The 57,671-nt window shown below is 36.7% G+C and carries 49 protein-coding genes and 2 tRNA genes (1 of these 51 running past the window's edge); 24 read left to right on the top strand and 27 right to left on the bottom strand.

All coding sequences use genetic code 11. The features are described 5' to 3' along the window. Positions 1 to 402: the 5' portion of a hypothetical protein gene (locus M0R16_06715; protein ID MCK9612577.1), read on the bottom strand. It extends 231 nt beyond the left edge of the window; only the first 402 of its 633 coding nucleotides appear in the window; its start codon is at positions 400 to 402; its stop codon lies beyond the left edge, outside the window. Between the two features lie 272 nt (positions 403 to 674). Between M0R16_06715 and M0R16_06710 the strand changes: the two genes are divergently transcribed. After that, positions 675 to 3,203, top strand: a complete 2,529-nt coding sequence (locus M0R16_06710) for a hypothetical protein (protein MCK9612576.1) — start codon at positions 675 to 677, stop codon at positions 3,201 to 3,203. Positions 3,204 to 3,229: 26 nt separating this feature from the next. On the opposite strand, the gene M0R16_06705 is transcribed toward M0R16_06710, so the two are convergent. The 7 genes from M0R16_06705 to M0R16_06675 form a co-directional block, all read right to left on the bottom strand. Further along, positions 3,230 to 4,351 (bottom strand): ABC transporter permease, encoded by a 1,122-nt coding sequence (locus M0R16_06705; protein MCK9612575.1) that lies wholly within the window; start codon positions 4,349 to 4,351, stop codon positions 3,230 to 3,232. A 14-nt stretch (positions 4,352 to 4,365) separates the two neighbouring features. Continuing rightward, positions 4,366 to 5,475, bottom strand: coding sequence for an ABC transporter permease (locus M0R16_06700; GenBank protein MCK9612574.1), 1,110 nt, complete (start codon positions 5,473 to 5,475; stop codon positions 4,366 to 4,368). Positions 5,476 to 5,486: 11 nt separating this feature from the next. Continuing rightward, on the bottom strand, positions 5,487 to 6,248 hold the full coding sequence (locus tag M0R16_06695) for an ABC transporter ATP-binding protein (protein MCK9612573.1): 762 nt from the start codon (positions 6,246 to 6,248) through the stop codon (positions 5,487 to 5,489). Continuing rightward, on the bottom strand, positions 6,245 to 7,156 hold the full coding sequence (locus M0R16_06690; GenBank protein MCK9612572.1) for an ABC transporter ATP-binding protein: 912 nt from the start codon (positions 7,154 to 7,156) through the stop codon (positions 6,245 to 6,247). The genes M0R16_06695 and M0R16_06690 overlap by 4 nt, the downstream gene beginning before the upstream one ends. Before the next feature lie 61 nt (positions 7,157 to 7,217). Continuing rightward, positions 7,218 to 8,102 carry an efflux RND transporter periplasmic adaptor subunit gene (locus M0R16_06685; GenBank protein ID MCK9612571.1) on the bottom strand — a complete coding sequence of 295 codons (885 nt, stop codon included), beginning with the start codon at positions 8,100 to 8,102 and terminating at the stop codon, positions 7,218 to 7,220. Between the two features lie 41 nt (positions 8,103 to 8,143). Then, entirely contained in the window at positions 8,144 to 9,412 is a 1,269-nt protein-coding gene (locus tag M0R16_06680; GenBank protein ID MCK9612570.1) for a TolC family protein, read from the bottom strand. An 8-nt stretch (positions 9,413 to 9,420) separates the two neighbouring features. After that, a complete protein-coding gene (locus tag M0R16_06675) occupies positions 9,421 to 9,969 on the bottom strand; it encodes a TetR/AcrR family transcriptional regulator (GenBank protein ID MCK9612569.1) in 549 nt (182 codons plus the stop codon). A gap of 198 nt (positions 9,970 to 10,167) precedes the next feature. On the opposite strand from M0R16_06675, the gene mrdA reads away from it, so the two are divergent. Together mrdA and rodA are read left to right on the top strand one after the other, a co-directional pair. Next, the gene (gene mrdA / locus M0R16_06670) at positions 10,168 to 11,997 is read left to right on the top strand and encodes a penicillin-binding protein 2 (GenBank protein MCK9612568.1); all 1,830 of its coding nucleotides are present in this window, start codon (positions 10,168 to 10,170) and stop codon (positions 11,995 to 11,997) included. After that, the gene (rodA, locus tag M0R16_06665; protein MCK9612567.1) at positions 11,994 to 13,256 is read left to right on the top strand and encodes a rod shape-determining protein RodA; all 1,263 of its coding nucleotides are present in this window, start codon (positions 11,994 to 11,996) and stop codon (positions 13,254 to 13,256) included. The genes mrdA and rodA overlap by 4 nt, the downstream gene beginning before the upstream one ends. 1 nt (position 13,257) lies before the next feature. Here rodA and M0R16_06660 read toward each other — a convergent pair whose 3' ends face one another. The 3 genes from M0R16_06660 to pta form a co-directional block, all read right to left on the bottom strand. Beyond that, complete coding sequence (locus M0R16_06660; protein ID MCK9612566.1) at positions 13,258 to 14,232, bottom strand: polyprenyl synthetase family protein; 975 nt, start codon at positions 14,230 to 14,232, stop codon at positions 13,258 to 13,260. Then, positions 14,232 to 15,434, bottom strand: coding sequence for an acetate kinase (locus M0R16_06655; protein ID MCK9612565.1), 1,203 nt, complete (start codon positions 15,432 to 15,434; stop codon positions 14,232 to 14,234). Before M0R16_06655 ends, M0R16_06660 begins: the two co-directional genes overlap by 1 nt. Positions 15,435 to 15,826: 392 nt before the next feature. Next, on the bottom strand, positions 15,827 to 16,822 hold the full coding sequence (gene pta / locus M0R16_06650; GenBank protein ID MCK9612564.1) for a phosphate acetyltransferase: 996 nt from the start codon (positions 16,820 to 16,822) through the stop codon (positions 15,827 to 15,829). Positions 16,823 to 17,079: 257 nt separating this feature from the next. Between pta and M0R16_06645 the strand changes: the two genes are divergently transcribed. The 10 genes from M0R16_06645 to M0R16_06600 all read left to right on the top strand — a co-directional run bounded on the left by M0R16_06645 (position 17,080) and on the right by M0R16_06600 (position 25,392). After that, positions 17,080 to 17,994, top strand: a complete 915-nt coding sequence (locus M0R16_06645; protein MCK9612563.1) for a DUF4271 domain-containing protein — start codon at positions 17,080 to 17,082, stop codon at positions 17,992 to 17,994. Positions 17,995 to 18,033: 39 nt separating this feature from the next. Beyond that, entirely contained in the window at positions 18,034 to 18,786 is a 753-nt protein-coding gene (locus M0R16_06640) for a uroporphyrinogen-III synthase (protein MCK9612562.1), read from the top strand. A gap of 15 nt (positions 18,787 to 18,801) precedes the next feature. Then, positions 18,802 to 19,188 (top strand): ribonuclease P protein component, encoded by a 387-nt coding sequence (locus M0R16_06635; protein ID MCK9612561.1) that lies wholly within the window; start codon positions 18,802 to 18,804, stop codon positions 19,186 to 19,188. Further along, positions 19,185 to 19,403, top strand: a complete 219-nt coding sequence (gene yidD / locus M0R16_06630) for a membrane protein insertion efficiency factor YidD (GenBank protein ID MCK9612560.1) — start codon at positions 19,185 to 19,187, stop codon at positions 19,401 to 19,403. Before M0R16_06635 ends, yidD begins: the two co-directional genes overlap by 4 nt. Positions 19,404 to 19,414: 11 nt before the next feature. Then, positions 19,415 to 21,076 (top strand): S41 family peptidase, encoded by a 1,662-nt coding sequence (locus M0R16_06625; GenBank protein MCK9612559.1) that lies wholly within the window; start codon positions 19,415 to 19,417, stop codon positions 21,074 to 21,076. 46 nt (positions 21,077 to 21,122) lie between these two features. Continuing rightward, positions 21,123 to 22,685, top strand: coding sequence for an O-antigen ligase family protein (locus M0R16_06620; protein ID MCK9612558.1), 1,563 nt, complete (start codon positions 21,123 to 21,125; stop codon positions 22,683 to 22,685). Positions 22,686 to 22,723: 38 nt separating this feature from the next. Then, positions 22,724 to 23,215, top strand: coding sequence for a cytidine deaminase (gene cdd, locus M0R16_06615; protein MCK9612557.1), 492 nt, complete (start codon positions 22,724 to 22,726; stop codon positions 23,213 to 23,215). Between the two features lie 62 nt (positions 23,216 to 23,277). Beyond that, a complete protein-coding gene (locus M0R16_06610; GenBank protein MCK9612556.1) occupies positions 23,278 to 24,141 on the top strand; it encodes a ChaN family lipoprotein in 864 nt (287 codons plus the stop codon). A gap of 1 nt (position 24,142) precedes the next feature. Continuing rightward, positions 24,143 to 24,859 carry a septal ring lytic transglycosylase RlpA family protein gene (locus M0R16_06605; protein ID MCK9612555.1) on the top strand — a complete coding sequence of 239 codons (717 nt, stop codon included), beginning with the start codon at positions 24,143 to 24,145 and terminating at the stop codon, positions 24,857 to 24,859. Positions 24,860 to 24,879: 20 nt separating this feature from the next. Then, entirely contained in the window at positions 24,880 to 25,392 is a 513-nt protein-coding gene (locus M0R16_06600; protein ID MCK9612554.1) for a nitroreductase family protein, read from the top strand. A gap of 2 nt (positions 25,393 to 25,394) precedes the next feature. Here the strand turns inward: M0R16_06600 and M0R16_06595 are convergent, their stop codons facing one another. The 4 genes from M0R16_06595 to M0R16_06580 form a co-directional block, all read right to left on the bottom strand. Next, the gene (locus tag M0R16_06595; GenBank protein ID MCK9612553.1) at positions 25,395 to 26,033 is read right to left on the bottom strand and encodes a hypothetical protein; all 639 of its coding nucleotides are present in this window, start codon (positions 26,031 to 26,033) and stop codon (positions 25,395 to 25,397) included. 74 nt (positions 26,034 to 26,107) lie between these two features. After that, positions 26,108 to 26,485, bottom strand: coding sequence for an energy transducer TonB (locus M0R16_06590; protein MCK9612552.1), 378 nt, complete (start codon positions 26,483 to 26,485; stop codon positions 26,108 to 26,110). Positions 26,486 to 26,565: 80 nt separating this feature from the next. Further along, entirely contained in the window at positions 26,566 to 26,955 is a 390-nt protein-coding gene (gene msrB / locus M0R16_06585; protein MCK9612551.1) for a peptide-methionine (R)-S-oxide reductase MsrB, read from the bottom strand. Between the two features lie 118 nt (positions 26,956 to 27,073). Further along, complete coding sequence (locus M0R16_06580; GenBank protein MCK9612550.1) at positions 27,074 to 28,363, bottom strand: SDR family NAD(P)-dependent oxidoreductase; 1,290 nt, start codon at positions 28,361 to 28,363, stop codon at positions 27,074 to 27,076. A 213-nt stretch (positions 28,364 to 28,576) separates the two neighbouring features. Here M0R16_06580 and M0R16_06575 point away from each other — a divergent pair, with 213 nt between their 5' ends. From M0R16_06575 to M0R16_06565, 3 genes are all read left to right on the top strand, one after another. Next, positions 28,577 to 29,032, top strand: a complete 456-nt coding sequence (locus M0R16_06575) for a hypothetical protein (protein ID MCK9612549.1) — start codon at positions 28,577 to 28,579, stop codon at positions 29,030 to 29,032. A gap of 19 nt (positions 29,033 to 29,051) precedes the next feature. Beyond that, positions 29,052 to 31,688 (top strand): gliding motility-associated C-terminal domain-containing protein, encoded by a 2,637-nt coding sequence (locus M0R16_06570; GenBank protein MCK9612548.1) that lies wholly within the window; start codon positions 29,052 to 29,054, stop codon positions 31,686 to 31,688. Positions 31,689 to 31,769: 81 nt separating this feature from the next. Then, on the top strand, positions 31,770 to 34,391 hold the full coding sequence (locus M0R16_06565; protein ID MCK9612547.1) for a lamin tail domain-containing protein: 2,622 nt from the start codon (positions 31,770 to 31,772) through the stop codon (positions 34,389 to 34,391). Here the strand turns inward: M0R16_06565 and M0R16_06560 are convergent. Continuing rightward, entirely contained in the window at positions 34,388 to 35,077 is a 690-nt protein-coding gene (locus M0R16_06560; protein ID MCK9612546.1) for a ComF family protein, read from the bottom strand. The genes M0R16_06565 and M0R16_06560 overlap by 4 nt on opposite strands. A gap of 72 nt (positions 35,078 to 35,149) precedes the next feature. Between M0R16_06560 and M0R16_06555 the strand changes: the two genes are divergently transcribed. From M0R16_06555 to M0R16_06540, 4 genes are all read left to right on the top strand, one after another. Beyond that, positions 35,150 to 36,052, top strand: coding sequence for a hypothetical protein (locus tag M0R16_06555; protein MCK9612545.1), 903 nt, complete (start codon positions 35,150 to 35,152; stop codon positions 36,050 to 36,052). A 47-nt stretch (positions 36,053 to 36,099) separates the two neighbouring features. After that, complete coding sequence (locus tag M0R16_06550) at positions 36,100 to 37,005, top strand: hypothetical protein (protein ID MCK9612544.1); 906 nt, start codon at positions 36,100 to 36,102, stop codon at positions 37,003 to 37,005. A gap of 16 nt (positions 37,006 to 37,021) precedes the next feature. Next, positions 37,022 to 37,354 (top strand): heavy-metal-associated domain-containing protein, encoded by a 333-nt coding sequence (locus tag M0R16_06545; GenBank protein ID MCK9612543.1) that lies wholly within the window; start codon positions 37,022 to 37,024, stop codon positions 37,352 to 37,354. A gap of 312 nt (positions 37,355 to 37,666) precedes the next feature. Further along, positions 37,667 to 38,242 (top strand): OmpA family protein, encoded by a 576-nt coding sequence (locus tag M0R16_06540; GenBank protein MCK9612542.1) that lies wholly within the window; start codon positions 37,667 to 37,669, stop codon positions 38,240 to 38,242. A gap of 20 nt (positions 38,243 to 38,262) precedes the next feature. On the opposite strand, the gene gatD is transcribed toward M0R16_06540, so the two are convergent. The 3 genes from gatD to M0R16_06525 form a co-directional block, all read right to left on the bottom strand. After that, positions 38,263 to 39,648: a Glu-tRNA(Gln) amidotransferase subunit GatD gene (gene gatD, locus M0R16_06535; GenBank protein MCK9612541.1), complete on the bottom strand. Its 1,386-nt coding sequence runs from the start codon at positions 39,646 to 39,648 to the stop codon at positions 38,263 to 38,265. A 14-nt stretch (positions 39,649 to 39,662) separates the two neighbouring features. Next, positions 39,663 to 41,636 carry a Glu-tRNA(Gln) amidotransferase subunit GatE gene (gene gatE / locus M0R16_06530; GenBank protein MCK9612540.1) on the bottom strand — a complete coding sequence of 658 codons (1,974 nt, stop codon included), beginning with the start codon at positions 41,634 to 41,636 and terminating at the stop codon, positions 39,663 to 39,665. A 145-nt stretch (positions 41,637 to 41,781) separates the two neighbouring features. Continuing rightward, positions 41,782 to 43,125, bottom strand: coding sequence for a DUF5103 domain-containing protein (locus M0R16_06525; protein MCK9612539.1), 1,344 nt, complete (start codon positions 43,123 to 43,125; stop codon positions 41,782 to 41,784). Positions 43,126 to 43,344: 219 nt separating this feature from the next. Here M0R16_06525 and M0R16_06520 point away from each other — a divergent pair, with 219 nt between their 5' ends. Beyond that, positions 43,345 to 45,225: a T9SS type A sorting domain-containing protein gene (locus M0R16_06520; GenBank protein ID MCK9612538.1), complete on the top strand. Its 1,881-nt coding sequence runs from the start codon at positions 43,345 to 43,347 to the stop codon at positions 45,223 to 45,225. Positions 45,226 to 45,242: 17 nt separating this feature from the next. On the opposite strand, the gene M0R16_06515 is transcribed toward M0R16_06520, so the two are convergent. The 6 genes from M0R16_06515 to M0R16_06490 are packed head-to-tail and all read right to left on the bottom strand — an operon-like array spanning position 45,243 to position 52,478. Next, complete coding sequence (locus M0R16_06515; GenBank protein ID MCK9612537.1) at positions 45,243 to 45,995, bottom strand: NADH:ubiquinone oxidoreductase; 753 nt, start codon at positions 45,993 to 45,995, stop codon at positions 45,243 to 45,245. A gap of 11 nt (positions 45,996 to 46,006) precedes the next feature. Next, complete coding sequence (locus M0R16_06510; GenBank protein ID MCK9612536.1) at positions 46,007 to 47,521, bottom strand: NADH dehydrogenase subunit; 1,515 nt, start codon at positions 47,519 to 47,521, stop codon at positions 46,007 to 46,009. Between the two features lie 7 nt (positions 47,522 to 47,528). Further along, positions 47,529 to 48,959, bottom strand: coding sequence for a hypothetical protein (locus tag M0R16_06505; protein ID MCK9612535.1), 1,431 nt, complete (start codon positions 48,957 to 48,959; stop codon positions 47,529 to 47,531). Then, entirely contained in the window at positions 48,959 to 49,591 is a 633-nt protein-coding gene (locus M0R16_06500) for a hypothetical protein (protein MCK9612534.1), read from the bottom strand. Before M0R16_06500 ends, M0R16_06505 begins: the two co-directional genes overlap by 1 nt. Further along, a complete protein-coding gene (locus M0R16_06495) occupies positions 49,592 to 50,500 on the bottom strand; it encodes an NADH-quinone oxidoreductase subunit H (GenBank protein ID MCK9612533.1) in 909 nt (302 codons plus the stop codon). 1 nt (position 50,501) lies between these two features. Then, positions 50,502 to 52,478, bottom strand: coding sequence for an NADH-quinone oxidoreductase subunit E (locus tag M0R16_06490; GenBank protein ID MCK9612532.1), 1,977 nt, complete (start codon positions 52,476 to 52,478; stop codon positions 50,502 to 50,504). 163 nt (positions 52,479 to 52,641) lie between these two features. On the opposite strand from M0R16_06490, the gene M0R16_06485 reads away from it, so the two are divergent. After that, positions 52,642 to 52,713: transfer RNA gene (locus tag M0R16_06485), tRNA-Met, on the top strand. A gap of 93 nt (positions 52,714 to 52,806) precedes the next feature. Here M0R16_06485 and M0R16_06480 read toward each other — a convergent pair. Continuing rightward, positions 52,807 to 53,034 (bottom strand): hypothetical protein, encoded by a 228-nt coding sequence (locus M0R16_06480; protein ID MCK9612531.1) that lies wholly within the window; start codon positions 53,032 to 53,034, stop codon positions 52,807 to 52,809. Positions 53,035 to 53,226: 192 nt separating this feature from the next. Then, on the bottom strand, positions 53,227 to 54,171 hold the full coding sequence (locus M0R16_06475; GenBank protein MCK9612530.1) for a hypothetical protein: 945 nt from the start codon (positions 54,169 to 54,171) through the stop codon (positions 53,227 to 53,229). A gap of 691 nt (positions 54,172 to 54,862) precedes the next feature. Between M0R16_06475 and M0R16_06470 the strand changes: the two genes are divergently transcribed. Beyond that, positions 54,863 to 54,937 (top strand) — tRNA-Glu (locus M0R16_06470). A gap of 257 nt (positions 54,938 to 55,194) precedes the next feature. Next, positions 55,195 to 57,588: a transposase gene (locus M0R16_06465; protein ID MCK9612529.1), complete on the top strand. Its 2,394-nt coding sequence runs from the start codon at positions 55,195 to 55,197 to the stop codon at positions 57,586 to 57,588. Positions 57,589 to 57,671: the final 83 nt, after the last annotated feature.

The raw sequence follows: 57,671 nt of genomic DNA, 5'->3' as shown, positions 1-57,671 counted from the left end.
CAACAAAACCAGGCAAAACAAGCCTCCAGCTACTAAAGGAACAAAAAGATTAACCAGAAACTTTTTCACTGCCGCATTCCAGACAGCCAGTTCTTTTTTGCGGGCTTTACGGATAGTAAAAATTATTCCGACCGTTAATGCCAATATAAGCATGGCAACAGCATCCGTAACGAAAAATGCCATGTTCCCGAAATTAAAAACCTTGCCGCTTGATAAATGAACGTAATAATTATCACTGAAAACATCCAGATTCAAATACATGTATGCCACTGCCGCACCGCACAAGGCTATTACCCCAATAAATACTCCCGCCAACCCGCTCAGTGATAAAAATTTGGTTGAGGATTCCATCAATGAACGTATCTCTGAGAGATTTTTTAAATGCTCATTTTGCTGATTCATTTTATTTGTTTTAAAAAGTACTTTGAAGTGCAAAGTAAATATTATTTAAATGAAAAGTCAAGAAAAATTTTTTTTAAATGTCACAAATAACAGATTAACAGGCAAATAAATTTTAATGTTCCTAAATAACGATAACGACATCAAAGGGCTTTCATAGTGTATTTTATCAACAACATGACTTCCCTCAATCTGCGCGTCAGTAAAATGTTACGGAACTTAATCGCAATCAATTAAAAATGTTTTAATTTTAACGGGACAATATTAAAATTATCATGCTGAAAAAAATCCTTTTGTTTTTTTTGTTTATCTGTTATTTTTCGCTTTTAAACGCCCAAACTTTTAAAAAAATAGTATTAAATGAAAATTGGAAGTTTTCGGAATCTGAGACTCATCAATGGTTACCTGCTAAAGTTCCCGGCTCTGTTTACAAGGATCTTTACAACAATAAAATAATTGATGTCCCCTTTTATGCTTGTAACGATAAAAACATCCAATGGATTGAAAGCAAGACATGGGAATATCATACAATTTTTCAGGCAGATGATAACTTGTTGAAAAACAATCACGTTGAACTTGTTTGTGAAGGGCTTGATACTTACGCAAAGGTTTATGTGAACCAAAACCTTGTTTTTACTGCGAATAATATGTTTTGCCAGTGGAGCGCCGACATAAAAAATTATTTAATAAAAGGCAATAATGAGCTTAAAATAGTTTTTGAACCAATAGTTTTACACGGGAAAGATGAAACTAAACAAATGAATCAAGCTCTTCCAACTTCTGAGCAGATATTTGCCCGAAAAGTACAATTCCGGTTTTTGGGGGAATACAGTACTGAAATTATAACAACCGGTATATGGCGTCCAATATACTTGAATATATGGAACAATTTGCAAATTGAGGATGTACAGCTCGTTCAAAATTCATTATCTAAAGAAAAAGCCGAACTCACATTAAAGACACAAATTTTATCAGATACCGAACAAGAAGTTGTAATAAAAATTGAAGGTGCAGATAATAAAAATCTGTATGCCCTGGATAAGTTTTCGCTTAACAAAGGAAGCAATAATTGTATGCTGAATTTTTCAATTATAAACCCCATTCTTTGGTGGGTTCATAATTTGGGGAACCCTCATTTTTACAAATTTCTTATCAATATTTATATCGGGAAACAAATTATTGCTTCAAAGCAATTGAATTTTGGGTTACGAACCATTGAAATAAAAAAAGAAAATTATGAAGCCGGCGAATCTGTTTTCATCAAAATTAATGGAGAAGCTGTTTTTCTGAAAGGATCAAATTATGTTCCTCAAAACATATTTTTGTCAGAAATCTCTGAGCGACAATATAAAAAAATAATTTCTCTGGCAAAGGAATCAAACATTAATATGCTCCGAGTTTGTGGCGGTGGAGTTTATGAAAATGATGTTTTTTATGAACTATGCGATAAATATGGTATTCTTGTACTACAGGATTTTATGTTTACAAGTGCGTTGTACACAAATGATAGTGTTTTGGTGAGTGGTGTTAAAAAAGAAATAGAACAAAACATTAAACGATTAAGAAATCATCCGTGTATTGCTTTGTGGGGAGTAAATACTAATTCAGACGAAATTTCTTACAATAAAAACCTTATTAATAAAACCCGCGAAAATTTACGTGACAATAATAATATTAGAAACAAATCTCAAAATGTGTTTTATGAAATTATACCCGGGTTGGTTAACAGCTTAGACTCCGGAAGATTGTATTTCCTTTTTTCTTCTTCCGGCAACGAGCAAATAAACAATAAAAACAAAATACAATTTCAAGACACGAGTTGCTTTTTATTTCCAGATTATGAAAAAACAGAAACTTTTGGGGAATTAATTAACTACTCCGGATTTTGGAGTTTTCCCGAAAAAGGAACTTTGCTGAAAATGTTAGAAAAAAAAGATTTGCTCCAACCATTTGATACCCTTAAGTATTTTCAAAAAAACATTCCTGATTTTAACATCATAAAAAACGACATTGTGCAAGAATACAAATTGCCCGAAAATATTGACGAATATATTTATTTCAGCCAGTTGGCACAAGCATATAAAATTAAATCGTCTGTTGAATCCGGCCGTTCATCCACTACCAGAGTTCATGGCGTTTCATATTGGCAATTGAATGATTTTCTACCTGCTGCTTCATGGTCGGGCGTAGATTACTATCACAACAAAAAAGCCCTGCATTTTTTTATTAAAAAAGCATATGATGATGTTTTAATCAGCCTTGAAAATAAAAATAAAATTTTTATTTATGTTACTTCTGATAAGCTACAAAATATTCAAGGAGAGCTTGAATTAAAGCTTATTGACTTTAAAGGGAACATTCGCTGGGAAGAAAAAAAATATCTCACTATTAAAGCTTGTACGACGAGAATCGCAGAGAAAGTTGATAAAACATTGATACTGGGTGATGCCTCTAAACACGGGTCTCTCGTAATGACAGCTTCGGTTTTCTCCAACGGAAAAATCTTATCACAGAATTTTCTTTATTTTAAGGCAGCAAAAGATTTGTTGCTTGAAAATCCTGGAATAACGTACAATATTATCGCTGTCGGTAAGGAATATGAAATTACATTAAGCGCAAAAAAACTTGCAAAAAATGTATTTATAAGTTTTGAAAATTGCGACAGCCGGGAAGTTGAATTATCCGACAATTTTTTTGATATGATGCCGGGCTCCTCAGTAAGTATTTCTGTGAAAACATTAGAAACATTAGAAGACCTGAAAAAAGCTATTTCAGTCAAGTCACTTTTTGATTATATGAAATAAAATCGGGGTAAGACATTTTAACAATATCATGTAACTTTACGATATCTCACAATGGCTATTGTAATTACAATTAGTCCATATCCCAACAATATCATGAAGTCTTTATAAATATCGGCAAAGCCTGAGCCTTTAAGTAATATCATGCGGATAAGCTTCATGAAATAAGCAATGGGATTGCCATAATTAATTATCTGTGCCCAATGAGGCATGCTTTCTGTCGGTGTAAAAATTCCGCTCATCATGATAAACACGATAAGAAATCCAAAAGCACCAAATAAAGCCTGTTGCATGGTAGATGCCGTATTTGAAATCATCAGCCCGAAGCCCTGCATCAACAAAAGATATATACCGGCAACACCAAAAAGCAAGCCCAGATTCCCTTCAATAGGAATATCATAAATTATCTTCCCGATAAAAAGGCCAAAAGAAAGCATCACAAGGGCAATAATCCAAAATGGAAGAAGTTTCCCGATAATAAAATGTATTTTTCTTATGGGTGTTACATTTATTTGCTCAATATTTCCCATTTCTTTTTCCCTGATAATGTTCATGGCTGCCAGTGCCACTCCGATAATTGTTACTAAAAGCACCAATATGGCCGGAACCATGAAGATTTTGTAATTCATATCGGGATTGTACCAGAAAGAAGGAATAATGTTTATCATGCTTATACCCACCGGTATATCCGAAACTTTAAACCACTTTGAAATAATCTCTTGATTATATCCGGCAATAATCTGGCTGGCATAAGCATTACTAATACCCGCTACCGTTCCATTTATAGCATTAAACAGTAATTGCACTTTGGCAGAATTTTCGCGCAGCAAGGTACGCTCAAAACCAGAAGGAACATTAAGTATCATATCCGCTTCGTCATTTTCAATTTGTTTCATGGCATCATTCAGGTTGAATGTATTGCCTTTAACGGTAAAAAATCTGGAATTGCTAAACTTCCCTGCCAATAAGCGAGACGAACTGCTTAAGTCATTATCCACTATGCACATTTTGATGTGTTTCATTTCCATATTGGCTGCATTTACAAGAATGAGCAACTGTACCAAGGGAAGAACAAAGATTATCGGTATCATCATCCGGTTGCGCCGTATCTGTATAAACTCTTTTTGCAATATGAATAATATCGTTCGCATTTTTACAATAATACCTAAGCTTTAAGCCTGATTTTAAACTTTTTTATGCTGACAACTAATAAAAAAACTGTCAATCCGAAGAGTATAAGTGTTTCTTTCCAGACACTTAAAAACCCAAGCCCTTTGAGCATAATATTTTTTAATATTATAATAAACCACGTTGTAGGATTTATATAACAAATCCATTGTATCCATCCCGGCATATTATCAATAGGGAAAATAAAACCTGAAAGCAATATGGTTGGAAGCATTAACCCCAGCATGGCTCCAACCATAGCTGTCTGTTGGGTGTTGGCCATTGAAGAAATAAATATCCCCATAGACAGAGCAAGTACGATAAACAACACACATTCTGCCAAAAGCAAAGTGATGCTGCCCTGCACCGGCAAACCAAAAACAAAATTACTCATCAGCAGAATTGTAATAACATTGATAATTGATAATAGCACATAGGGTGTTACTTTCCCAAAAATAATCTGAGTGGGCTTAAGTGGTGATATCAGCAAAACCTCCATTGTCCCCATCTCTTTTTCTCGTACAATACTAACCGAAGTAAGGAGGGCACAAATCAATACAAGTATCATTGCCATGGTTCCCGGGACAAACATATAAACTCCTTTTAGTTCGGGATTATAGAGCATTCTTGATTCGGGAATAATTTGCACGGGTATTGCTGCCGAAGCGTTTTCTTTCCTGATAAAATCATTTATAATGCCAGCCGTATAATTTATTACAAGATTTGCTGAATTGGCATCAGAGGCGTCGGCTATAAGATGAACCGAAGCAGTTTTTTCTCTTAACAATTTCTGTGCAAATCCTGGTTCAAAAATTACAACTTCTTTGGCTTGCCCTTTCCGGAAACAATTTTCAATCTCCTTTTCATTATTGAGATATTTTGTTATTATAAAAAAATCGGAAGAATTTAGTTTATCAATTATTTTTCGGGTGGTTTTGTCCTTTGAATTGTCAAGAATAGCAATATGCGCATTTCTAACCTCAGTTGTGATTATATACCCAAAAAGAAACATCTGTACAACAGGCAAGGCAAAAAGAATGATAAGCGTTCGTTTGTCGCGAAAAATATGATGAAACTCTTTCTTAACAAAACCTATAAAATGTATCACTGTTAGTTTGTTTAACTGTTAAAATATTCCTTAGTTAGTTCCTGGCTTCTTGCTAATTTTAAAAAAACTTCATTCATAGACCCTGCATTATAAGTTTTTTTCAGATTTGCCGGGGAGTCTAACGCTTCAATTCTTCCGTCAACCATGATAGTAACCCTGTCGCAATATTCGGCTTCATCCATATAATGAGTAGTCAGAAATATGGTAACACCTTCGTGAGCCGCTTCATAAATAAGTTCCCAGAATTGCCGGCGTGTAATCGGGTCAACACCGCTTGTTGGCTCGTCTAAAAATACAATATCGGGGTCGTGCACAAGTGCTATTGAAAAAGCAAGTTTCTGTCTCCATCCTAATGGTAATTCTGCGATTAATTTGTCGGCAGCATTTGTTAAGCCAAGTTTGTCAATAAGTTGCCGGCTTTTTAACTTTATCTGCCTGCGGTTCATTCCATATATTCCACCAAAAAACCGTATGTTTTCTTTTACAGTAAGGTCTTCATATAAAGAAAATTTCTGGCTCATGTAACCGATACAATTCTTTATTTTATTCGGTTCTTTGTAAACATCATAACCAGCAACTACGGCCTCTCCGGAGCTTGGTTTTGACAGTCCGCACAAAATTTTCATGGCGGTGGTTTTTCCTGCTCCGTTGGCACCTAAAAATCCGAATATTTCGCCTTTATACACATCAAAATTCAGACGGTCATTTGCAATAAAATCTCCGAATTTTTTTACAAGATTCCTGACTTTGATAACAGACTCTGTGTGGTTCATTTTGTTTCTTTCATCAGGTTGATAAAACAATCTTCAATGTCGGGCTTTACCTTCAAAATCTCAACATCCGGGTAGGTATCCGAAATATTCGCTGACAGCTCTAAGGGATTCATGTTACTGTTTTTCGGAATAAAATGCAGGTATTGGCCAAAAGGGTAAACATTCTCACAACAATTTAAGTGTGCAAGGTGCCGGATTAATTTGTAAGTATTTTTAGATTTAATAGCAAATACTGTTTTATGAAAGCCGGCTATTATTTCGCCGGGAGTTCCTGTTATTAAAATATTTCCAGCCTGTATCATTGCAATACGATCGCATAACAAAGCTTCATCCATATAGGGGGTGGATACAATTATTGTGATACCCGCATCTTTAAGCCTGTGCAACATTTCCCAAAATTCTTTGCGAGAAACGGCATCTACTCCCGTGGTTGGTTCGTCAAGAAAAAGTATTTCTGGTTTATGAATCATGGCACACGACAAGGCCAATTTTTGTTTCATCCCTCCTGACAAAGCTCCTGCACGACGGTTTTTAAACGGTTCTATCTGGCCGTAAATATCTTTTATCAAATGGTAGTTTTCTTGTATGGTGGTCCCGAAAATTGTTGCAAAAAAATTAAGATTCTCTTCAACAGTCAAGTCCTGATAAAGAGAAAATTTTCCCGGCATATAACCAATAATGTTCCTGAGTTTTTTATAATCTTTTATTGTGTTAAAACCACAAACGGTTGCTGTTCCCTCATCAGGAACCATTAAAGAAACAAATATTTTAAAGAGAGTAGTTTTGCCCGCCCCGTCAGGGCCGATGAAGCCAAACAATTCCCCGCTTTTCACACTGACAGAAACATTCTGAAGCGCTTGCACTTTTTCATATTTCTTACAGATATTTAAAGCCTCAACACTATTCATCTTTATTCCCGATTTTGTTTCATATCCCTCTTTGTTCTCTTTGTTTGTTAAATCCGGGTATCTATTTTTTATTAAAGTTAACCTCTCCGGGCATCCCTATTTTAAGTGCGCCATCATTTTTAACTTTTACTTTTACGGCATAAACCAAATTAACGCGCTCTTCTTTCGTCTGAATTATTTTTGGAGTAAATTCTGCGGTAGAAGATACCCATGTTAAAATGCCTTCATATTTTGCAGTATTTCCTTTACTTATATCTATAATAACTTCTGCTTTTTGATTTAGTTTTACCTCTGCCAGCTGAGGTTCGCTTATATATGCCCGCAGAAAAACATGGCTCATGTCTGATATTTTATATAGTGGTTTCCCGGGTGTTGCCAATTCATTAAGTTGAATGTATTTGCTTAATATGGTTCCGGAAACAGGGCAGATAAGATAACATTTTCGTATGTTCTGATTTACCTGTTCTATTTGTTTGGAAATGGTAAGTATTTCATCATCTATACTTCCGCTTTGAGTTTGTATTGACACCTTCTGTTTTTCAATAACGTCAATTGCTCCAATGATATCATCCAGCTGTTTTTTTGTGGCAGCCCCATCTTTATAAAGCTTTTCGATACGGCCTTTGTCAATAAGCAAATTATTTATTTGTTGCTGATATACTTCCATTTGCGATGCGATATTAGCTGACTTGTCAGAAATAGCATTTTTTTGTGCCATTAATTGTTCTTTCTTTAACTGATATTCCGTTGTATCAATTAAGCCCAAAGTGTCTCCTTTTTCTAAGTCCATACCTTCTTCTAAGTTTAGCCGTATTATTTTCCCATAAACTTCAGAAGAGATAATTGTTTCTTCGGCTTCAAAATTTCCGTAAGCATCGGCTTTGTTATTATCTCCAGAACAGGCTGTGAATATTGTAATGCCGATGATAAATAAATATTTTTTCATTTGTGTTTTTTTTTAATTTGTCATACTATCTGTAAAAATTATTAAAGTTTTCCCATGAGATTCATGTAATTTATTTCGGCCAGTTTCATTTGTATCTTGTGTGTTTCCAGATTTAATCTTGCCTGCATTTCTGCATTTAATTCCGTAATATATTCCGTTGGGGTAATGATACCATTTTCAAGTTGCTTGGATGCCGTATTGGTGATATTACTTCTGAGACTGATTATTTCTTCGTCTTTTGAAATAAGTTGTTTGTATTTTATGACATCTGCTGCATCTTTTTGTGATGCAATTTTTAAATTTTTATCAAATGTTTCTTTTTGAGTATTTAGAATGTTCTTCTGTAAATCTATAATTCGTTTTCCTTTTCTATATTGATAAAACTCAGAGATATTCCAGCTCATTTTGGCCCCTACTATGTAAAAAAAATCAAAGTCGTCAGACAGCATGTTAAATCCCGGCCTTCCATAGCCACCCTGTCCAAAAGCATAAAAACGCGGGGTTACTCTGGTATTTAATAAATTTTTTGAAAGATCCAATTTATTGTCCTGTAAATCGAGCAGCTGCATTTCGGGGCGTTTATTATCATAAATCAAATCAATGATAATATCGTCGGGAAATTGCAATACCGTATATTCAAAAAGCGGCCGATTTATATATTCCGACAACATTGTTAATGCAATATTTTTCATAGCCGTCAGTTCTATAAGTTGTTGTTCGGTTTTAACAATTTCGGCTTTAAAAATATCGGCATTACTTTGCAAAAGAATTTCATTTTTAACACCGGCTTCTGCCTTTTTTAATTTAGATTTTATGTCTTCTTGTATGTTTTTGATTACTTTTTCATTTTGTTGAGCGAGCAATATATTAAAATATAGCTTGTTTATTTGTTCTTTTATCTTTAAAACCTCCACCTCAATATTCATTTGTTCTGCTTGCAGGTTTGCAGACTCCAGTTTCTTTTGTGCTCCTATAGTTCCACCATCCCAAAGTACCTGATTTAAATCAAGGGTTAACCGATACTGATCCTTGCTCATCGAAGGAGATTCAAACAGGGGGCTAATTTCCGGAATTTCTGTTACTGCCGACTGATACGTAAGCTGCCCGTTCAACGATAACTGTGGAAAAAAATATGTATTAAGGTTTTTTATCTTCAGCTCCGAGGCTTCCGACAAAAGGCTTTTCTGTTTAATAAGCGGATAATTATCAAGAGCCAGTTGCTGGCAATAATTAAGGCTTATTGTATCTGCATTTTGTGGAAAACACATTGTTTGTGGAAAAATAAAAAACATCAGCAATATTCGTTTCATAACATTTATTATTTTTTTATTGAGTTAATAATGAATTCTGCAACCATAACTTTTCTGTCTTCAATAAAATGGTCGAAAGCTCTCTTATTGCCTTTAAAAATAAATCCTTCAATGATCGGTCTGCCAATAAACGGGAAAAGACACAAGCCTATCATGTTCACAATAAGGTGCTCCATGGGTATGGGGTTTATTTTTCCCTCATCAATTTCTTTTTGTAGTAATTGGCTGGTTTGTTCCGGATGAATGCCTGAATTCTTAATTATATTAAGTATTCTTTCAGGTTTTCTTTTTAGCTCATGCAATACAAAAACAGGTATATGCGGGTTTTGTAAAAGTGTATCAATATAATGTGAAACAAAAGATTTTATTTTTTCCTCAAACTGCAGTTCAGAAAACATAATTAAAGATATTTGGGGAAAAAATTTTTTAAACGATTCATCAAAAATATAGTCAAATAATTTCTCCTTACTCCGAAAGTAATAATGCAGCAAGGCTTTGTTAATGCCTGCTTCATCGGCAATATTCTGCATGCGTGCACCATCAAAACCTTTTTCCACAAAAACTTTTTTTGCCGCCTCAAAAATTATTTCCTGAGTACTGTGTGTTTTATGTTGTTTCTTTTTCACAAAAAATTAACCAATTGGTTTAACTATTTGGCAAATTTAAAATTATTAATTTTATAAAAACAAGTTTTTTCTAAAATCTTTATTGATTAGCTTGTCCTGATATTTCATTAATTTTGTTTTTTTAGCAAAATGACTGTCAAAAAAAGTTATTCGCCCAGAAGACATGTAATAAGTGCAATATTTCTGGTTATTATTCTTATTTTTATTGTAAGGCTTTTCCTTCTTCAGATAATAGACGAGAGTTATAAATCGTCAGCTAAAAATAACGTATTCCGCTACATAACAGAATATCCTGCAAGGGGTTTGGTGTATGATTGCAACGGCAAACCCTTACTATATAATGAAGCGACTTACGATTTGATGGTTATTCCAAGACAGATTAAAGGAATATTTGATACTAATACTCTTTGTAATTTAACAGGAATAGATAAAGTTACTTTCCAGAAACGGCTTAATAATGCCATAAAATATTCCGGGTTTCTGCCATCCATTATTGAAGAAAAATTAACCAAAGAAATATATGGGATACTTCAGGAAAAACTAATCAATTATCCGGGTTTTTACATACAGGCACGAACTATTCGAAACTACCCGCAGCCTTATGCGGCACAAGTTCTGGGATATATCGGAGAAGTTTGGCCCGAAATCCTTGAAGAAGATAAATATTACAGGCCGGGAGACTACATTGGTTTGAGCGGCCTTGAAAAATCCTATGAAATAGAATTGCGCGGGAAAAAAGGGTATCGCATCATTATGGTTGATGTCCATGGTAGAGATATGGGAAGTTATATGAATGGTAAATTTGATGTTGAAGCAAAAGCCGGGCAAGATTTATACACAAGCATGGATATTGAGCTACAATCGTATGCTGAGATGTTATTGCAAAACAAGCGTGGAAGTGTTGTTGCCATTGACCCGAAAACAGGGGGAATTATTGCTATATCATCCAGCCCGTCATACGATCCTAATCTGCTTGTGGGCCGTGAAAGAACTAAAAATTACTTTAAACTGATTTCAGACAAAAATTTGCCATTATTTAACAGGGCGTTATCAGGGCGTTATCCCCCCGGGTCAACATTTAAACCTATAACAGGATTAATCGGATTACAGGAAGGAGTTTTAACCAACACAACAGCATACCCCTGTTATGGGGGATTTCCCTTGGGAAATGGCAAAATGGTTAAATGCCATGCTCATTCTTCTCCATTAAACCTTTACGGGGCAATTCAAACATCTTGTAATGCATATTTCTGTAAAGTTCTTAAAACAACATTAGAAAACAAAAAATACAAAAATACAAGTGAGGCTTTTGAGGCGTGGAGAAACCATGCTTTAAGTCTGGGGCTTGGCAAAAAATTAGGTGTTGACTTGCCCAGCGAGTCAGATGGAAATATACCAACAAGAAATTATTATGATAAATATTTTGGGGAAAATCGCTGGAGAGCCTTAACTGTTATTTCCATTGCTATTGGGCAGGGAGAGATTTTACTCACCCCGCTGCAACTTGTCAATATTACTGCAATAATTGCCAATAGGGGGTATTATTACACACCACATATTGTCAAGGCTTTTGGTAAGCCAACAAATTATAATAAAAAATTTCTAAAAAAATACATAACAAATATTAACCCACAGTATTTTGATTATATCATTGAGGGGATGTACGGTGTTGTAGAGGGTGGTACGGCCAGAAATGTTAAAATGGATAGCATAAAAGTATGTGGTAAAACGGGCACAGCTCAAAATGCAGGGAAAAATCATTCCATTTTCATAGCCTTTGCCCCAAAAGAGAATCCTAAAATTGCTATTGCAGCCGTTGTTGAAAATTCGGGTTATGGCGCAACATGGGCTGCTCCCGTGGTAAGCCTTATGATAGAAAAATATCTAACAAAAAAGGTTAAACGTCCCGACCTTGAAAAAGAAATTATGGAGTCTAAATTTATTGACAATAATCAATGAGCCGGAGAAATAATATCATTTTAAATATTGACTGGGTGCTCATGGGCATTTTTCTTTTTTTTATTCTTGTCGGCTGGATTAATATTTATGCGGCAGCATATAACCCTGAACATAAAAGTATTTTTGATTTTACACAGGACTATGGGAAACAATTCCTGTGGATTATTATTGCTTTGGTTATTGGTTTGTGTATAATGATTATTGATGCTAAGTTCTTTTCGACTTTTTCGCTGGTTATCTACATTTTCTCAATTATCCTTTTATTACTAACTATTTTTATAGGAAAAGAAATTCATGGCTCAAAGTCCTGGATTGTTTTGTCGGAAACAATAAGGTTTCAGCCTCTGGAATTTGCGAAATTTTCAACAACTCTTATTCTTGCCTCACTTTTAAGTCAAACAGGTATTAAAATACAAGACATTGGCACACGTTTACGGAGCTTATTGTTCATATTAATTCCTGCTATATTAATTTTATTTCAGAATGAAACAGGCTCTGCGCTAATATTTGTTTCCTTTATTTTTTTACTATATCGTGAAGGATTATCCGGAAACATACTGATTATAGGTTTTGCTTTAGTTGTCTTGTTTATTCTTTCAATTTTAATCGACAAACTTATAATTATTAGCTTTATCTTGGGCGTAGCGATAATTATATTTTTTTTAATACGTAAAACAAAAAAGAATATTCTTACTTATATTTTTATTGTGGCTAGTATAATAGGGTTTTCGTTAAGTGTAAATACCATTTATGAATATGCATTAAAACCTCATCAGAAAAAAAGAATAGATGTTCTTTTAGGAAAAATTGACGACCCCAAAGATGCAGGATATAATGTCAATCAATCAAAAATTGCTATTGGTTCCGGTGGAATTATTGGAAAAGGTTTTTTAAATGGTACTCAAACTAAGTACAAATTTGTTCCCGAACAAAATACAGATTTTATTTTTTGTACCATTGGTGAGGAATGGGGATTTTTAGGAAGCGCCACGGTACTGCTTATGTATCTTTTATTTATATTAAGAATTTTATTTATTGCTGAACGCCAGCGCTCGGCATTCAGCCGTATTTATGGATATGGACTGGCATCCCTTATTTTCTTTCACGTTATGATTAATGTTGGCATGACGATAGGCCTTGCCCCCGTTGTTGGGATTCCTCTGCCTTTTATCAGTTACGGGGGATCATCCCTCGTAATATTTACAATGATGTTTTTTGTTTTTGTTAAACAGGACGCAAACAGAATGCAAATATTATAAACTAAAATTCTCTTACCATTAATTTTGCGGCAAGTGCAGAGAGCTTTTTCTTATTTTTTTCCGGTAACTTGATGTTATCAAGGTGAAGTTTCGCCTGTTTAAAATAATTATTCATTTCTTTTTCTGCATATTTCATGATTCCAAGCTGGTAATAAATTTCTGAAACTGCAGCAATTTTAACTTTATTATCTATATCGCTCTTACTATAATAATATTGTAGTTCCTTTTTTATTTTTCCTCTTGCAACTTCATTTGCTTTCAAATATAAATATGTTTTTTTTCTGGCAATAATATCCCCTCCACTTTTTTTCCCAAATTTTTCTTCATCTCCAAAAACATCAAGTATATCATCCTGTAGTTGAAAAGCCATGCCAAGTGATTCTCCAAATTTAAAAATCTCTTTGCAATCATTGGCAGGAGCTTCCGCTATCAGCGCCCCGGCTTTCAGGCTTGCAGCAACCAGAGCCGCCGTTTTTAACTTAATCATTGACAAGTAACGTGAGATCGAAATATTCTCCATGTGTTCATAATTCATGTCAAGCTGTTGGCCCTCACAAACAAGAATGGCAACATCTGAAAGTAATTTTACTACCGGCTTAACATGTTTTGTTTCCAACTCAGTTAGGAGTTCGAAAGCTTTTGCCAACATGGCGTCTCCGGACAAAATACCAATATTGGTATTCCATTTTTTATAAACAGTTTCTTTGCCACGACGCATTGGAGCAACGTCCATTATATCGTCATGTACCAACGTAAAGTTGTGGAAAATCTCAATAGCCACTGCTGCCGGTAAGGCCTTAATAACCTGGCCTCCAAACATTTCACATGACAAGATGGTAAGCAAAGGCCGTAAACGTTTTCCCCCGATTTTTAATGAATAAGCAATAGGCTCGTATAACTCTTTTGGGGTTTTGTCCAGTTGAAGTTGGTCAATTTTACTATTTATCAGCTGAAGATATGTTTCAAAAGCTTTCATTAATTGCTAATAAGTTTTATTGACTCGTTAGCAATTACAAGTTCTTCATTTGTTGTTATAACCATAACTTTTACTTTTGAGTCTTCTTTGGTCAGAGTAGCGTCTTTTGCGTGTATATTTTTGTTCAATTCAAAATCAAAATTAATTCCCAAAAATTCCAATCCTTCCATGATACCAGATCTTGTATTACTTGCATTTTCACCAATTCCCCCGGTAAAGATAATCAGGTCAACACCGCCCATCACCGCGGCATAAGCTCCAATATATTTTTTAACCCGATGATTATACATTTTCAGAGATAGTTGTGCCCTGTGATTTCCTTTCTTTGCGGCGTCTTCAATGTCGCGCATGTCAGAAGAAACTCCCGACAAGCCCATCATCCCGCTTTTTTTATTAATGATGTCGTTAGTTTTTTTCAAATCAAGGTTTTCTTTTTCCATTAGAAATAATAATGCTCCCAAGTCCAGATCGCCGCAACGTGTTCCCATAATCAGGCCCTCAACGGGGGTTAAACCCATTGAAGTTTCATATGATTTACCATTTTTGATGGCTGTAATGGATGCCCCATTACCCAGATGACAAGTAATAATATTAACATTATTGAAATCCATTCCGAGAATTTTACAAGCTTTTTGTGCGACAAAGCCGTGGCTGGTTCCGTGAAATCCATAACGGCGCACCTTGTATTTTTCATAGAACTCATAAGGCAAAGCATAAAGATAAGAATGCTCCGGCATGGTCTGGTGAAAGGCCGTATCAAACACACCGCACATTTTTACTTCGGGCAATAGTTTTTGAATAGCATAAATTCCTTTGAGGTTAGCGGGATTGTGGAGGGGTGCAAGGTCGCTGCATTCTTCCATTTTGTCAATCACTTCTTGCGTGATAAGTACACTTCCGCTGAACTTTTCTCCTCCGTGAACCACGCGGTGCCCCACCACATCAATTTCATATTTATCTTTAATAACGCCGTGTTCGGGATGCATCAGTGCATCAAGAATAAGGTTAATCCCCACTGTGTGGTCGTGAACCGGCTGAATACTTACAACTTTATCTTTCCCTTTTGGTTGATGTGTAAGTTCGCTGTTGTCCATACCAACACGTTCTAACAACCCTTTTGCCAAAACATCGGCTTCATTGTTCATTTTTATCAGTTGATACTTGATGGATGAACTTCCGCAATTTAATACGAGTACTTTCATAAAATTTGTTTATTATTATTTGTTTAATTAGTGGTTTGAAATTTTTTATAAAAATACTTTTTTATCTTTTATCGGCAATTTTTTTACGGAGGGAAGTTTTAAACTACTGCAGAGGAGGTTTAACCGCAAAGGACGCAAAGGAGGCGCAAAGGGCGCTAAGTTGATGCGAAGTTTTAAAATTTCGCAAGGCGTACCCCTCTGTCAGCATTGCTGACATCTCCCCTATGGATAGGGGAGAAAAAGAGAAAGGATGGATTTGGTTTTTAATGACAGCATGACTTCGCGGTAAGCCCCACACATGGCAGTCATACCATCACATGCAAAAGTTAGGTGCGAAAAGAAGTTGGTATGCAACTGGAGTGAAGCTTAAAACTTCGTTTCACTTACTTATCTTATTGCGCCTGACAGGCGGTAATTGCCACAAGATTTACAATATCCATCACAGAACAGCCCCTCGAAAGGTCGTTGATGGGTGCGCCAAGTCCTTGTAAAACCGGTCCGATGGCTTCGGCATCGCCCAAACGTTCCACTAATTTGTATCCAATGTTCCCAGCCTGCAAATCAGGAAATACCAATACATTGGCCATTCCTGCCACCGGAGAACCAGGGGATTTTTTCTGCCCTACCGACTCAATTAGTGCGGCATCGGCTTGCATTTCTCCGTCAAAATTCATTTCGGGACGCATTTGTTTTGCCATTTCCGTTGCTTTTATCACTTTATCCGCCAGTTCGTGCTTGGCAGAACCCTTGGAGGAAAAAGACAATAATGCAATTCGTGGGTTTTCGATACCGGCTATGGAACGAGCGGTTTCTCCACTGCAAACGGCTATCTGTGCCAGTTCTTCGGCCGTGGGATTGGGAGTTATTGCCACATCAGCAAAAATAAATACTCCGTTTTCGCCCAGCTGTTCTTTTTTGGTTACCATCACCATGGCTCCCGAAACTACAGAAATACCCGGAGCGGTTTTAACTATCTGCAATGCCGGTCTCACGGTATCCGCTGTTGTATGTTCTGCTCCGCTTACTTCGCCATCCGCATCGCCCATGTAAATCATCATAGGCCCGTAATATATGTCCTGTTCAATCAGGGCGGTAGCTTCTTCGCGGGTAATTCCCTTGCTTTTACGAAGCTCCATTAATTTTTCAATATAGATTTCTTTTTTCCCTGAACTTTTCGGGTCAATTTTTTCTGCTTTTGAAATGTCAAGCCCGAATTTTTTTTCAAGTGTATTTATTTCATCAATGTTTCCGAGAAGGATAAGTTGCGCCAGGCCTTCCTTTAAGATGATATCTGCCGCTTTCAGCGTACGCTCCGATGTGCCTTCGGGTAACACAATACGCTTGTTTAACGTCTTGGCTTTAAGACTTATTGATTCAAGTAAATTCATGATAATGGGTTTATTAAAAAAATTTCAACAAAAGAATAAAAATTATTGATACACAGCAAAAAGATAATAAAGTTTTTCTGAAATATCTATAAAATTCATCAGGTTTTTTTTAGCTAATTTTCTTTTATAAAACTATAAATTTTTTTGTTACTCGCTCCCACCACCGCAACATAAGCCTGCTCGTGAACCTTCATAAATTTGTTGTTTTATATCAGGTTTGTGTATTTTTGTAAAAATTTATGAAGGTTTGCAAAACAATGATGTTTCACGATAGTCTGACATACAATAATAATCCTCTGCCCCCGGATAATATTTCATTATTCAAAGGACAGATATTCAGGCAGGATGAAATACCCGACATGTTTTCAAACCAAAAAAACTATATAGGCAACACAAAAGATGTTTTGCCTTCTGTTAGAATAAAACAAACTTCCTTAATGAAAGAAAGCACTTTTTGCCCATCTTTGTTTCATTCGGAGAAAAAACAAATTGTCAAAATGCCATTATCAAATAATCAGCATATACAATCAGATGGTTTTATTTTTTTGATGATGTTATGCTTTTTGATTTTGACAATAATTATTTTTATTAAAAACAAAAAGATAACCCAGTATTTTCATGCTTTTTTCTTCCCTCATTACACAAATCAAATTATTCGTGAGGGAAATATGCTGAAAGATTTTTTTGTTTACCCTCTTATTATAGTATATTATACTATTCTATCTTTTATTGCTATTAAAGCGCTTCACTTTTTCATAAAAATAGAGCCTACTTTGCGTAATGTCTTTTACTGTTTGTTGGTTTTCCTCTGTTTGTATGTTTTCAAAATGTTCATGATATTTTTTGTAAAAAAAACATTTAAAACATCAAATGAAACATTTGATTATCTAACCAACAATACCCTTTTTCAGATTATTGAGTCCTTTTTACTTTTCCCGGCGGTTTTTTTGCTTTACTTTTTATGGGCACCCATCACTGAAGTTTTTTTCTTTATAATACTTGTAATCATTATTTTAATTTTTATTTACAGAACTATCCGAAGTTTTTTAGCAGCCAAATCATCTGAACAATACAATTTGTTTTATTTTATTTTGTATCTTTGCACCGTTGAATTTTTGCCAATTATTATTACTGTTAAATTATTAAGTAACTTTTATTCTCAAGAATTTTAGTCTTTTATTATTTAATTATAAATCAAAAAAACGACCACTTTGAAAGTTAAAAACATAATAATTTCGCAGCCTCAGCCCCCTAATTATGAAAAATCACCCTATTTTGAGTTGTCAAAAAAACACAACCTTAATATTATATTCAAAAAATTCATAATTATTGAACCCGTAACTGCACAGGAATTTAGAAAATCAAAAATCAACATTCTAGATTATTCAGCTGTTATTTTTACCTGTAATAATGCGGTAGATCATTTTTTCCGACTTGCAAAAGAAATGCGTATCATTATTTCTGAAACAACTAAATATTTTTGTGTTTCCGAAAAAACTGCATTTTATCTTCAAAAATATATACAATATCGTAAACGAAAGATTTTCAACGGAAAAGAAAAGCCCGAAGAACTTATTTCCATTATTTTGAAACACCCCGGTGAGCGTTTTCTATTGCCTTGTACTGCAGGACACAAACAGGAATTTGTAAGCTTACTTGACATCAATAAGATTCCGGTACATAAGGCAATGATTTATCGCACTATTTCCAATATGTGTGTCAGGGAACATATTGATGTTGACAAAGCGGATATGCTGGTTTTTTTCAGTCCGTTTGGAATTAAAGCTCTTTTTGATAATTTTCCTAAATTTAAACAAGACAAAAAAATTATTGCCACGTGGGGAAATACAACAAAAATTGCCGCTAAAGAATTTGGGCTAAAAATTAATATTTCTGCCCCCACCGAAGTTTTTACGTCTATGCCAATGGCTATAGGCGCTTTTCTGGAAAAAGCAAAAAAATAAATAACATAGCTTATTATGCACTCATTCTGCAAAGAAGAACGCTTATGCAGTAAAAAATCCATTGAAAAACTGTTAAGTGAGGGTAAAAAAATATATTACCCGACTTTTACTGTAAAATGGATGGAAGTTTTTGGAGAAAATATCCCGGAAATACAGCTATTAACAGTTGTTCCCAAAAAAAAATTTAAAAAATCAACTAACAGAAATTTAATTAAACGTTTAATAAGAGAAGCTTATCGTAATAATAAACAAATACTTGACGTTACTTTAAAAGAAAAAAACAAAAAAATAGCACTAATGTTACTTTACAAAGGTGAAATAATTGAAACATATAAACAAACCGAAGAAAAAATAATTATAATTTTACAAGGTATAATGAAATGTATTAATCATACACCATGAAACTGCTCGGAAATTTTTTGATTTTTTTAATTAAAATCTATCAATATACAATATCGCCTTACTTAATGCCTTCCTGCAGATATATTCCTTCATGCTCTTCATATGGCATTGAAGCTATTACCAAATACGGACCTTTCAGGGGCGGCTGGATGACAGTGAAAAGGTTTCTGTCTTGTAATCCGTGGGGTGGCAGCGGGTATGACCCTGTACCATAAAAAGAAAAAACATGCAAAAAATCACACGTGTAATTACCTTATCAATACTGATACTTACTTTGGCATTTGCTTCTTCTGCCCAGGAACAGGATCAGAATGATTTTGAAATATCAAAAAACATAGATGTTTTTATAACCCTTTACAAACAACTCAATACTAATTATGTTGACAACATAAATCCCGGACAACTTGTCAAGACCGCTATTGACGCTATGCTGAAATCACTTGACCCCTATACAGTATATATCCCGGAAGCAGATATTGAAGATTACAAATTTATGACCACAGGGCAATACGGGGGCATAGGCGCCTTAATACATAAAAGAGGGGATTATGTTTACATTTCCGAGCCCTATGAAAACTCGCCCGCAGATAAAGCCGGTCTTAAGACAGGTGATAAAATCCTTGAAATTAATGGAAAGTCGGTTAAAAAGAAAACGGTTGACGAGGTTAGCACAGCATTGAAGGGGCAACCAGGAACTTCTGTTACCATATTGATAGAACGTGATTCAACACAAAAACCCATTGAGAAAGAAATTATTAGACAGGAGATAAAAATCGACAATGTTCCATATTCAGGATTTGTTGCAGACAAAATAGGATACATAAATTTAAGTGAGTTTAAACAAAATGCCGCAAAAGATGTTAAAGAAGCATTTAATAAACTTAATGAAAGCAAAGACCTCAAAGGTGTAATAATTGACCTCAGGGGAAATGGAGGCGGCTTGCTGAATGAAGCCGTAAGTATTGTGAATATTTTTGTTGATAAAGGACAGGTTGTGGTTAGCACGATTGGAAAAATAAAAAACAAAAACCATATTCACAAAACTCAAACAACAGCTGTTGACACTAAAATTCCCCTGGTGATACTTGTGGATGAATATTCAGCTTCTGCATCAGAAATTCTTGCCGGTGCAATTCAGGATTTAGACAGGGGAATTATTATCGGGCAAAGGACATTTGGCAAAGGCCTGGTTCAAAACATCATTCCGCTTTCATATAATTCAGAGATGAAAATTACCATTGCAAAATATTACATTCCAAGCGGTCGATGTGTTCAGGCTCTTGACTATTTTAACAAAGATACAGAAGGCAGAGCGCCAGTATTACCAGATTCGCTTAGAAAAACATTTAAAACTAAAAACGGAAGAACAGTTTATGAGGGCAGTGGCATTGAGCCGGATATCTTAATGGACGTTCCTGAGTTAAGCAATATCACTATAACACTAATCAATAAAAATCATTTATTTGATTTTGCTTTAACGTATTACAGAAATCATCCGGAGATATCGCCACCGGCAGAGTTCAACATTTCGGACAAAGAATATTCAGATTTTATTGATTATCTGACAGACAAAGATTATTCATACACAACAGAAAGTGAAGCCCGCCTTGAAGAATTTAAAAACATTTCGACGGAAGAAAAATATTTTGAATCAATCAAAGACCAATACCAAATCTTAAAAGATAAAATCATTGCTGAAAAATCAAATGATTTGATGACATATAAACAAGAAATCATACGGGCTTTGAAAATGTACATTGTTCCTCTTTATTACTATCAGAAAGGACGCATTCAGGCCTCACTTGATGACGATAATGAAGTGAAAAAAGCCATTGAAATACTCAACAACCCTGAAAAATACCAGAAAATTCTTCAGGGGCCAAAATAATGATTTGTTGCCTTTTTTAATGATTCTCTTATAACATCAAGATAATATGCCATCCAGACGAGAAATACATGCTGCATTATATGTTCTCGGACTTGCCGGCCTTGCTTTTTCGACTCCTTTGTTTGTTTTTGTTATGAGCATTTCTCAATTTTTCCTTCTTGCCAACTGGCTGATAGAAGGGAAGTTAAAAGAAAAATTTAAAACCTTTTTTAAAAACAAACCCGCCTGGATATTTACTTTAATTTATCTAATGCATCTTGTTGGAATTTTTTATAGTAACGATTTACATCATGCTATTGACGACCTACGCATTAAAATTCCCTTGCTTGCACTTCCTATAATAATTTCAACCAGCCCTAAAATCAACAGGAAATCTTTCCATTTAATACTTTATGCTCACATTCTTGGGACACTTTTTTACAGTATAACCAGCACCTATTTGTTTTATAAAGGCAATAATACAGACATAAGAGATGTTTTTATTTACATTTCACATATCCGTTTTTCACTCAATGTATGTTTGGATATTTTTATTTTGTTTTATCTGATTTTTGAAAAACAAATTTTTCCGCCCTGGGCAAAAATACTTTTTTTGTTTGTTGCTTTCTGGTTTATTTATTGTTTGTTTTTTTTGGAATCTTTTACTGGAATAACCATTCTTATTATCAGCACCATCGGGTTATTATTCATTTATATTTTCAAAAAAACAAAACATATATCTTGTGTGTTTTTTATTCTTTTTCTGATTATTATTATGGCAGGAGTTTCTTTATACCTGAGAAACATTTATAAAGACTTTAGCAAAAGAGAAATCATTGACAAAAATAAAGTAGAATATCTTACAAAAAATGGCAATCCGTATTTGCATGATTTTGATAACAAAATGACCGAAAACGGATATTATACCTGGCTTTATGTGTCTTATGAAGAATTAGAACCGGCATGGAACCAACGCAGCACAATAAAATTCGATAGTTTAGACTATAAAGGTCAGCCTATAAAGTTTACCCTGATCAGATTCTTAACATCAAAGGGATTGCGAAAAGATCAAGAAGGAGTTAACAGCCTTCTGAAAGAAGAAATTTCTTTAATAGAAGATGGAGTGGCAAATATCGGATATGTTAAAAAGGGCGGATTAGAAAAACGAATCAAAAATGTTTTGTGGGAATATGAGCATTATAAAATCACCCATGACCCCAGGGGGCAATCACTTATGCAAAGAATTGAATTATGGCAAACTTCTTTTCGACTTATTAAAAAATATTTTTTTACAGGAGTTGGAACAGGGGATGTTAAAAATGTTATTACGGCACAAATGCATCTTGAAAATTCGCATTTAAAAGACGCAGGACTTCATCCTCATAATCAATTTATAACCATAACTCTTACCTTTGGCGTTCCGGGTTTATTGTTGTTTTTATTTTGTTTGCTCTATCCCCCTATAAAAAGAAAAAAAATATCAGAATATTTGTTTTTATCTTTTTTTCTCATAGCAATGTTATCCATGTTTACCGAAGACACATTAGAAACACAGGCCGGAGTTACATTTTTTACTTTTTTTTATTGTTTGTTTATGTTTGTTGATAATAAAACCCAAACAAATTCTTAAAATCCTTAATTTTGGCTTAAAAAATCCTTACAATTATCATGAAGCAACATTTAATAAAGATTACATACGTTGAATATGATTCTGTTGCTGAATTAAATGATACCGAAAGGCTTGTGGTCAGTGAAGCAGAAAACGTATGCAAAAACGCATATGCACCTTATTCACAATTCCATGTGGGTTGTGCTATATTGCTTTCAAATAATAAAATAGTAACGGGCAATAATCAGGAAAATGCAGCTTATCCTTCGGGTTTGTGTGCCGAAAGAGTGGCTATGTTTGCTGCGTCATCACAATATCCTGATGCATCATTTGTTTTAATGGCCGTGGTAGCCCACTCTGATAATTTCTCTGTTAACTTTCCGGTACCGCCCTGTGGTGCCTGTCGCCAGGTGATGGCCGAATATGAAAAAAGGGGAAATAGCTCCTTCAAAATTCTTATAAAAGGTGAAAGCGGGAAAATAATCCGTGTTAATAATGTTTCAGATTTGTTACCATTGATGTTCAGCAATTCACAACTTCACCCATTATAGAAATTTTCTGAGTTTTTTTGAAAATTAATATATTTGTTCTTTTAACTAATAATCAAAATTTTATGCTAAAACCTCGTTTTTATCTTATAGTAATATCTGTAGCCTTGTTATCAATGACGGTGGATAAGCCAGCCTATCAGATATATAATGTTACCGGAAAAAAAACAACTTATCAGAAAATGCTTAAAGATATTTTAAGTTGCGAAGTAGTCCTTTTTGGAGAGTTACATAATAATCCCATATCTCATTGGCTTGAACTTCAACTGGCAAAAGATTTGTTTATATCTAAAAAACAAGACCTGATTCTTGGTGCTGAAATGTTTGAAGCCGACAATCAAAACGGACTTGATAATTATATTAAAGGTATCTGGAATGAAGACACCTTCAAAACAAAAGTAAGGCTTTGGCCAAACTACGATACGGACTATAAACCGCTTGTTGATTTTGCGCGTAATACCAACCTTAATTTTATTGCAACAAATATACCCCGGAAATATGCATCACAAGTTATGAAAGAAGGCTTTGAAGGCTTGTTGACTCTAAGCCAGGAAGAAAAAAAGCATATTGCTCCGCTGCCTATTGAATACGACCCTGAGTTAGAACAATATAAAAAAATGCTCGAAATGAATATGGGGGGTCATTCGTCGCCTAACCTCCCCAAAGCACAAGCAATTAAAGATGCCACTATGGCACATTTTATCGCAACAAACGCTGCCCAAGGAAAACTTTTTCTGCATTATAATGGGGCCTACCATTCTAATTATTATGAAGGCATTATGTGGTATCTTAAAAGAAAAAGTGCGGATATGCGCATATTAACTATTACCACGGTTGAACAAAACAATATTAATAAACTGTCACAAGAATACATCATGGCGGCAGATTATATAATTTGTGTCCCAGACGACATGACCAAAACTTATTAATTTGATAAGAATAGTTGTTGTTTTAATTTTTCTTTTTAAGTCATTTTTCATTTTTGCTCAAGAGATAAACCAAACAGGTTGGTGTTCCTATTATGCGGATAAATTTCACGGAAGAAATACAGCCAGTGGGGAAAAGTATGATAAAAACCTATACACAGCAGCACATCGGACACTGCCTTTTAATACCTTTGTTGAGGTTACCAATCTGCGTAACCAGAAAAAAACCGTTGTAAAAATCAATGACAGGGGCCCAAACACCAAAAACCGTATCCTTGATGTGTCAAAAGCGGCAGCAACAGATATAGACATGTTGTTAAGCGGTATAGACAAAATTGAAATAAAAGTACTTCCCGATTCATTCAATATAATGAACCGTTATACCAATATTGAGAATGTGTACAAGCCGGACAGTATTTTGCCTGACTCTGACAAAGAAGCCAAACTTATTTATGATGTAGGTATTAAAACATGTAACCTCAATGGATACGGTATTCAGATGGGGTATTATAAAATTTTTGAAAATTGTAAAACTGCCCAGAAAAAATATATGGTAAAATATAAAGTTGAAGGATACATTTTTGTAGAAAAAAAAGGCAAAACTGAGTATTACCGCCTGATTTTGGGTAATTATGTATGTAAATCCGAAGCAATTAATCTTCAAGCCATATTAAAAAAGGAAGTTCCCGGTTGTTTTATCGTTAACTGGGGAAAATTGTAATAACAAATAAATTTTGTATTATGGAAGTACTTGATGCTATTTTTTCACGAAGAAGCATACGGAATTTCCTGCCGAAGGAAATTCCAAATCATATAACAGAAAAGCTGCTTGAAGCAGCAATGTATGCTCCTTCAGCACGAAATACCCAGTCGTGGCAATTTGTTGTTATTAACAATCGAAAAATACTCGATAATCTTGCAGTAATTCATCCATACGCAGGCATGCTTGCAGAAGCAACAGAAGCCATCGTGGTGTGCGGAGATAAAACCACGGAAAATAATGAAGCGTACCTGGCTATTAACTGTGCTGCTTCCACGCAAAATATTTTACTTGCGGCTCATGCAATGGAGCTGGGAAGCGTTTGGCTTGGAGTATATCCCAAAACCGAACGCATTAACGCAATTACAAGCCTGCTGAATTTACCCCAATATGTGTTACCTGTATCCTTAATCGCTTTAGGCTGGCCCGGCGAAGAAAAGCTCAAGCCTGAGAGGTTTAATAAAGATAAAATTCATTACAACGACAACTGGTGATATTAAAACTTAACAGAGATACCGTAATCAAAGTCATTGTTAAGTAAATCAGAAAGAGAATATTTCAAACGGACAGTTTTCTCATTATTGTCGGTCAATACTTTGATGTTACTTACTTTTTTTACAGGACGGGGAAAATTGTATTCGGATTCAATTTTAATATACTGATAAAATGCATCGCTAAGCATGTTTGATTCGTTTTTTATCAGGTATTTTTTTAGCAAAGGAGCAATGTTTTTTTGTTTAAATTGATGTTTTGTAAGTGAAATAATTTTTGGTGATAACACAGTCTTTTTTTGTTGGAATAATTTGAATAATGCATTATTTAATGCCTTTGTATTCAAAAAATCAAATCTCACCATATATATTCCCTTACTTTCATCCGTCAATGTTTTAATATTTTCCACGCCTTTGCAATTTTTGAGTAAAGTATCTGCACTGGAGGAAATATTTTTTATCTGCTGAATCACTGAAACAAGAGATTTCTGATTGCTTTGTCCTAAGGTTTTGCCTACTTTCCCAAGATTAATAAACAACTCAATAATTCCCGAACCGTCAGGGTTTACAGTAACAGTTTCTTTTATTTCAATGCAGGATTGAAGAAAAAATAAAGCGGTAATTAATATCAGGATTTTTTTCATCACTGTTAACTACCGCAAAAATACTCATATCTGTCAAGAACACAAAACCGGAAAAAAACTATAAGTTCTTTCTTTTAATAACTCTGCTTTTTAAAGTTAAAACGATAATAAAAGGTTTTTCCTGCATTTTCTCCAGGATTATCAACAATCAGTTCCTGAAGTTTCCCAGTCACATACTCTTTTAAATAATCCGAATTGGAATAGCTTTCGGTAACTGTTATCTTTCCTTCATTATTAACTGTGACAGCCACAAGCACAAAACCCGAAAGAGAATGTTCTTTTGCATATTCGGGATATTCTACATGATGCTGAATGATGCTTTTAAGGTCAGAGGTTTCCTCGGGATTATTAATGGACGAATTGGTTGAAGTAAATGCGGGAAAAGAAATCCCTGACACAAATAATAGTATTAAGAATACTGTAACTGCTTTTTTTGAAATGGATGTTTTCATGACTACATATTTTTTAAATTAAACATGTGTTGTGTTTAATCTATCAGACAACATCCAAAAAAATAAGTTACAAAAATTTCTTACTTTATGAATTCGAGTGATGCGGAATTAACGCAATATCTTTTACCGGTCGGCGCCGGGCCGTCGTCAAACAAATGCCCGAGATGCCCGTTACATTTGGCGCACAAAATTTCAGTGCGTATCATGCCATAGCTGGTATCCGGGGATGTCTTTATTTTACCGTTGGCAATAGCATCATAAAAACTGGGCCACCCGCAACCGGAGTCGAATTTAGTATCTGAGGAAAAAAGTTCAGTTCCGCAACCGGCACACACATAGATACCTTTTTCGTTAAACAAATAATACTTTCCGGTAAAAGGCCTTTCTGTGGCTTTAAGGCGCAATACATCATATTGCTCTGGTGTTAGCTTTTGACGCCATTCTTCCTCAGAATAACTTTTATTTTCCATTTTAAGGCTTTTATTTTTTATTCCGCTTTTACAACACGAAAAAAGTATAACAAGCCCAATCAAAACCGATGAAATAGCTTTTTTCAACATCATTCAAATTTTGCGGAATTATTCAGATTTATTCAAATGGGTGCACCACGTGCGAACCATCGCAAAAGGGTTTGTTTTTTGATTTTCCACAACGGCAAATGGCAATAACCTCCTCCGTTTCTGTTTTTTGTCCGTTTTTATCTTCCAGCATGCATTTTCCCTTAATAACTGCGGGCCCGTTTTCAATAATTTTTATCTGTACCTGTTGTTCTGGTTTTTTGTTTTCCTGTTCCATATTATTTTGTTTTTCATTATAAAAATATGTCAGAGCCCCTGTTGGGCATCTTTCCACCTGTTGAATTATTCTTTTTGTTGTGGCACCTAGCGGATTAATCCATGGGCGTTCTGAGATATCAAACACTTCGGGCAACTCCGTAAAACAATAGGCTACATGAGTACAAAGTTTGGGTGTCCACACAATAGTTATTTCACCATTGCTGTAATGTTTTATTTTTTTATCTGATGTAAACATGTTATTATTTATTTTTAAACCGGTATATTCAGAACTTATTTCCCATAATTTTTCTGCTTTTTTCATATCGTTTGATTCAGCAGAAGATAAAACTACTTTCTTTTTTGAAAAATATTTTCCGCTGATATGGCTCACATCATCTGAAGAGGCCAAATAAACAGATGTTTCAGCTCCTTTTTCAGGAGAGAATAAAAATGGTTTTAAAATGGCAATGGCTATCCGGTTCATATTTTTAAATATGCCTGTTGATACAACACCCGGATGCACACAATTTACAGTAACTCCTATGCCGGATAACTTTTCTGAGAGCATTTTTGTAAAAAGAATGTTGGCCAGTTTTGACTGACCATACGCCTTATATCCTGAGAAATCACGAGAAAATTCCAAATCTTTAAAATGAATTTCCGCTTTACGATGAGCCCCGGATGATACATTAATAATTCTTGCCGGAGCACTTTTTTTTATGATATCAAGAAGGAGGTTTGTAAACAAAAAAGGTGCAAGATAGTTAACAGCAAAATTAAGTTCTATTTTATCTTCACTTAATTTTCTTTTTGATTCCCATATCCCTGCATTATTGATAAGAACATTTATCTGTTCGTGTTGCGAAAGAATTTGTTCTGCACATTTTCTTATGGAAACAAAAGATGAAAAATCGCAATAGTACATCTTTATTTTGCGTCCTGTTATGGCAAAAATCAAGTCCTTAAGTTCATTAGCAATGGTTTCATTACGATATGTAATTATAATGTGGGCATTTTTTTTTGCCAGAGCAAGGGCAGTTGCCTTACCTATACCAGAGGTTGCGCCTGTAATGAGGCAGATTTTGTCTTTAATATCCCACATGTTTAAGATGAAATTTTTACAAAAATACAAATAATTTAGAATAATTCCAAATAAAAAATTTAAATATATTTTTATACAGGAATTTGTCTCTTATTTTTTTGATTTTAATACCTTTGCATACAAACATGTCATAATGACAATATATTAAGCAACCCTTTTGGTTTGTTGTTTGTCTTTATGACACATTAATTTTATTAATCAAAGCTAAAAATTATGTATAAAAGGTTTTTGTTATTTTTTGCATTCCTTATGCTTATGACCATGGTTCATGCACAAGGTTTTTTTAAAGCAGACGAGCGTTTAAACCAATGTTTTTCTTGTGATTACATTACAGGTCTCGAAAAAAATCAACCTGAACTTATCGCATATTATAATTATTTTTTAGACAATTCATATTATGTTGTTGATTTAAAAAAAGCCGAAAAAAGAGTGGATGGAATTGATATACATACCGTAACTACCAAACAGGAAATGTGGCCCGTTAATGGCTATTTCAATGAGAAACAATACAAGAGAGAAAAGTTTAATATAATGAAATACAATTTTGAGTTTTCTCTGAACAACTTTAAAACATATGTTTGGAAAGAAGCGGATGTAGCCATTGTTATCGTGCCTCTGAGTCATATATCTGCAGGATTTAAAAACCACATGAAAGAACTAAATAAATAACATCGAAAATTTCAATCTCATGAAAAAAATAGTTTTACTTTTTACTTTATTATTCATTGCTTATATAGCAAAGGCCCAAGATTACCTGATAAGCGCCGGGGGTACTGTAACGGCTTGTGCGGAGAATTTTTACGACGGTGGTGGCTATGGAGGAGATTATGGTGCAAACGAAAATTATATCATGACCTTTCATTCCAATTCCGCAAATCCTTCTTTAACACATCTCCGATTCGGTTTTAACGCATTTGATATTGAACCCGGCGATACTCTGATAGCATATGATGGCTCATCAATATCTGCCAATGTGCTGGGAAAATATAACAACAATAACTTGCCTCCGGCATATATTTTTGCAACAATAAATAACCTGAGCGGCGATCTGACTTTTCAGTTTAAATCCAACGGCTCATTTAACAGCCCCGGATGGTGGGCATCTTTTGTTTGTACGCCTGCCTGCCAGGAAATAAATTCTCTTTATCATCCAACATTGACTGTTCCAGCTCCTGACGACAGCAATTATATCGATATCTGCATTGGCGATCCTATAACATTTGCAGCAAGAGGCAGCGGCCCTGCTTTCCCTCAAAGCGGACTAAACTACCTTCAGGACAGTACCAATTGCACCTTTTTATGGGATTTTGGTGATGGCACAACGGCTACAGGTCAGATCGTTACACACACCTATACAGTTGTAAGGGGATATGATGTCGCGTTAACCATTACAGATATGCGTGGCTGTGTTAACTCAAATTATCTTGGGGGCAGGGTACGTATTTCAAAAACTCCTTTTGCTCAAATAAACCCTTTGCAAGATATTTGTTCCAGTGCAGACACAACTTATGTTACCCTTGGATATAATTCTTCTTCTATTGTGGTTGTTGAGCCTATCAGCTCACAGCAATCTGCCAGCCAGATATTTGACAGCACCATGTTTATTCCCGACGGTCCTAACTGCCCTCAACAATGTTATAACACCTTTGTTACATTTATGGCTTTCGCTCCCAATGCAACAATAACAAACGTAAATGATATTTTGTCTATTTGCGTAAATATGGAGCATTCGTTTACCGGCGACCTTGGCTTTCGCATAATTTGTCCGAATGGACAAAACGTTCAGCTTGATCCCAACATTCATTCCGGTGGCGCTTATATGGGGCAGCCTTACGGAGGTGGTAGTCATGATATGTATGATAATGGTTGTGATCCGGCAAATAACCCATATGGGTCCGGCTGGACCTACTGCTGGTCGCAAATCTATCCGCAGCACGGGACCCTGGACCAACTTTCTAACGGCGGTGGAACTATTGATTCCACAAATACTGTTAACCACACCAACTACATCACGCCAAATAATTCACTTGCAGGACTGATCGGTTGTCCCCTCAATGGAACATGGAATATTGAAATTTGTGATGACTATGGAATTGACAACGGCTATATTTTCTGGTGGGAGCTGAATCTTGATCCTTCATTACTACCGGTAACCTGGGGTTATCAGGTTCCTATTGACACTATTTTTTGGGGTGGTTCTTTTTTCAGTATAATAAACGATAGCACTATTATGATTATCCCCGATTCCGGAGGCATATTTCCTTATACGGTTACAGTAATAGATGTTTTTGGATGTTCTTATGACACAACATTATATGTTCAGGTAGTTCAAACACCTGATGTTGACCTCGGCCCGGACACAACTTTATGCGGCAACAATCTCTCCTACACTTTGGATGCAGGTGTTGCTGACCAGTATTGGTGGTCAACAGGAAATACAACACAATCTCAGCCTGTAACAGATGACGGAATATTTATAGTTCATGTAGCCAATTTAAGTTCAATAAGCAATACACAGTGCTGGGCTTTTGACACTGTTACTATCAAAGTTCTGGAGCAGCCCGCAATAGTTGATTTAGGACCCGATATATGCAGTACGGTTCCCATAACACTCGATGCTGGCAATAATACAGGGCCATTTCAATATAACTGGTCAACCAACCAGCATACACAAACAATAGTAGTCAGCACTTCAGGTAATTATTCAGTTAGTGTGGCTGAAGAATTCGGATACAATTGTGAAACTACTGATAATATTTATGTTACCATACTGCCCGAACCAACAATAGACATCGGAGAAGATACGTCCATATGTAGTTTTAATTATATGGGGTTGAGAGTAACAGATATTAACAATTACCTTGATCAATTTTCATATTCATACCTGTGGGCAACTGACCCTGTTTCAAATATACATGGCCAAAACACACGAAATGTCGAAATGGGATGCTTGACACCAGGGTTGGAATATACGATTTCTGTTACAGTTACTGGCTGTACCTCGGTTGGCGACACCCGTAAAGTAATTTCTAAAAATTGTGAATTGGAATTATACAATATCATAACTCCAAACGGTGATTCTCAAAATGATGTTTTTAAAGTAAAAGGCATTGAAAACTTTCCCAACAGTAATATGAAAATATATAACAGATGGGGTAAAAAGATTTATGAATCGGACAATTACGGGGCTGATGATAGTAATTTGTGGGATGGAGGCAATGAGGCTGACGGAGTATATTTTTACGTTTTAACTGTTAACTACGGAGACTTCTGGGATTGTGTTGAGGTTTTAAATTATCATGGAACTGTAACCTTATTCAGGTAAAGATTTTTATTTATAAAGAAGCCATCCCCTGAAAAAGGATGGTTTTTTTATATACTTTAGCAAAACAGATATGATTTGTCCATGAAAAAAATATTGTTTTTTACAGCGATAGTATTCTTTCTTTCATTGGTAGTAAAATCACAGGTAAACGATGATTTTTCAGACGGTGATTACACACAAAACCCCCAATGGATGGGCGAAACAACAAAATTTCAGATTTCTTCTTATTCCAGCAGCACCTGGAGTATCCCTCCCCGTTTGCAGCTTAATGGTTTGTCGGCTGCCGACACAACTTATCTTTATACCGATTCACATATGCCTGATCTAAACAGCAAACAATGGGAATTTTGGGTGAGACTTGCTTTCAACACGTCTGTAACAAATAATTGCAGAATTTATCTTGCTTCGGACAGTTCCAATTTTGAAGGAAAGCTTAATGGATATTTTGTAATGCTTGGAGACGACAATAATGACAATTTCGACAGCATCTCATTGTGGAAACAAACCGGAAACAGTGTTGAAAGGCTAATTACTGGACAAACAATTTATACCGGAGCTTCATCATCTTACCGCATAAAAATTACAAGAGACAATGCGGGAACCTGGTCAATGTATGCTAACCAGCAGGGAACAAGCGATTATACCTTTCAGGGCTCTGCTGTTGAGACGACTCATAACATTTCAGAATATTTTGGTTTTTTTTGTAAATATACATCCACAAACAAAACTAATTTTTATTTCGATGATATTTATGCCGGTGACATAATTATTGACACCATTCCTCCGGAAGCTCAAAATTTAATGGCGATTTCTGCCACTCAGGTTGATGTTTTATTTTCCGAAAATATTGAAACTGCATCTGCAGAAAATATTAATAATTATTTCACCACAGGAATAGGTTTCCCTGCAACAGCCACAAAAGACCCTGCAAACAATATGCTTGTTCATCTGGTTTTTCCGGCACCTTTTATTGAAGGTGTTTTATACTCCATGGATATTTCTAATGTCAGGGACAACAATGGAAATACTATGCAACAGGTTACAAAGACTTTTGTCTTTTACCGCGGTTTTGCATTTGATATTTTGATAAATGAAATCATGGCCGATCCCGACCCTCCTGTCGGATTGCCAAATTATGAATATCTTGAATTATACAACCGGACACAAATACCCATAAACCTTAAAAATTGGAAATTACTGGTTGGAACCTCAGTTTATACAATACCTGATGTTACAATTACCGCAGATAGTTTCTTTATTATAACCAACAGCAACAATATTACACCATTTAATATGTATGGAGAAGTTGCTGGCCTGTCATCGTTTTCGCTTAGCAATACAGGAACAACAATAATTCTGAAAAATAAAGATGATAAAATCATTCATTATGTAAGTTATACGGATGACTGGTACCAGAATCCCTTCAAAGAAGATGGTGGTTGGTCACTCGAACAGATTGATGCAGGCAATCCTTGCGGGGAGGCAGGAAACTGGAATGCTTCAAATTCAATAAATGGGGGGACTCCGGGAACAAAGAACTCGGTTGCGGGCAGCAACTCCGACAATACAAGTCCTGTAATTATTCGTGCTTCAGTAAACCGTCAGGAAATATCAAAGGTAAAGCTTTACTTCAGCGAAATTATTGATAGTATTTCCGTGTTGAACACCGGTAAGTATTTTGCCGATAACGGACTGGGTACCCCTTATATGATTAATACCAGTGACATTGGATACCGTGTAATTTCTTTATACTTTTCGCAAAACATGCAAGAAAATGTTATTTACACATTAACTGTAGCGGACAGTATTTTTGATTGTGCAGGGAACAAAATACTTTTAAACCAGACAATACGTTTTTCTATTCCACTTTTCCCCGACAGCGGCGACCTTGTAATTAACGAAGTACTTTTTAATCCAAAAGAAAACGGTGTTGATTTTGTAGAAATTTACAACCGTTCATCTAAGGTTTTGGATTTTAAAGATATGTATCTTGCATCACCCGGAAACCCTAAAAATATAACAAACGACAACTTTCTTTCCTTCCCGGGTGATTATACTGTTTTTACAACCAATCCGAATATTGTCAAAATCCAATATATTGCTGAAAACCCAAATAACTTTATTGCTATGGAAGCTTTTCCTTCCTTCAATGATGATGCAGGAGAAGTAATACTCGCCACAATTACAGACACAATTATTGATAATTTTTCTTATAATGAAGCAATGCACTTTCCTTTGCTTACCTCTATGGATGGTGTTTCTCTTGAACGAATTAATTTCAACAGGCCGGCAAATGATGCTACCAACTGGCATTCGGCCTCCGAAACAGTAGGTTTTGCTACTCCCTCATACAAAAACTCACAATATTCGAACATAGAGCCCGAAGACGGAAACGTAAGTATTGCTCCCGAAATTTTTTCACCCGATAACGACGGATATAATGATGTATTGAACATTCACTGCAAAGCCGATGCTCCCGGCAAAATGCTGAATATTATTATTTACGACGCTAAAGGCCGTTTAATAAAATATCTTATAAAAAACCAGCTTATTTCGTCGGAAAGTACTTTTACATGGGACGGAACAGATGACAGCGGCAGGAAAGCGAACATCGGAATTTATGTTGTTTATATGGAAATAATTGACATGAAGGGTAGCGTTAAGCAATATAAAAAGACAGCCGTACTGGCAACAAAATTCTAATGCAAAGCGCAGGCAATACTTGCTACGCTTAGTTTTACGCCCTGTATATTTAAAAGAATTTTACCACATGCTTCAATAGTGGCCCCCGTTGTTATTACGTCGTCAACCAGCAAAATATGTTTATTATACAAATGTTGATGATTTTTAAGTGCAAATATCTCCTCCACATTCTCCCATCTTCTAAAACGTGATTTTTTTGTCTGAGTTTCCGATGCATGTGTTCGAATCAGGGCTTTAATATCAACCGGTTTTGAAAAAGATTCGCTCAAACCCCTTGCAAACATTTCACTCTGATTATATCCGCGTTTGTGATTTTTCCGCGGGTGTAATGGCACTGGGATAATAACATCCACATCTTTATATAAATCCGAGGTTTTGAGTTCTTTTCCATACAAATTTCCAAGATAAACCCCGATTTCTTTTTTTCCCTTATATTTCAACTGATGTAAAAGGTGTTGAACTTTACCTCCTTTTGTAAAAAAATACATGGAAGATGCGCTTTCAAGATGTATCCTTCCCCAGAATATTTTGCTTACCGGATTATCTTTATCTTGATGAAAATTTGTTTTGGGAAGTTTGTGGAGGCAAAATGTGCATAAAATATCTTCGTGTTTCAGTAGTGTGTTTTTGCACGAGCAACAAATCCGAGGAAAAAATAAAGCTAAAAAATCATAAAAATATAACATGAGTCAATAGTTTTAAATACTTATACTTCCTCTTTCAAAATAAAAAAAGTAATTTTGTAAAAAATATTTCTGATGACCGATATAAATCAAAAGCCTTCCAAAACAAACACATATAAAATAATCATTGGAGTTGAGGCTGTTATTATCTTAGTATTATTAATTTTATTTATCACTACACGAACCAAAGTTAACACTTTTATCATTGAAAAAGAAAAAGCAATAAGTGAGCGTCAGATACTTCAAAGTGAGCTGGATTCTTTGCTTAACGAACATGAAAAAATGCGCACAGAATATGGCGACCTTACCCAGGACCTTGCAGTTAAAGACAGCACCATACAAGCACAGGCAGCCGAAATACAACAACTGATTGAGAGTAATGCAGGAAAAAGACAAATACAACGCAAACTCGACTACCTGCGAACCATCACACAAGATTATGTTGCACAGATTGATAAACTTCTGAAAGAGAATGAAACCCTGAAAACAGAAGTAAACAATATGAAAGAGAATATTAAAGAGGAACAAAACAAAAGTCTGACACTTCAGAAAGATAAAGAAGCTCTAACCGAACAAATAAATAATGCCGCTGTTCTTCAGGCATTTTCGATTAAGGCCGAAGGCATACGTTTTAAGCAGGGAGGAAAAAAAGAAGAAGTTGTTGATAAGGCCCGCCGGGTTGAAAAAATTAAAATTTCGTTTACTCTGGCAAAAAATCCTCTTGTAACAGAAGGCTTAAAAAATGTTTATGTGCGTATTGCCCGACCCGACAATACAATTTTACATGACGGAGGCGCCTTTGATTTTGAAGGTAAATCAATAATGTATTCGTTATCAGAACAGATATATTATAAAGGTTCTTCAATAAATGTTAAACTTTACTACGAAAAAAGTGACCGGATAATCCCGGGCTCATATAATATTGCTGTATTTACTGATGGAAAAGAAATTGGACAAACATCTCTGGTATTAAATTAAGCAAATTCATTTTATCTTATTTTCGAAATAACTAAACCAAAAAAATCATGGAAACAATTCAAGAAACAAAAAAGAAACCGAATTTGTTCATGTACCTTTCTCTTATCCTGTTGGTCGTTTGTGCAATTTTAAGCTGGCAGCTTATCAGAAGCCATAAAACCATAACTGAACAAACTGACACCATTGTTCAGGCCAACCAGGAAAAAGAGCAAATGATACTCAAGCTGGAAAATCTTAAAAAAGAATATGACCAGCTATCCGCCGACAACGCACAACTTTCTGAAATGTTTGATGCAGAAAAAGCCCATGTTGAAAGCCTTCTGACGAAAATTAAAAACTCTGAAGGCACAGTATCAAAATATAAAAAACAAGTGGCTTTGATGGAAACACGCCTGAAAGAATACGAACAACAAATTGAAGAACTAAAAAAACAAAACAAGGATTTGATTGAGGAAAACTTTCATATTAAAACTATCCTTGATTCTGCTACAATTGAGAACAAAGAACTAAACTCAGAAAACAAAGAATTGTCGGAAACCGTTAGCAAAGGATCTGCGTTGGTAACCTATGACATAAATATTGATGGTATCGTAACTCGTTCGACCGGCAAAGAAATTCCAACCAAAAAAGCCAAAAAAGCCCAAAAAATACGCGCCTGTTTCACTATAGGTGAAAACGCTATCGCTTCTGCCGGCAACAAAACCGTTTACATGCGTATTGCCGATCCTGCAGAAAATATTTTATACGTGAATGAAAGTGATGAATATTCGTTCGAATATCAGGGAAAAAAACTGCAGTACACTGCCAAAGAACAAATTACCTATAATAACAAAGCTGTTGACCTGTGCATATACTGGGCAAAAACCAAAGACTTTGTTCCCGGCACTTATGTCGTTGACCTGTTTTCTGACGGCAATCTTATCGGCACATCACAATTAACTCTTGAAAAATAAATAAAATAGCACAATCATGAAAAAACAAATTATCGGCATCCTGGCATTCGTTTTCTTATTTGCTTATGCAGGTACTGCATTTGGACAAACTAAAGAAACTATTAAAGAAGAAAAAATAAAAGTAGGATTCCATTGCCCTAACGGCAAGGCTCTTATTGAAAAAGAATTAATAAAATCAACAGGCGTAAAAGAAGTTTTTGCCGACCTGGACACTAAAATTGTAACTGTAAAATTTGTGGAAGGACAGACTAACAAAGACGAACTGGTGAAAGCCATTGAAAAAATTGGCTATACTACAGAATTTACAAAACCGGGAACGCCTATAAACAAAGCCTGTTCACACGATTAACCTGATCATTAGTTGTTTTTTAAAACACCGGAGAAGAAATTTTAAGAAGGCCGGATAATTTAACACAGAAAATTTTTCTTAGCAGAATAGAAAAATTTGAGGTTGTTTCTTTTTTACCATTTTGAAATATTCTGAAGAAGGTTCCGTTCATATTTAATGACGGGAAACTGTGAGTATATTTTATTATATCATACAAAACTCTTTTGCCGGATTATTGTTTTGTTGTTGCCGACCTGTTTCCCGTTTTTTCTTTTAGCCCAGTCTCTCGAGCCCACAGAAACAAACGCGCTGTTAAAAGTCAGCGTTTGCAGCATGAAAGGCATACCGCGGCCGGGAGAAAAAGTAATGTTCACGGGGGGAAAAAACAAAAAAATATTTAGCGGAGTTACTGCTGCTGACGGGAAGTTTGATATTCTTATACCTAAAGGCGACACCTATGATGTCAAATACCGCAGCATAAACGGTGATGTTGATTATAAAAAATTTAGCATCCCTACAGAGGAAGGCTTGTTTACTTACGAATACATATTAAAATATGACCTTCCCAGAACTGTTACGTTGGATAATGTGTTTTTTGATACCGGAAAATCCTCACTTCGCCCCGAATCTTATACGGCCTTAGAAACTTTGCTTGAAGTAATGAAACTGAAGCCTTCGCTGGTAATTGAAATTGCAGGCCATACTGATAATGTAGGAACATCTGAATCAAATATGATATTGTCATTGAATCGTGCAAACTCTGTTAAAGGGTACCTTGTAAAAAAAGGCATAGCTTCTGAACGTATTCTAACAAAAGGTTATGGCGACACCCAGCCGGTGGCCGATAACGAAACAGATGAAAGCCGCCAGAAGAACAGAAGGACAGAGGTCAGGATTGTTGAGGAATAATAGTAAATCCTTACAAAAAATTATTTGTGTACTTTCTTAATAAAGTCTTCCACTTCTTTTACCCCGCCCTGATAAATAAGGTAGCCGTTGTAAGGTTCTCTGGGCGTGATATCGTCGTTAATAGGTGTGAGCATGATCTCTTTCACTTTTTCCAGGTCGTTGGTTTGCCCTAAAGCCCATCCCAGTTTTATATAGGCCACTTCTGGCAGCATATTTTCTGCAGGAATGATGCCTTTTGCCATCAAGTCGCGACCGGTATCATAAACAAACATATGAACATAACCCCATAATGTCTGAACTGTCATATATATTGCCACTCCTTTTTCTACGGCCCTGACAATAGCAGGATATATTGGTTTATTAACGTGCCCCAGCCCTGTCCCGATAATTATTATTCCTTTATAACCATTATCCACCATAGAATCTATCATGTCGGGCTGCATATTGGTATAATAATACAGCATACCTACTTTTTCTTCAAAAACAGGGGTAATTTTAACATTAGTGTCTTTTCTTCGATGGTTGTATATTGGTTTTTGAGGGAAAACGCCTTTGCGGGTAACAGTACCCACGGGGATGTCTCCAATAGTGCGGAAAGTTGAGCGGTAAGACGAATGCATTTTTCTTACACGTGTACCGCGGTGCAGAAAGCCATATTCATCGGATGTAGGGCCGAACATGCACACCATCACTTCGGCAATATCGCCATAAGCAGCAGCAGTCGCGGCATGCATCAGGTTCAGTGCGGCATCGGAACTCGGACGGTCGGACGAACGTTGTGAACCAACTAACACAATAGGCACCGGTGGGTTTTGTACCATGAAGGTTAACGCTGCTGCGGTATAATGCAAAGTATCGGTTCCATGCCCAATGATAATCCCTTCAACACCTTTTTCGATTTCCTGACCAATAGCCACAGCTAACTTTTTGTATTGCTCGGGGCCCATGTTTTCGCTGAAAACGGCAAAAAGTTTTTCGGTTTCCAGGTTGCAGATGTCTGCCAGTTCGGGTACGGCACCATACAATTCGCCCGGGGTAAAGGCCGGAATAACCGCTCCGGTTCTGTAATCAAGGCGGGAAGCTATAGTACCTCCCGTTCCTATTAATTTCACTTTTGGTAAACCTGGCGTATAAGGAAACTCCTTCTCGGGTATCTTATAGTTGGCTTTTTTATAACCCACCTCTTTCATCGTCTTTATAGTATCAATATCAACGCCAATGTTATAGCCCGTGATAACTTTAAGAACGATATGTTTGTCGTCGTCGTTTTCAGCTCGTGGCAACACGGTGCCCTTGAACAAACCTCGCGTGGTATCCACTTCGGCCTGACCCCATACTCTGACATTAAACTTTTTGAGAACTTCCAGTGCTTCTCCTTTATAACCCTGAAAAAAATCTTCGCTCATGGATAATTATTTCTTTAGTGTGTTGTTTCTATTATTTCTTTTAATTCAGCCAGGTTAATATTTCCGGTAGCTTTTTTCCGCAGGTTTCCCATAATCCAGTGTATTCCTACATCGGGGTTGTTAGATATTTGTATCTGACTGAATTTTTCTTTCATAAACGAAATATCGGAAAGTATCTCCGCTTTGCTTATTTTCTTAAATTTTATAGTGGCAAGTATTGAATCAAAATCCATTTTGGGATGTTCAATAAGTACCGGAAGCATTTTTTTGGCTATTTGGGTGTCCAGCTCGCTTTTCTTAATGTAACTGAAAAGGTCGTATATCATTTCGTAGCAGAAGAAAGGTGATTTTTCGTAATGCCCTTCTACAAATTTTAAGGTCTGCCCAAAAAATGTTCCCATAAATTTAGGGTTATAACCAAGCTCAGCAACAATTTTTTCAATGACGGGAAATAAGTTCTTTTTGAAAATGAAATTATAAGTATCTTCCGGGACATTCCATTTTTTTAGTATCTGATAACGTGTCATTACTTCTTCAGGCAATCTTTCTTTTAAGCTGTTGATATATTCGTCATGCAGGGGAATAGGAACCGAATCGGTGTCAGGATACATGCGGTCGGCGCCCGGCAGTACACGTTCAAAGATTGTTGTGCCGTCTTCAAAGGATTTGCGGGTTTCGTTGGGTACGCCATTAAAAGCCCATTTACAACGTTCTTCCACGGTTTCCAGCGCGGTTTTCATATCATTTTCGGGTCCCCAGAGAATTATCTGTGCATCTTCGCTTTCGGCTTCAAGCAAGGTTCGTATTTTCGAAAAATCATCTTCGCTGATAAAAGGCTGGAATTCTTCGGAATGAGTCATGTTGGGTTGCTCAATGCAGGCAATAACTTTTAACCTTTCGCTGAACTCATCGGCAAACATTTTTCCGGGTTGTGTAAAATGTGATAATAATTTTTTGAATCCCGGAAGGTTTATTGCATAAAATTGATAATATTTTTTGTTTTCATCATTAATCGGAAGATTTGAAAAATGGAAACTTCCAAGGTCAATTTGCTTGTAATTCATTTTCCATTTGCTGCCGTCGCCGAATTTATTTTTTAAGATTTCCTGTATATGCAGGAGTGCCCACTGGCGGAATGCTTCGTTATGTGTAAGTTTGGGTATCCATCGTGTATGCGAAACTCCTTTAATTTCCACACGTGTGCCACCCTTGCAGCTTACGTTCACGTCCTGCCTTCCGGCGCCAATGCCTGTACGTACCTTGCCTGTGCTGCGGTTCAAAAAACGAATGTAATCACAGGCTTCTTTCACTTCATAAGGATTAAGCATATCGGGATAAGTCACTGTTTCTATGAGAGGCGTGCCAAGGCGGTCGGTTGTATATATTCTGACGTGCCCGATGTCTGATATTTCGCGGCAGGAATCCTCTTCAATGCTGAGCTGAATAAGTCGTATTTTTTTATTTTTCAGCGGTATTTCGCCTTCCACACCTAAAATAGCCGTACGCTGAAAGCCGGTGGGTATGCTACCGTCAAGATACTGCTTGCGGGTGATATGTACTTCGCCGACAATATTCAGTTTGTTTAATAAAGAAATTTCCAGGGCATATTCCAACGCTTCTTTATTCAGCTTAAATGGCGGAGTGTCGTCCACATCGTAAGTACAGGCGGTTTCATTCTTTATGCGGTAAATGATTTCCTTGCGAGTTTTAAATTCCATCAATGCCGTGCCATCATATTCCCCCAGCTCGCTGAGCGTTGGCCTCATGTGTCGAATAAGCTCGGCATCGTACTGGTTCTTTTTCTGAAAAATACCGGCGGGACAATGGCAAAAAAGTTTTTGTTTGGTTTTAAGTTGTTGATGTACTTCCAGTCCCGACATGAATCCGATGCGGGTCCAATCGTTCTGTGTAGCATCTTTCAGTGCAACAAAACCTATCGCATTTTTAGTTTCTTCATAGTTGTTTTTCGGGTCAAAATCTTGTTTCATACTCTATTTGTTGTTTTTGGGCGGTCAAAATTAGTTATTATAATTTAATGTTCAAAAATGATACATTAATTTTTTATAAAACATATCATACTTCCTCGTAATAGCAAGCGCCATAAAAATAAAATAATTTTTAATGCTATATGGTTTATTTACTGAAAGTGTTGAATTGTTTAAGGCCAACCAGCACATCGTGAACTTTTCCCTGCTCGCGGTGATAAACATATATGGAATATTCATTATTGGCCTCGTAATGTGTGCCTTCAATAAGCGTTTCGTCGCCTACTTGTTTCCCATTTTCAAGAAAAACATACTGGTAATTGTAAAAACCCTGCTTAAGATACAAGGAAACTTCATAACCTTTAAGTTGATAATTATAAACCATTTTTGCTTCCTTTTTATAATTCCAGTCGGTGAGTCCGCCAAAAATATATACGGCTCCATTTGTTAAAGGTACAGGATAATTAAGAAAAAAATGCACATGAACATATTCGGCTTCTACATCACTATTACGGGCATTATCGTCAGATTTAATAAACACCTTCCCGTTGATTCCCGAACGTGACAGAAACACCTTAAATGTTTTGCGTTCTTCGGGATCGAGAAACACATGGTAGCCATCGGTCTCTTTAGATATTTTACTGATATATTCTGTATAAAAATTCATCGCCTTGATATCGAACTCGCGAAAAATATTGCCTCCCCAGAAAACATTCTCCTCTTCATAGTTATAGTCAAGAATATCTCCTTTGATATACAAGGGTTTTATGTTTCGTATGGCGTTATCCCACCTGCCATTCTGCTGTATAATAACTTTTAGGTCCTGATAGGGGTTGTTAACGGTATAGCCTGTTTTGTCAATGGAAAAATCTACTTCCTGTTTATAGTTACGGTATTCAACCACTGTGGGTTTGTTCACAATGGCAGTAATAGTAATTTTAGGGTCAACAATCATCATGCGGCGGGTTAGTATTAAATTATCGGGCTCGTTGTCAATATATACTTTTAGCAAGTAATTTCCGGATAAGGTTGGTTGCATATTGTCGCCGGGAATAGTTACAGTATAATGTGTATATTTCTGCAGTGTATTGAAAGAGGGCTTGTATTCGGTGATTTCGTCTTCATAAAACCCGCTGAGGTATTCGTTGGGCTGAAGGTCAGAGGGCGACCAGTCGGCATTGCAATGCACCAGGGTATATTTCATGTGTTTGTAATCGGCGTCAAGATCGTCAAATTTAAGCACCAGTTTTTCTCCCTCATTGATGTTTATTATCGGCGGAGACAGCACAAAACCCTCCCTGTAAAACAACACGGTTTTAATGTTTGGTTTATAAATAAAATCTTCCGCTCTCAGATAATTATCCGTAAAATAATCCACAGCATCATGAATAGTGCTGTCCTGACAGGTATTATGCTGCGCCAACGACAAACTACGTGCCAGGATAAAAGCGATACAAAAAATTATTGTTAAGAAATAACTGTTTTTTTTCATCCCCCTGTATTTAAATACAAAAATAAGCTTTCGCTTTTAATGTTTTTGTTTATTTATCACTATTGTTTCATTAATCTCTTGCTGTTGTTCATAATTTTACATGAGTTTTTATTATATAAGTTCAAATTATTTATTACTTTTACTTGATGCCAAATGCCTACATAACGAATCGAAAAAATTCATGAAATATTGTTTACATATTTTTAAAATCATTTATATATGAAAAAATTAGTGTTTTTTCTGTTTGTATTCTGTTTTATTCTTTGCCCTAACAGTTTGTATTCTCAACAAAGCGATATTTATGTTGTTCTTACAACCATTGACGATACCGACCCATATTACCCTGCCGTGCAAACGCTCAGCACTTACCGCAGTGCACAGGTAATTCATTTCAGCCCGAATTCGATTAATGATTTGCTCCCGACACTGATAAACCTTTCTCCCCGATATGTTGCCATAGTGCTTAAACCCATCGAACTGGATATTAATTTTGTCAGGCGGTTTCTAATGATGAGCACCAACCTTGACGATGACCCTTTCAGCGATTTCTCTTATGGTTATATTACAGGAGCAACGGCTCAGGACGCCATTAATTTTGTGAACAACATCATTTATGCCGAAACCATCGGCACTATTTTAAATTATCCTCTTTATATAGGCGGGTATGCGGCATCTTCGCTGAATTTTGTTTACACCAGCCCAGGCGATTATATGCAATATTTAGAACCTTCGGGGTATTCGTACATAAACATGGAAACTAATGATAATGGCTCGGGGCATGATTTTTTTGTCACCAATTCCTACTACATGCAGGCAAATAAAATACTCGACATCGGGCATAATGGAGACCCGCACATGTTGTGGCTTTTCGAAGGAGGAAATTCAAATCCCAATCCTCCCGTATGGGTTTTTGACAGCACAAAAATCGAAGACACGGCTTATGCGCGTACAGGACTTACCAGTTATGATATCGGCGCCCAGAACCTTTACCCTGCCGTAGCTTACAATGGAGCTTGCCATTCGGGCGAACCCAAAAAAGTGATGGTGGAAAGCGACATCATGGCCACATTCGGTAACACGCAGGGACTGGTTAAATTTTATACCATGAGCGATAGTTTCAGCTTTGCGCTACAAATACTTAAAACAGGCATTACCGGATATTTTGCCCCCTGCGGCGCCAACAACGCCAACGACCAGAGCGAAGACGTTTACAATACATTTCTATACGATGAACCGTTGGGCGACATACATAAAAGAAGTAATGACGCCGTGGTGATGGGCTTTCTCGGTAACCGGCCCAACCTTCGTATTTATCAATGGAACTCATCATCTTATGCCGATGACATTTATCCTTCGGGCAATTTCGACCCCAACGACTGGTCCGGTGCAAGCGGCATGCTGGGTGGTAAAGCCAACCGCATCTACTTCGGCGACCCCTTGTATAATCCTTTTCATCTGAATCATTCCGATTCTCTAAAAATCGCAAAGGCAACGATAGATTCCATTAACGAAAATACGCTCGACATAGTGATGACTTATAAAAAACCCGACGCAGCCACTGCCTATTTCCCTGCCTGGGATAAATTTCATTTCAGCGATACCAGGATTTATCTTCCTGTGGAACTCCCTGCTTACTGCGGTGATGTATCGGACTTTGCTGTCATTGATTCTTCGGGCCCATACCACATGGTAATCCATGCCGTTGAGCATTTTTGCGGAAAAACTATTTTGCATATTGAAGTTGACATACCTGACGACATGTACGACGCGATAAATTACAATATTACGTTTCGTATTCACTACACACCCACAGGTATTGACAATGCTGTGAGTTCTCTGTTATCTTCCTTTACTATTGCTCCAAATCCCGCAAATAATAATACTACTATCAAACTTGGTATTACCCGAAAAACACCAATGGATTTAAGTATTTTCGACCTGTCGGGTAAAAAAATCTTATGCCTGTTCAGCGGAATAAAAGATAAAGGCAATTATCAATTTGCATTATCAGGAGCAGCTGTCCTGAATCCCGGAATTTATTTTGTGCGGCTGGATTGTGGTGAAATCCGTAGTATAAAAAAACTTGTTGTGGCCCATTAAGCTTATACCAATCGGTATTATATCTTTCCTAAAAGTTGCAACAATCCGTTGATAATCGTAAGTGGATGAGGCGGACAGCCGGGAATATAAAGATCGGGCGGATGTTTTTCAAAAAAACTGCGGTTCAACGCGTCGCTTTCTTTAAAAATTCCTCCGCTCAGGGCGCATGCACCAACAGCAATGATTATTTTGGGACTGGGTATCGCTTCATAAGTAAGCTCCAGCGCATGCAAACTGTTTTCAACTAATGCTCCTGTAACCACCAATCCGTCGGCATGGCGCGGCGAAGCCACAAACTCGATTCCATAGCGGCTCATATCGAAATTAACATTATCAGCGGCATTCAGTTCCAACTCACAACCATTACAACTGCCGTCAGATACCAAGCGCAGTTTCAGTGAACCGCCAAATAACTGGTGTATTTCATTGCGTATCAGCTCGGAATTAAATTTAATACTTCCTGTGCTGGAATTTATTTTTAAAAGATCCAGATTATTGGATGCAATTTTATAATCGTTGCTGAACCGGATAATATCTTCTGGGCACGCTGCACATTCTCTGCAAAAAACACAACTTCCCAAATTCAGGGTAAGCGGCTGCAAAGTTATAGCTTCTGTAGGACATAACTGCACGCATTCATTACAGTTTTCTATGCAGGCTTGTGCTTTTATTTCAGGTTTGCCGTGATGCAGTTCCGTCAGACATACCTTCTGTAAATCCTTAATATATTGCTTCCCCTGGTGCTTTAAAATCTTTATGGTACGTATCATAATGATTGCTTTTACAGATCGTTGCCGCAGTATGACAAATTAAAACTTTTGTTGCAGACTGGAAAATCAGAAATATCGTTGTTTCGCACTGCCAGCGCCAGCGCCATCCAATTATGCAGCGAAGGATCTTTTATCTTATAGTTTTTCAAATATCCTTCATTATTTGTAACGGCACAATGACAAATTTCTCCACGCCAGCCTTCAGTAAGCGAAACGGCAAACATATCTGGTGCGGATTTCAATTTTTCCGGTTTATTATTCTGCGGCTTCCCATCCATGCTATATTCCGACAATAATTTACGAATGTGTTTCAGCGACTGCCTTATTTCCAGGTCGCGCAGTTTAGCTCTGGCTTTTACATCGCCCCCTTCAAGAACCACCGGGTTATGCTCCATGTTACCATAAAAAGCAAACGGATGCGAAACTCTTATGTCGCGGTTAAGCCCTGCCGAGCGAGCTGCCATGCCCACGGCACCTATCAACTGGTTTTGTTCATGTGTAATAATGCCCGTACGCTCGAAACGTGCAAGCACGCTGGGCATGTCGAATGTTTTATCGCTTATTTCAGTATAACGCTTTTCAAACAAATCCAGATTGTGTTTTATTTTTGAAACTAGCGCTGTGTCAAACACAAACGGTTCATAGCCACAACGGATGAGTTTGCGCCCGAAACGGTTGCCGCACCAGATTAAAAATGTGTTGATGATTATCGTTCGCAATCCTTGCAATACAGCACTGCCCAATTGGAAAGCAACGTCGGTACATAATGCCGAAAGGTCGGCGGTATGCATGGCGATCCGTTCAAGCTCGCAGGCAATCGTGCGGGAAATCTGCAAATTTTCAGACACATGGATATTATTCAGCGTTTCAACTATTTGTGCGAATGCCGTGCTGTGCCCGATAACCGTATCGCCGACTATGCTTTCTGCAAGCAGTGTCTGATGCAACAAGCTTTTATTCTTCGACATAAGTTGTTCAATGCCGCGATGCTGGTATCCAAGTTGTATTTCTAAGTGCAGCACTTTTTCGCCGTTACAGATAAAACGAAAATGCCCGGGCTCAATAATTCCTGCATGTATAGGCCCAACGCCAACTTCATGCAATTCGTAACTACTGATGTGGTAAAACGGGTAATTCCCGATCGCAGCACTTTTATCATTCCTGTTAAAAGGGTATCTCACCGGTTTCTGCCATGGATGTCCGGAAAACATCACACCATACTGCTCATGAATTTCACGTTCAAAAATATGTACGGCATAATGGCGTGCAGCCAGTGATTCGAGTGGTGTTTTATCTGTCAGCGGTTTTGAAAAGGATGTGACACATAAGTTGTGTGCAGCATCATCGGCAATAACAGCAATGAATCGTAACAAATCCGGAGTCTCTGGAAAAGCATAATAATTGACACAATGACAATCCGGGTTCCTGAGCAGTCTGGACACCTCCTGAAAAAAACCGGTGTACTCAAGCAATGGGATTTGCTGAAGCGGAACGGAAGAGTTATTTTCAAGAATGATGTGGTTCATATGCAGGCTACTTTGGTAATGTGACTATTGCGGCGTGTATCATATCAAGTAAAAAAGGCGGAGGATAAATACTTACGGCCAGTGCGGCTATCAAAAGCACTAGTTGCGGCACACTTTCCCATCTGCTGATTTTTTCCCCTTCAGCCAGCACTTGCGGCTCAATCTGCCCGAACAATGTTTTAAAAAAGTATTTGGCAAGAGTATAAATGATAAAACACAGCAGCAGCATTATCAGCACCGCTACCACAGCATATCCGCCGCTGAACATGGAATAGAATATTAAAAATTCCGTATAAAAAAATCCCGAAGGGGGTATGCCCGACAGCATGATAAAAGCCACAATCAGCACCAAGCCGCCCAGGGGATTCACGCTGAAATATTTTCCTATGAGGTAAACTTTTTTGGTTTTATAAAAACGGATGAGCTGGCCTATCTGGTAAAAAATACCGGCTTTCACCAGCGTGTGAATGATCAGGTGTAAAATTGCAGCAAACCAGGCTATTCCTCCGACAGCAATAGCAACGGCGACTATTCCCATATTTTCAATGCTTGAATATGCAATGAGCCTTTTAAAGTTTTTTACTTTGACCAGGTAAATCGCGGCAAATAACACCGAAAGGCAGCCGATAATGAGCAATACATGATTCATCCATCCTGCAATGGAAGATTTTGAAAGCAGGATATAAAACCGGAATATTGCCACAAAACCGACATTCATGAGCGAGGTGGATACCATCGCACTCACCGGGCTGGGCGCCACAGAATGCGCGTCAATACAAACCGTATGAAGCGGGAACACACCCATCTTAACGCTGAAACCAATGACAATCAGCAAAAAGGCAAGCTGCAGCATCATTTTATTCTGTATGCTTATAAACACATTCTGCAAGCCGGAAAATGTAAATATTGACGAATGAAATCCGCTGATGCTGATGTCGAGAAGCAATATTCCGATGAACGAAAATGACAACCCTATGGTGGAGATAAAAACATATTTCCATGTGGCTTCAATGGCTTCGGAAGTGCGCTCGTGATAAATAAGCAATGCAATGGACAAGGTGGTGGCTTCGGCGAATATCCACATAACACCGATATGGTTCGACAAAAAAACGCCTGTCATGCTGCTGATAAAAATAACCATGGATGCAAGGTAGTATGCCCTGTGCGCTATGGAATCGCTGCGTTTTTTGAAATATACAAAACTCTGAATAATCGTTGTAACGGAAATAATGGTAAGCAACGAAAGAAATATCATGCCCAGCGGGTCTGCCATAAAATAGTCGGGAAACCTGATTTCTCCGCAAACAAGCAAATATCCATTCAGAAACAACTGCAAAGCAACAAACAACGACATAGCCGTGTATTGCACAAACTCTTTCCTCAGCAGCGCCATCAACGCAGCAATAATTACAGCCGATATGAAATAAACAAGTATCATCAATCTTTGAGCTTGCTTAGTTTTGTTATTTCAAAATCTTTAGAGATGTATCGTATTCTGCTCAGGAAAAATCCGAACAGCAACACGCTTACAAGTATGTCGAGCAAAATTCCCGCATTGACTATCATAGGCATTTCGTTTCCGACCGAAAAGGCCAGCAACACGATGCCGTTTTCAAGTATCACATATCCTATGATGTGGGTGATGATTTTTTTACGTGAAATCATTAAAAACAATCCTGTGATAATGGCTGAAAAAGCGGCAGTGAAATATACGATCTTCTGAAAACTTTCATTCAGGGAAAATGTGAGCATAAAACTCAGTATTATCAGCACCGACACTATGATAAGCGAATTAAATCCTGAAATATAAGGTTCCACCTCGCGCTTGATATTGTTTTGCCTGATGGTTCTTTTAAGATAATACGGAACAACCATGGCTTTGAAAATTAAGGTTTCCAGCAGGATAAAAATAAAATTGATGATATTCATTTCGTTCAGTTCAATGAGGGCAACACCGAACAGCAGGAAGCCCTGAATCATCAACAGGTTGATGAGAGTAAACAGCCGGCCCGAAATGGCCGAATAAAACAAGGTGATGATGAATATGATGGTCAGTAATGTTGTCATCAATTAAAAATGTTTTGTTATGATTAATAAAACACTGAAGAACACCAGAATGGCTATGGGCGTCAATGTGAGTATCGCCTGGTTGTTGTTCCTGAGTTTGTACCGCGCCCTGAACGATTCGAGCAAACCCACCAGCACAGCAAAACAAAACTGCACCGCAATAAAAATCAACAACAAATAATGAAGAGGCGTTTCGGGAGTTAAAAAGAAATTTGCCATCAGGCATCCAAAAACAGCAAACTTCAGCGCCGACGCAAACTGTATCATGCCCAGGTCAAAGCCCGAAAAATCAAGCACCATTACTTCGTGCACCATAGTGAGTTCAAGATGTGTTTTGGGATCATCATAAGGCATGCGGCTGTTTTCGATCATGATGATTTGTATAAGTACATACACAGCAAGCAGTCCTGTAAAAACGGCTAAATACGAATCAAAATACAATGAATTATAAATTTCATAAAACGAGCTGTAGCCGGTAAGCATGGCAAACGAAGCCATCAGCACAAAAAAGGCAGGTTCAATCAGCATGGAATACAGCGCTTCGCGGCTCGCGCCCATGCCTTCGAAGCTGCTGCCTGTATCCATGGCTCCGATGATCATAAAGAATTTTCCCAGTCCTAGTGCATAGGCAAAGAATACAAAGTCGCCCTTAAACGACAGTACACCACTCTGCCCGCCAACCGGCAGGAACAACATGGCCATGATGATAGAAGCCAGATATACGGGCGGCGCCAAGCGGAAAATAATACTGGTAGTGGCGCTGTAAACATTCCCTTTTCTCAACAAACGGAAAATATCTTTCATGGGCTGAAACACCCCGGGGCCTTTTCTGCCCGACGCCATGCTCTTGACACGCACTATTATGCCCGGAAAAAAGATTGCACAAAATAATATCAGTAAAAATCCGGTCATGTCATATTATATTTAAAACGGTCAACACCAGCAGCAATATAATCATCAGAAAAGCATACAAAATATAATGCTGCGTATTTCCTGTTTGAATAATCGCCAGCTTAGAAAACATCCTGTTAAGAAATTTTATGGATTTCCCGAAAACTTTTTTCTCCATCATGTCTTCACTTTCGGTTTCGAATCCGCGCTGTTTTGGAAAAATATCCCCGGGCTCCATCGTCCGGTAATTGGTTTTTATGTTCAATAAGGGCTGTGCGATATCGGTATAGTTTTCGGCAAAGGATGTGGCGGTATATTGTCCTTTAGGTATTGGCCCGTCATAGGCGCAGCCCCAGGTGCCGGCAGATTCTTTGGCAGCATTTCGCGTGATGATTTTTCGTAAAAAAACAAGTAGCAGAATTATGCCAATCAAAATTATTCCGGCAATGCCGATATTCCGGATCAGAGGTAATGTATTATGTGATAAAGGATTTTCGGGAATGTCGGCATATAAACTGTTTACAACAAAGGTAACAGGGCGAAGTGCAATCTGAGGGAACAAACCTATAAATACGATGCAGGCTGCAATGATAAAAAGTGGTACGATCGTATGCCATTTTGCTTCTGTAACACCCGTTAAATCTGATTTTCGTTCATTGCCCAGGAATACCGCGCTGTATGCCTTGGTAAAACAAAACACTGCCAGCCCGCCAATAATTACCAGCCCAAGCAACGATAACAACATTAGCACTTTTATCCAGATCCCCTGCCCCGACAACCCAATGATGAAGCCATTATAAATCAAAAATTCGGAAACAAATCCGTTGAATGGCGGTAAGCCGCATATAGCAACAGCAGCAATTAAAAACAACAGGGCCGTAATGGGTATCTTTTTAATCAGCCCGCCCATAAATTCAATATTGCGCGTATGTGTTTTCATGTAAACGATGCCCGCACCATAAAACAGCAACGACTTAAACAGCGAATGATTCAGCACGTGCAACAGGCATCCGGCAAAACCCAGAAAAGCCAGCGCAGGATTTTGAATGGCAATTCCGATAAGTCCGATACCCATGCCAATGCCGATGATCCCGATGTTTTCGATGCTGTGGTAGGCAAGAAGTTTTTTCAGGTCGTGCTGAATGATTGCCCAGGCTACACCACCGATACCCGAAACCAACGATACAAACAGCACGATGATGCCAATCCACAAAATATCCGTCTGCAAAAACATAACTATACGTAATATTCCGTAAATGCCAAGTTTTATCATCACTCCCGACATGACCGCAGATACGTGTGTGGGTGCAGCAGGATGGGCATGAGGCAGCCAGGTATGAAAGGGGATGAATCCTGCTTTGATGCCAAACCCTGCAAAAAACAACAAAAACATAGGAATATTTATGCTTTGATAAAAATATTGCTGCAGCGCTTCAAAAGAATATGAATTTGTTTTTATATGAAGTAAAATGAAGGCGGCTATCAGAAACAATGCGCCGATATGCATCTGAACCAGGTAATTGATTCCTGCCCGGAGCACACTGCTTTTTTCATTTTCGAAAATCACCAGCATGAACGAAGAAACGGCCATCAGCTCCCACACAACTAAAAATGCAACACCATGATGCAGCATGGTAACAAGCAACATCGAAAAGTGCAGCAGAAAAAATGAAAAATAATGTATGGATAATTCGGCGGATGATTTATTATTGTACATTTTCATGTATTCAACAGAAAATAAAGACCCGGTAAGCACGGTAAAATTAATTATGCAGATAAATAATGCCGATAACGGGTCGGTTATCAATTCGAGCTTTTGCCCCCAGAAATTGATTGGGAGGATTTCGCAAAAGGTTTTTCCCGACACCAGCACATCTATGCATATTCTGGTGCTGAAAACCACCATGATGCCGATAAGTATCAGGGTAAAATAGGCCTTGGCATTACGGGGAACTGCAAATACCAGCAGCGCACAAAACAGCAGAGCTATAAAAAACATTACATTAATATTAAACGGCAAAAGTACCTTTAAAAATATTTTCAATCCCTTATTGAATTAAAAATAATCAACCGTCTGCGGTTAATTATTCATGCCGTGAAAAATATTTTTTCATAAAAACCTTGTCAGAAGATAAAGTTGTTGTACCTTTGCCGTTACATACTGCGGGATGGAGCAGTGGTAGCTCGTCGGGCTCATAACCCGAAGGTCATAGGTTCGAGTCCTATTCCCGCTACAAAATAAGGCCTGTAAACATTGATTTTACAGGCCTTTTATTTTTTTGAGTAACAATATAGTAACAAAAAAGACTAAAACAAGGGAAAAGTTGTTATCTTTTTTTCTTCAACAAATAATGATAAACAGGGGTGCTGCTACTACCAGAAGAAAAAGCATAAGCTTGCACAAACTCCCAGCCTATTGAAGCCATATAATTCAGTGCATCAATCATTGAATTAAACTTTTTAACCTTCCCTGTTGTTTCATCTATAATCCTTGTATCCTTAAAAAAAGACCTTTCCTCACCATAATCAACACTAACTGTAACTTTTGTTCCCAAAAGATTACTTATGCCTACAATTTGGCAGTAATTAAAATCTTGTTTATTAACGGTATCATTAGTTTAATTTTGAGCCAAAACAAATACAGGACTAAAAATCAGAAATAATAAAAATAGTTTTTTCATGTTTTATTTTTTAAACATAAAATGAAAAGCATGGGCATTGGAAGAAATGCCCATGTTTAATAATCTTTATTTATTAGGAATACCTAATATCCACTTTTTCTGTTCTTTGTCATAATATTCCTTAGGTGATGATGGCTCACCAGGATTCCAAATATTCAAATTCCGATCATACCAGCTTTTACCATCTACACCTTTAAATTTAAAATCAAAATTTGTTTTCTCCGTGGGGGTACCGGCGGCATCAGTTTTAGTGACAAATTCATAAAGCTTTAAACTCATGTCAGTATTTGAAATTGTTATCGGGAATAATAAAATACCATAGTAAGAATCATCAGGTAATATTTCTACATCTACATCACTAATAAGTTTATAATTCTTTTTGTTCACTGCAATAATTTGTGATGGCAGCCCTAAAGGATAATCAAAAGAAATTAAACCTTTTTTCCTTTCCGAATCCCATTTAGCAAACATGCCCGTTGACCACTGTATTAAACTTTTATCTTGGTCAATAGCACTTTTGGGAAGTTTAATAAAATTACCTGAACCTGCCGGGTTTTCATAATCTACTAAAGTCGGATCACCTAATTTTGTTACCGGTTTAATGGGGTCTTCTCCTTCGATCCTTAAATAGATTCTTGCATCACTCATTTTTAATACATGACCAGTATTATTTGTTATTTTAACTTTCATTACAACAAGCCAGTAATTACCAGCCCCAAAGGTGTATTCATACATTTTGCCCTGATAAGGTTGATAAAGAAGGTTCGCATTAGTAAGGCCTTTTACATCATCAGAAGTAAAAGAAAATAATTCTGAATGATTATATGTAACTTTAGGTGATAATGGTTCAACTTCAATCGTTAATCCACTTTTTGTTTGTTTTGCGTCACAGCCATTGAACTCTAACATTTTGTAAGTTGAAATCTGAACATCTTTTGTCTTTTGAGACATTACCATTACTGGCAACATCATTAAAACTGCAATTACATTAATAAAATACATTTTTTTCATAATAAACTCTCCTTTTTTAGTTGTTGTTAATAATTTATTTTCCTAATTATTCTTATTATTTGTAAAAAAAACAGTGTGGCCAATTGCCTACGCTGTTTCAGAGGTCCGACCAAGAACCGACAAACAAGAGTAATGCAAAGACCACGCTTTCGCGTGGCGTTTTGCTTATCTTCCTGTTTGTCTTTAGAAATTTGGTCGTTTTCTGAAACAGAATTTCGCTAAACGCTATATTTTATATTTCCTTTTTTTACATTTTCTTTAAATTTTGTTACACAAGTTTATTCATATATCAAAATCAAAAATAATCATTTTTAAATAAATACAAAAAAAAGTTGTGGGTCAGCAAGATTTGGCTCTTTGGCTTTTGCATGAGCGAAAGCTTTGTGTGTCGGGGCAAAAGACAAAGTGCCAAATGTGCGATGGCTTTCTGCTTTTCTTTTATGCGGGTCGGCAAAAAAACTAAATGTTTTGTATTTTAGTGAAAAATAAAAAACCTAACTATTGTTTTTTCTGACGGTAAATATTATGGTTTTTTTCCCCCGCTACAAAAAAAGGTTTGTAAGTGTTGATATTGCACGCCTTTGGGCTTTTACTGCCTATAGGTCTTAAAATTTTCAAAGTATTTCCTAAACCAAAAAAATGTTATAATTTTGTGTCTGTATAAGCGTTCATCTCAATACTAATACCGCACGGCCCCGTCTTCTAGTGGTTAGGAAAATAGATTCTCAGTCTAAAAACATGAGTTCGATTCTCATCGGGGCTGCCAAATAAATATAAAATCGCCCATAAACATTGATTTATTGGCGATTTTCTTTATAATGGGGTACGATACGGGGGGCTAAAAAAATTGCTGCGAAATAATGGATTAGGTTCAACCTAATCTTATTTTTACTTACTAACGTCTACATTACTTAAAATGTCTTTATCCACTTTTAGTGTATATTTTCTTATCCATTTTTCTCACAAACAAAATTGCATTTCTAAAATATTTTGTACTTTGCATAGCCTTTAAAATATTATGAAATGCCTTTATTCCAATCTTCCGTACTGAAAAAATACTTGCAAGACCTTGATAAAACTCAAGTACAACAAGCATTCAGCAAATTTGTTGAAAAATTTGGCGATAAAAACAAACAGGATAATATTCGTAATGCGAAGGAAGAGCAGTATCAGGAAGGTTTTTTAAGAGAATTGTTTTGTACTGTTTTGGGCTATACCATTAATCCCGAAAACAATTATAACCTGACTACCGAGTATAAAAACGAAAAGGATGCCAAAAAAGCGGATGGCGCCATATTAAAAGACAACAAACCTGTCGCAATAATTGAATTAAAAGGCACAGACACCATTGATTTAGATACGGTAGAGCAACAGGCTTTTAATTATAAAAACAACCAGAGTGCCTGCAAATATGTTATCATTTCAAACTTTGCAAAACTGCGTTTTTATATTGAAAATGCAATAGATTTTGAAGAATTTGACCTGTTTAACCTGACACAGGATAAGTTTGAATTACTTTATTTGTGTTTGGCTGAAAAATGCCTTTTAAACGACATTCCGCTTGCTATAAAGCAGGCATCGGTAGCACAAGAGGAAAACATTACCAAGAAACTTTATAACGATTATTCGGCTTTTAAACGTGTGCTGTTTGCCAATATAGTTGAACTGAATCCGAATTATGACAAGCTATTGGTTTACAAAAAAACACAAAAACTGTTAGACCGCCTTCTTTTCATATTCTTTGCAGAGGACAGGCTGTTACTACCGCCAAACTCCATAAGAGAAATTTTAAAGCAGTGGGAAACGTTAAGGGAATTGGACAGTTACACGCCTTTATACGAAAGATTTAAAAAGTATTTTGGCTACCTCTTAACAGGGCATAAGGGCAAACAGTATGAAATATTTGCTTACAACGGCGGTTTGTTTGAACCCGATGATGTGTTGGATAATATTACTATTGACGACACATTGCTTTTTGCTCATTTGACCCGCTTAGCCGATTACAATTACGAAACAGAAGTTGACGTAAATATTCTCGGACATATTTTTGAACACAGTTTAAGCGAAATTGAACAAATACAGGCAGAACTTGAAGGGAAAGAAACCGATAAAAGCAAAACAAAAAGAAAAAAAGACGGAATTTTTTATACGCCAAAATACATCACCAAGTACATTGTTGAAAGCACTGTTGGTGCTTTATGCAACGAAAAGAAAAATGAATTAGTGATTAATGAGGATGAATTTGGCTATGCCAAACGCAAAGAAAAAAAGAAAAAGTTGGTTGAAAAACTTGATGCTTATCGAAATTGGTTGCTGAAACTTACTATATGCGACCCTGCCTGTGGTTCGGGTGCATTTCTTGTGCAGGCATTGAATTTTTTAATTGACGAACACAAATTAATAGATGAATTACAGGCAAGGGTTTTGGACAGCAGCATAGTGTTCCCGAATATTGAAAACACTATTCTTGAAAACAATCTTTACGGGGTGGATTTAAACGAAGAAAGTGTTGAAATAGCCAAACTATCATTATGGCTGCGTACTGCACAAAAAGGGCGTAAACTAAGCTCGCTGAATAATAATATCAAATGCGGAAACTCTTTGATTGATGACCCTGCTGTTGCAGGCAATAAAGCTTTTAACTGGCAAAAAGAATTTCCGAATATTTTTAAAGAAAAGAAAAAGAAGATATGGCATATTACCACCGCTACCCACGATACGCGCACTTCGCAACGTATGGTTGAATACAGGGTACGGCAGCGAAAGGCCGACGGAGAGATGCATATTGACCGTTCTATATGTTTTGACGAAGAAGATTCGGTAAAAATCACCGAAATACTTTGTGATATTATTACTGAAGATGCGCTGAATTGTCTGGCTTATAATGTTTGTTACGACCATATTCATATCATACTGGTATGCGAAGAAGAAGAACTGGCCAATATTGTAAGAAAGCTCAAAGGAAAATCTGCACAGAAATTTAAAGAATACAAAGCCATTGCCAGCGACGAGACCTTTCACCTTTGGGCGCAAAAATTCAATAAGAAAGAGATTACTAATGACCGGCAATTGGCAGCCACAATAAATTATATACAAACAAACAGGATAAAGCACTCTCTGCCTGACATCAGTAAGGGGCTGCAGCCCATTGCTGATAACAGTGCAGCAAACAATGATCTCAAGGACCCCGCAGATTACGATTACAAGGGGCAGCAGCCCCTTGTGATGATGGGTGAGAATAAGGGCTTACAGCATTTCATAGATAAAATGACCTGTACCATCGAACACGCTTTCCGCACCGAATACAAAGGCGGTTTTGATGTGGTTATTGGAAATCCACCGTATGCTGGTAGAAGTAGTTCAATTAGTGATACTGTAAGCTTACCTGAAAGTCGGCCATTTGAGATTAGAGTTTAGCCGAAGCGCCAGCGAGGCGTTTCGTATTGAATTTTAATTTTAAATTAGCTATATGAAAGCAAAACGATTTACAGAAAATCAGA

Source organism: Bacteroidales bacterium, from assembly GCA_023228145.1.
Taxonomy (GTDB): Bacteria; Bacteroidota; Bacteroidia; order Bacteroidales; family CAIWKO01; genus CAIWKO01.
The sequence above is the reverse complement of the archived record's forward strand: the minus strand, read 5'-3'. Positions and strand labels throughout refer to the sequence as shown.

Excerpts from the sequence above, each read along its gene's own strand:
- M0R16_06610 (MCK9612556.1), top strand. The coding sequence starts at position 23,278 with ATGCTAAAACCTCGTTTTTATCTTATAGTAATATCTGTAGCCTTGTTA.
- M0R16_06505 (MCK9612535.1), bottom strand. The coding sequence starts at position 48,959 with ATGATACTTGTTTATTTCATATCGGCTGTAATTATTGCTGCGTTGATG.
- M0R16_06570 (MCK9612548.1), top strand. The coding sequence starts at position 29,052 with ATGAAAAAAATAGTTTTACTTTTTACTTTATTATTCATTGCTTATATA.
- M0R16_06600 (MCK9612554.1), top strand. The coding sequence starts at position 24,880 with ATGGAAGTACTTGATGCTATTTTTTCACGAAGAAGCATACGGAATTTC.
- M0R16_06490 (MCK9612532.1), bottom strand. The coding sequence starts at position 52,478 with ATGTTTTTTATAGCTCTGCTGTTTTGTGCGCTGCTGGTATTTGCAGTT.
- M0R16_06565 (MCK9612547.1), top strand. The coding sequence starts at position 31,770 with ATGAAAAAAATATTGTTTTTTACAGCGATAGTATTCTTTCTTTCATTG.
- mrdA (MCK9612568.1), top strand. The coding sequence starts at position 10,168 with ATGACTGTCAAAAAAAGTTATTCGCCCAGAAGACATGTAATAAGTGCA.
- M0R16_06515 (MCK9612537.1), bottom strand. The coding sequence starts at position 45,995 with ATGATACGTACCATAAAGATTTTAAAGCACCAGGGGAAGCAATATATT.
- M0R16_06595 (MCK9612553.1), bottom strand. The coding sequence starts at position 26,033 with ATGAAAAAAATCCTGATATTAATTACCGCTTTATTTTTTCTTCAATCC.
- M0R16_06695 (MCK9612573.1), bottom strand. The coding sequence starts at position 6,248 with ATGAACCACACAGAGTCTGTTATCAAAGTCAGGAATCTTGTAAAAAAA.
- M0R16_06495 (MCK9612533.1), bottom strand. The coding sequence starts at position 50,500 with ATGACCGGATTTTTACTGATATTATTTTGTGCAATCTTTTTTCCGGGC.
- M0R16_06710 (MCK9612576.1), top strand. The coding sequence starts at position 675 with ATGCTGAAAAAAATCCTTTTGTTTTTTTTGTTTATCTGTTATTTTTCG.
- M0R16_06465 (MCK9612529.1), top strand. The coding sequence starts at position 55,195 with ATGCCTTTATTCCAATCTTCCGTACTGAAAAAATACTTGCAAGACCTT.
- M0R16_06555 (MCK9612545.1), top strand. The coding sequence starts at position 35,150 with ATGACCGATATAAATCAAAAGCCTTCCAAAACAAACACATATAAAATA.
- cdd (MCK9612557.1), top strand. The coding sequence starts at position 22,724 with ATGAAGCAACATTTAATAAAGATTACATACGTTGAATATGATTCTGTT.
- M0R16_06620 (MCK9612558.1), top strand. The coding sequence starts at position 21,123 with ATGCCATCCAGACGAGAAATACATGCTGCATTATATGTTCTCGGACTT.
- M0R16_06655 (MCK9612565.1), bottom strand. The coding sequence starts at position 15,434 with ATGAAAGTACTCGTATTAAATTGCGGAAGTTCATCCATCAAGTATCAA.
- M0R16_06690 (MCK9612572.1), bottom strand. The coding sequence starts at position 7,156 with ATGAATAGTGTTGAGGCTTTAAATATCTGTAAGAAATATGAAAAAGTG.
- M0R16_06705 (MCK9612575.1), bottom strand. The coding sequence starts at position 4,351 with ATGCGAACGATATTATTCATATTGCAAAAAGAGTTTATACAGATACGG.
- M0R16_06680 (MCK9612570.1), bottom strand. The coding sequence starts at position 9,412 with ATGAAACGAATATTGCTGATGTTTTTTATTTTTCCACAAACAATGTGT.
- M0R16_06590 (MCK9612552.1), bottom strand. The coding sequence starts at position 26,485 with ATGAAAACATCCATTTCAAAAAAAGCAGTTACAGTATTCTTAATACTA.
- M0R16_06625 (MCK9612559.1), top strand. The coding sequence starts at position 19,415 with ATGCAAAAAATCACACGTGTAATTACCTTATCAATACTGATACTTACT.
- M0R16_06660 (MCK9612566.1), bottom strand. The coding sequence starts at position 14,232 with ATGAAAGCTTTTGAAACATATCTTCAGCTGATAAATAGTAAAATTGAC.
- msrB (MCK9612551.1), bottom strand. The coding sequence starts at position 26,955 with ATGGAAAATAAAAGTTATTCTGAGGAAGAATGGCGTCAAAAGCTAACA.
- M0R16_06510 (MCK9612536.1), bottom strand. The coding sequence starts at position 47,521 with ATGAACCACATCATTCTTGAAAATAACTCTTCCGTTCCGCTTCAGCAA.
- M0R16_06645 (MCK9612563.1), top strand. The coding sequence starts at position 17,080 with ATGATGTTTCACGATAGTCTGACATACAATAATAATCCTCTGCCCCCG.
- M0R16_06540 (MCK9612542.1), top strand. The coding sequence starts at position 37,667 with ATGAAAGGCATACCGCGGCCGGGAGAAAAAGTAATGTTCACGGGGGGA.
- M0R16_06520 (MCK9612538.1), top strand. The coding sequence starts at position 43,345 with ATGAAAAAATTAGTGTTTTTTCTGTTTGTATTCTGTTTTATTCTTTGC.
- gatD (MCK9612541.1), bottom strand. The coding sequence starts at position 39,648 with ATGAGCGAAGATTTTTTTCAGGGTTATAAAGGAGAAGCACTGGAAGTT.
- M0R16_06635 (MCK9612561.1), top strand. The coding sequence starts at position 18,802 with ATGCACTCATTCTGCAAAGAAGAACGCTTATGCAGTAAAAAATCCATT.
- M0R16_06525 (MCK9612539.1), bottom strand. The coding sequence starts at position 43,125 with ATGAAAAAAAACAGTTATTTCTTAACAATAATTTTTTGTATCGCTTTT.
- pta (MCK9612564.1), bottom strand. The coding sequence starts at position 16,822 with ATGAATTTACTTGAATCAATAAGTCTTAAAGCCAAGACGTTAAACAAG.
- gatE (MCK9612540.1), bottom strand. The coding sequence starts at position 41,636 with ATGAAACAAGATTTTGACCCGAAAAACAACTATGAAGAAACTAAAAAT.
- M0R16_06560 (MCK9612546.1), bottom strand. The coding sequence starts at position 35,077 with ATGTTATATTTTTATGATTTTTTAGCTTTATTTTTTCCTCGGATTTGT.
- M0R16_06475 (MCK9612530.1), bottom strand. The coding sequence starts at position 54,171 with ATGAAAAAAATGTATTTTATTAATGTAATTGCAGTTTTAATGATGTTG.
- M0R16_06550 (MCK9612544.1), top strand. The coding sequence starts at position 36,100 with ATGGAAACAATTCAAGAAACAAAAAAGAAACCGAATTTGTTCATGTAC.
- rodA (MCK9612567.1), top strand. The coding sequence starts at position 11,994 with ATGAGCCGGAGAAATAATATCATTTTAAATATTGACTGGGTGCTCATG.
- yidD (MCK9612560.1), top strand. The coding sequence starts at position 19,185 with ATGAAACTGCTCGGAAATTTTTTGATTTTTTTAATTAAAATCTATCAA.
- M0R16_06685 (MCK9612571.1), bottom strand. The coding sequence starts at position 8,102 with ATGAAAAAATATTTATTTATCATCGGCATTACAATATTCACAGCCTGT.
- M0R16_06545 (MCK9612543.1), top strand. The coding sequence starts at position 37,022 with ATGAAAAAACAAATTATCGGCATCCTGGCATTCGTTTTCTTATTTGCT.
- M0R16_06580 (MCK9612550.1), bottom strand. The coding sequence starts at position 28,363 with ATGTGGGATATTAAAGACAAAATCTGCCTCATTACAGGCGCAACCTCT.
- M0R16_06575 (MCK9612549.1), top strand. The coding sequence starts at position 28,577 with ATGTATAAAAGGTTTTTGTTATTTTTTGCATTCCTTATGCTTATGACC.